General features: G+C 66.2%; 52 protein-coding genes (1 of these 52 running past the window's edge). 19 read left to right on the top strand and 33 right to left on the bottom strand.

Features of this window, described 5'->3' with window-relative positions:
- On the bottom strand, positions 1-145 hold part of the coding region annotated (locus AC0V2Y_RS10875) for a MepB family protein (RefSeq protein ID WP_475418340.1) (this coding region is incomplete at its 3' end). Its footprint begins 267 nt before the window's first position; 145 of 412 annotated nt are visible.
- A complete protein-coding gene (locus tag AC0V2Y_RS10870; protein WP_475416338.1) occupies positions 142-375 on the bottom strand; it encodes a hypothetical protein in 234 nt (77 codons plus the stop codon). The genes AC0V2Y_RS10875 and AC0V2Y_RS10870, both read right to left, overlap by 4 nt.
- Before the next feature lie 98 nt (positions 376-473).
- On the opposite strand from AC0V2Y_RS10870, the gene AC0V2Y_RS10865 reads away from it, so the two are divergent.
- The gene (locus AC0V2Y_RS10865; protein WP_475416339.1) at positions 474-836 is read left to right on the top strand and encodes a TfoX/Sxy family protein; all 363 of its coding nucleotides are present in this window, start codon (positions 474-476) and stop codon (positions 834-836) included.
- Here the strand turns inward: AC0V2Y_RS10865 and AC0V2Y_RS10860 are convergent.
- The 7 genes from AC0V2Y_RS10860 to AC0V2Y_RS10830 form a co-directional block, all read right to left on the bottom strand.
- Positions 825-1829, bottom strand: coding sequence for a 2-hydroxyacid dehydrogenase (locus tag AC0V2Y_RS10860; protein ID WP_475416340.1), 1005 nt, complete (start codon positions 1827-1829; stop codon positions 825-827). The two genes, AC0V2Y_RS10865 and AC0V2Y_RS10860, sit on opposite strands and share 12 nt — an antisense overlap.
- 86 nt (positions 1830-1915) lie before the next feature.
- Positions 1916-3109, bottom strand: a complete 1194-nt coding sequence (locus tag AC0V2Y_RS10855; RefSeq protein WP_475416341.1) for a hypothetical protein — start codon at positions 3107-3109, stop codon at positions 1916-1918.
- Positions 3110-3153: 44 nt separating this feature from the next.
- A complete protein-coding gene (locus tag AC0V2Y_RS10850; RefSeq protein ID WP_475416342.1) occupies positions 3154-4344 on the bottom strand; it encodes a hypothetical protein in 1191 nt (396 codons plus the stop codon).
- Between the two features lie 2 nt (positions 4345-4346).
- Positions 4347-5921 (bottom strand): MBOAT family O-acyltransferase, encoded by a 1575-nt coding sequence (locus tag AC0V2Y_RS10845; RefSeq protein ID WP_475416343.1) that lies wholly within the window; start codon positions 5919-5921, stop codon positions 4347-4349.
- Positions 5911-6984 carry a glycosyltransferase family 4 protein gene (locus AC0V2Y_RS10840; RefSeq protein WP_475416344.1) on the bottom strand — a complete coding sequence of 358 codons (1074 nt, stop codon included), beginning with the start codon at positions 6982-6984 and terminating at the stop codon, positions 5911-5913. Before AC0V2Y_RS10840 ends, AC0V2Y_RS10845 begins: the two co-directional genes overlap by 11 nt.
- Before the next feature lie 37 nt (positions 6985-7021).
- Positions 7022-8491, bottom strand: a complete 1470-nt coding sequence (locus tag AC0V2Y_RS10835) for a lipopolysaccharide biosynthesis protein (protein WP_475416345.1) — start codon at positions 8489-8491, stop codon at positions 7022-7024.
- 15 nt (positions 8492-8506) lie between these two features.
- The gene (locus AC0V2Y_RS10830) at positions 8507-10591 is read right to left on the bottom strand and encodes a glycosyltransferase (protein ID WP_475416346.1); all 2085 of its coding nucleotides are present in this window, start codon (positions 10589-10591) and stop codon (positions 8507-8509) included.
- Between the two features lie 138 nt (positions 10592-10729).
- On the opposite strand from AC0V2Y_RS10830, the gene AC0V2Y_RS10825 reads away from it, so the two are divergent.
- Together AC0V2Y_RS10825 and AC0V2Y_RS10820 are read left to right on the top strand one after the other, a co-directional pair.
- Positions 10730-12028 (top strand): putative O-glycosylation ligase, exosortase A system-associated, encoded by a 1299-nt coding sequence (locus AC0V2Y_RS10825; protein WP_475416347.1) that lies wholly within the window; start codon positions 10730-10732, stop codon positions 12026-12028.
- Positions 12025-12960, top strand: coding sequence for a polysaccharide deacetylase family protein (locus AC0V2Y_RS10820; protein ID WP_475416348.1), 936 nt, complete (start codon positions 12025-12027; stop codon positions 12958-12960). The genes AC0V2Y_RS10825 and AC0V2Y_RS10820 overlap by 4 nt, the downstream gene beginning before the upstream one ends.
- Here AC0V2Y_RS10820 and AC0V2Y_RS10815 read toward each other — a convergent pair.
- From AC0V2Y_RS10815 to AC0V2Y_RS10805, 3 genes are read right to left on the bottom strand one after another with little or no spacing between them, the layout of a single operon-like run.
- Positions 12869-14809, bottom strand: a complete 1941-nt coding sequence (locus AC0V2Y_RS10815; protein WP_475416349.1) for an asparagine synthetase B family protein — start codon at positions 14807-14809, stop codon at positions 12869-12871. The two genes, AC0V2Y_RS10820 and AC0V2Y_RS10815, sit on opposite strands and share 92 nt — an antisense overlap.
- On the bottom strand, positions 14806-16065 hold the full coding sequence (locus AC0V2Y_RS10810) for a pyridoxal-dependent decarboxylase, exosortase A system-associated (protein ID WP_475416350.1): 1260 nt from the start codon (positions 16063-16065) through the stop codon (positions 14806-14808). The genes AC0V2Y_RS10815 and AC0V2Y_RS10810 overlap by 4 nt, the downstream gene beginning before the upstream one ends.
- Complete coding sequence (locus AC0V2Y_RS10805; protein WP_475416351.1) at positions 16062-17672, bottom strand: acyl-CoA ligase (AMP-forming), exosortase A system-associated; 1611 nt, start codon at positions 17670-17672, stop codon at positions 16062-16064. Before AC0V2Y_RS10805 ends, AC0V2Y_RS10810 begins: the two co-directional genes overlap by 4 nt.
- A 208-nt stretch (positions 17673-17880) precedes the next feature.
- Here AC0V2Y_RS10805 and AC0V2Y_RS10800 point away from each other — a divergent pair, with 208 nt between their 5' ends.
- From AC0V2Y_RS10800 to AC0V2Y_RS10775, 6 genes are read left to right on the top strand one after another with little or no spacing between them, the layout of a single operon-like run.
- Positions 17881-18648, top strand: coding sequence for a GNAT family N-acetyltransferase (locus tag AC0V2Y_RS10800; protein WP_475416352.1), 768 nt, complete (start codon positions 17881-17883; stop codon positions 18646-18648).
- Complete coding sequence (locus AC0V2Y_RS10795; protein ID WP_475416353.1) at positions 18627-18872, top strand: acyl carrier protein; 246 nt, start codon at positions 18627-18629, stop codon at positions 18870-18872. Before AC0V2Y_RS10800 ends, AC0V2Y_RS10795 begins: the two co-directional genes overlap by 22 nt.
- Positions 18869-19726, top strand: coding sequence for a hydrolase 2, exosortase A system-associated (locus tag AC0V2Y_RS10790; protein ID WP_475416354.1), 858 nt, complete (start codon positions 18869-18871; stop codon positions 19724-19726). The genes AC0V2Y_RS10795 and AC0V2Y_RS10790 overlap by 4 nt, the downstream gene beginning before the upstream one ends.
- On the top strand, positions 19723-20610 hold the full coding sequence (locus tag AC0V2Y_RS10785) for a hydrolase 1, exosortase A system-associated (protein ID WP_475416355.1): 888 nt from the start codon (positions 19723-19725) through the stop codon (positions 20608-20610). Before AC0V2Y_RS10790 ends, AC0V2Y_RS10785 begins: the two co-directional genes overlap by 4 nt.
- A complete protein-coding gene (locus tag AC0V2Y_RS10780; RefSeq protein ID WP_475416356.1) occupies positions 20604-21905 on the top strand; it encodes a glycosyltransferase in 1302 nt (433 codons plus the stop codon). The genes AC0V2Y_RS10785 and AC0V2Y_RS10780 overlap by 7 nt, the downstream gene beginning before the upstream one ends.
- The gene (locus AC0V2Y_RS10775) at positions 21902-22600 is read left to right on the top strand and encodes an ABC transporter permease (protein WP_475416357.1); all 699 of its coding nucleotides are present in this window, start codon (positions 21902-21904) and stop codon (positions 22598-22600) included. Before AC0V2Y_RS10780 ends, AC0V2Y_RS10775 begins: the two co-directional genes overlap by 4 nt.
- Here AC0V2Y_RS10775 and AC0V2Y_RS10770 read toward each other — a convergent pair.
- From AC0V2Y_RS10770 to AC0V2Y_RS10725, 10 genes are all read right to left on the bottom strand, one after another.
- On the bottom strand, positions 22587-23324 hold the full coding sequence (locus AC0V2Y_RS10770; RefSeq protein ID WP_475416358.1) for a hypothetical protein: 738 nt from the start codon (positions 23322-23324) through the stop codon (positions 22587-22589). The two genes, AC0V2Y_RS10775 and AC0V2Y_RS10770, sit on opposite strands and share 14 nt — an antisense overlap.
- 16 nt (positions 23325-23340) lie before the next feature.
- Positions 23341-23787, bottom strand: a complete 447-nt coding sequence (locus AC0V2Y_RS10765; protein ID WP_475416359.1) for a DUF6678 family protein — start codon at positions 23785-23787, stop codon at positions 23341-23343.
- The gene (gene purT, locus AC0V2Y_RS10760; RefSeq protein ID WP_475416360.1) at positions 23787-25016 is read right to left on the bottom strand and encodes a formate-dependent phosphoribosylglycinamide formyltransferase; all 1230 of its coding nucleotides are present in this window, start codon (positions 25014-25016) and stop codon (positions 23787-23789) included. Before purT ends, AC0V2Y_RS10765 begins: the two co-directional genes overlap by 1 nt.
- A gap of 106 nt (positions 25017-25122) precedes the next feature.
- Positions 25123-25620, bottom strand: coding sequence for a VOC family protein (locus tag AC0V2Y_RS10755; protein ID WP_475416361.1), 498 nt, complete (start codon positions 25618-25620; stop codon positions 25123-25125).
- A gap of 44 nt (positions 25621-25664) precedes the next feature.
- On the bottom strand, positions 25665-27065 hold the full coding sequence (locus AC0V2Y_RS10750; protein WP_475416362.1) for a TolC family protein: 1401 nt from the start codon (positions 27063-27065) through the stop codon (positions 25665-25667).
- Entirely contained in the window at positions 27055-28398 is a 1344-nt protein-coding gene (locus AC0V2Y_RS10745) for an HlyD family type I secretion periplasmic adaptor subunit (protein WP_475416363.1), read from the bottom strand. The genes AC0V2Y_RS10750 and AC0V2Y_RS10745 overlap by 11 nt, the downstream gene beginning before the upstream one ends.
- Entirely contained in the window at positions 28395-30593 is a 2199-nt protein-coding gene (locus AC0V2Y_RS10740; protein WP_475416364.1) for a type I secretion system permease/ATPase, read from the bottom strand. The genes AC0V2Y_RS10745 and AC0V2Y_RS10740 overlap by 4 nt, the downstream gene beginning before the upstream one ends.
- Positions 30594-30695: 102 nt before the next feature.
- Positions 30696-33719, bottom strand: a complete 3024-nt coding sequence (locus tag AC0V2Y_RS10735; protein WP_475416365.1) for a calcium-binding protein — start codon at positions 33717-33719, stop codon at positions 30696-30698.
- Positions 33720-34035: 316 nt separating this feature from the next.
- Positions 34036-34674, bottom strand: a complete 639-nt coding sequence (locus AC0V2Y_RS10730; protein WP_475416366.1) for a DUF6000 family protein — start codon at positions 34672-34674, stop codon at positions 34036-34038.
- Positions 34671-35564: a LysR family transcriptional regulator gene (locus tag AC0V2Y_RS10725; RefSeq protein WP_475416367.1), complete on the bottom strand. Its 894-nt coding sequence runs from the start codon at positions 35562-35564 to the stop codon at positions 34671-34673. The genes AC0V2Y_RS10730 and AC0V2Y_RS10725 overlap by 4 nt, the downstream gene beginning before the upstream one ends.
- Positions 35565-35674: 110 nt before the next feature.
- On the opposite strand from AC0V2Y_RS10725, the gene AC0V2Y_RS10720 reads away from it, so the two are divergent.
- Positions 35675-37297 carry an MFS transporter gene (locus AC0V2Y_RS10720; protein ID WP_475416368.1) on the top strand — a complete coding sequence of 541 codons (1623 nt, stop codon included), beginning with the start codon at positions 35675-35677 and terminating at the stop codon, positions 37295-37297.
- A 493-nt stretch (positions 37298-37790) separates the two neighbouring features.
- Here the strand turns inward: AC0V2Y_RS10720 and AC0V2Y_RS10715 are convergent, their stop codons facing one another.
- Together AC0V2Y_RS10715 and AC0V2Y_RS10710 are read right to left on the bottom strand one after the other, a co-directional pair.
- On the bottom strand, positions 37791-39371 hold the full coding sequence (locus tag AC0V2Y_RS10715) for a methyl-accepting chemotaxis protein (RefSeq protein ID WP_475416369.1): 1581 nt from the start codon (positions 39369-39371) through the stop codon (positions 37791-37793).
- A gap of 267 nt (positions 39372-39638) precedes the next feature.
- Complete coding sequence (locus AC0V2Y_RS10710; protein ID WP_475416370.1) at positions 39639-40073, bottom strand: hotdog fold thioesterase; 435 nt, start codon at positions 40071-40073, stop codon at positions 39639-39641.
- A 142-nt stretch (positions 40074-40215) separates the two neighbouring features.
- Here AC0V2Y_RS10710 and lpxO point away from each other — a divergent pair, with 142 nt between their 5' ends.
- From lpxO to fdx, 5 genes are all read left to right on the top strand, one after another.
- A complete protein-coding gene (gene lpxO, locus AC0V2Y_RS10705; RefSeq protein ID WP_070218708.1) occupies positions 40216-41115 on the top strand; it encodes a lipid A hydroxylase LpxO in 900 nt (299 codons plus the stop codon).
- Positions 41116-41201: 86 nt separating this feature from the next.
- Positions 41202-41597 carry a DUF6331 family protein gene (locus AC0V2Y_RS10700; RefSeq protein ID WP_143449882.1) on the top strand — a complete coding sequence of 132 codons (396 nt, stop codon included), beginning with the start codon at positions 41202-41204 and terminating at the stop codon, positions 41595-41597.
- A gap of 43 nt (positions 41598-41640) precedes the next feature.
- Positions 41641-41775, top strand: a complete 135-nt coding sequence (locus tag AC0V2Y_RS10695; RefSeq protein WP_475416371.1) for a hypothetical protein — start codon at positions 41641-41643, stop codon at positions 41773-41775.
- A gap of 84 nt (positions 41776-41859) precedes the next feature.
- Positions 41860-42258, top strand: coding sequence for a DUF6331 family protein (locus AC0V2Y_RS10690; RefSeq protein ID WP_475416372.1), 399 nt, complete (start codon positions 41860-41862; stop codon positions 42256-42258).
- 61 nt (positions 42259-42319) lie between these two features.
- Entirely contained in the window at positions 42320-42652 is a 333-nt protein-coding gene (gene fdx / locus AC0V2Y_RS10685; protein ID WP_475416373.1) for an ISC system 2Fe-2S type ferredoxin, read from the top strand.
- 45 nt (positions 42653-42697) lie between these two features.
- On the opposite strand, the gene AC0V2Y_RS10680 is transcribed toward fdx, so the two are convergent.
- Complete coding sequence (locus tag AC0V2Y_RS10680; protein ID WP_475416374.1) at positions 42698-44743, bottom strand: M13 family metallopeptidase; 2046 nt, start codon at positions 44741-44743, stop codon at positions 42698-42700.
- Positions 44744-44862: 119 nt separating this feature from the next.
- Entirely contained in the window at positions 44863-45639 is a 777-nt protein-coding gene (locus AC0V2Y_RS10675; RefSeq protein WP_475416375.1) for a hypothetical protein, read from the bottom strand.
- 142 nt (positions 45640-45781) lie between these two features.
- Here AC0V2Y_RS10675 and AC0V2Y_RS10670 point away from each other — a divergent pair, with 142 nt between their 5' ends.
- Complete coding sequence (locus tag AC0V2Y_RS10670; RefSeq protein WP_475416376.1) at positions 45782-46018, top strand: DUF7661 family protein; 237 nt, start codon at positions 45782-45784, stop codon at positions 46016-46018.
- Between the two features lies 1 nt (position 46019).
- Here the strand turns inward: AC0V2Y_RS10670 and AC0V2Y_RS10665 are convergent, their stop codons facing one another.
- The 6 genes from AC0V2Y_RS10665 to AC0V2Y_RS10640 form a co-directional block, all read right to left on the bottom strand.
- Complete coding sequence (locus AC0V2Y_RS10665; RefSeq protein ID WP_475416377.1) at positions 46020-46589, bottom strand: DUF1439 domain-containing protein; 570 nt, start codon at positions 46587-46589, stop codon at positions 46020-46022.
- Between the two features lie 227 nt (positions 46590-46816).
- Positions 46817-47746, bottom strand: coding sequence for a hypothetical protein (locus AC0V2Y_RS10660; protein WP_475416378.1), 930 nt, complete (start codon positions 47744-47746; stop codon positions 46817-46819).
- 35 nt (positions 47747-47781) lie between these two features.
- Positions 47782-48225 carry a hemerythrin domain-containing protein gene (locus AC0V2Y_RS10655; protein WP_475416379.1) on the bottom strand — a complete coding sequence of 148 codons (444 nt, stop codon included), beginning with the start codon at positions 48223-48225 and terminating at the stop codon, positions 47782-47784.
- Between the two features lie 105 nt (positions 48226-48330).
- A complete protein-coding gene (prsR, locus tag AC0V2Y_RS10650; RefSeq protein WP_475416380.1) occupies positions 48331-49686 on the bottom strand; it encodes a PEP-CTERM-box response regulator transcription factor in 1356 nt (451 codons plus the stop codon).
- 12 nt (positions 49687-49698) lie between these two features.
- A complete protein-coding gene (prsK, locus tag AC0V2Y_RS10645) occupies positions 49699-51750 on the bottom strand; it encodes an XrtA/PEP-CTERM system histidine kinase PrsK (protein WP_475416381.1) in 2052 nt (683 codons plus the stop codon).
- Complete coding sequence (locus AC0V2Y_RS10640) at positions 51747-53135, bottom strand: TIGR03013 family XrtA/PEP-CTERM system glycosyltransferase (RefSeq protein WP_475416382.1); 1389 nt, start codon at positions 53133-53135, stop codon at positions 51747-51749. The genes prsK and AC0V2Y_RS10640 overlap by 4 nt, the downstream gene beginning before the upstream one ends.
- Positions 53136-53338: 203 nt before the next feature.
- Here AC0V2Y_RS10640 and nadB point away from each other — a divergent pair, with 203 nt between their 5' ends.
- The 3 genes from nadB to AC0V2Y_RS10625 all read left to right on the top strand — a co-directional run bounded on the left by nadB (position 53339) and on the right by AC0V2Y_RS10625 (position 56116).
- A complete protein-coding gene (gene nadB / locus AC0V2Y_RS10635) occupies positions 53339-54952 on the top strand; it encodes an L-aspartate oxidase (RefSeq protein ID WP_230538106.1) in 1614 nt (537 codons plus the stop codon).
- 146 nt (positions 54953-55098) lie between these two features.
- Positions 55099-55506, top strand: coding sequence for a hypothetical protein (locus tag AC0V2Y_RS10630; RefSeq protein ID WP_475416383.1), 408 nt, complete (start codon positions 55099-55101; stop codon positions 55504-55506).
- A gap of 169 nt (positions 55507-55675) precedes the next feature.
- A complete protein-coding gene (locus AC0V2Y_RS10625; RefSeq protein ID WP_475416384.1) occupies positions 55676-56116 on the top strand; it encodes a hypothetical protein in 441 nt (146 codons plus the stop codon).
- 145 nt (positions 56117-56261) lie between these two features.
- Here the strand turns inward: AC0V2Y_RS10625 and AC0V2Y_RS10620 are convergent.
- Positions 56262-56471, bottom strand: a 210-nt coding sequence (locus AC0V2Y_RS10620; RefSeq protein ID WP_475418339.1) for a hypothetical protein, incomplete at its 5' end; no start/stop codon positions are given.

Here is a 56471-nt window from a genome sequence, read left to right as displayed (position 1 = left end):
CGATCTTCGTCGGCGTCGTTTTCGCCACGCGCAAGACCAGGCGCTTGCCGTGCAGCTCGGCGCGGCAGGCGCCGTATTCCGCGCTTTCCGCTTCCGGCACGGGCGCTTGCGGCAAGCCCAGGAAGGCCCAGGGACTAGCCTTCATTGCGCGCTGAACTCGGCTGCGGCCTTGGCCGCCCACAGCGCCTCGGCATGGCTGGCGAAGGGGCTGTCGTAGCCGTCGATCTTGCCATCCTCGTCGACAAAATACAGCCACCAGCCGTCGCCCCGCTCACGGATGGCCGTCTGGCCCGGTGCGCAGTGCGTTTCGATGGCATCGCTGGGGGCCAGGGTGGCAATGGTGATGCCGCGGTGAATAATACGCTGGGATGTCATGACAGAATAAGGGATGCGAAAAAATCAATGGCCGTAGTGTAGCCGCACCGCCTTGTCCTGGCCAGTGCGCTACACTATTCCTTCATACGGAGGACGACATGGCATCACAGCAAGGCACGGTGGATTTTTTGCTCGACCAGATGGCGGGCGCGGGCAGTATCAGCGCAAAGAAGATGTTTGGCGAGTATGGGCTGTATTGCGACGGCAAGATGTTCGCCATCGTCGCCGACGACATGCTCTTCATCAAGCCGACGGACGCGGGCCGCCCCTGGATCGGCGCGCAGGGTCCGCTGCAGGAAGCGCCGCCCTACCCGCAAGCCAAGCCGTATTTCCTCATCGATGGCGGGCTGTGGGACGAGCGCGACTGGTTGTCCCAGCTGGCGCGGCGCACGGCGGACGCCTTGCCGCAGCCGAAACCCAAGCCGCCGCCCAAGCCCAAAAAGCCGGCTTCAAGCAGCTAATACGCTGTTCTCGCACGCCTTGCCCTGTCGGAAGCATTGCAGGTTGTGGTAGGTGATGGCGGCGATTTCGCGCAGCGCCTCGATGGTGAAGAAGCCCTGGTGGCCCGTCACCAGCACGTTGGGGAAGGTCATCAGGCGCTGGAAGACGTCGTCGTCGATGATGTCGGACGAGCGGTCCTGGAAGAACAGATTACTTTCCTGTTCGTACACGTCGATGGCCAGGGAGCCCAGCTGGCGCGATTTCAGCGCCTCGATGACGGCGCCCGTGTCGATCAGGCCGCCGCGCGAGGTGTTCACCAGCATGGCGCCCTGCTTCATCAGCGGCAGAGTCGCTGCGCTGATCATGTGGCGCGTGCCGTCCATCAGGGGGCAATGCAGGGAGACGATGTCGGACTCGGCCAGCAGGCGCGGCAGTTCCACCATCGTGCCCAGCTCCCCGAACGCGGGCGCCGGATACAGGTCGTGGCCCAGCACCGTGCAGCCGAAACCCTTGAAGATGCGCGCCGTGGCCAGGCCGATCTTGCCCGTGCCGACGATGCCCACGGTCTTGCCGTGCAAGGTGGCGCCCAGCAAGCCGTCGAGCGAGAAATTGCCTTCGCGCACGCGGGCGTAGGCGCGGTGCGTGTGGCGGTTCAGGGTCTGCACCAGGGCCAAGGTGTATTCGGCCACGGCTTCCGGCGAATACGCGGGCACGCGGGCGACGAACAGGCCCAGGCGTTTCGCCGCCTCCAGGTCGAGGTTGTTGTAGCCGGCGCAGCGCAGCAGGATGGCGCGCACGCCGTAGCCGTGCAAGGCTTGCAACACGGGCGCGTCGAGCACGTCGTTGACGAAGACGCAGACGGCCTCGGCGCCTTGCGCCAGCACCACGGTTTCCTGGCTCAGCAAGGCGCTGTGGTAGACCAGTTCGATGCCGGCAGGGTCGGGCTGGGACGGCAAGGCTTCATTGAAGAAACGGCGGTCGTAGGGCTGGCTGGCGAAGAAGGCGATTTTCATGGGGCGTCCTGGAACTTGCTGAATGGCAAAACATCATCATAGCGCAAGCGCCCTGCCCCACGGCGTCCGCCTGGCAGCTTGGTCGCCTATTTGGGTTCGCGGGGCAAGGTCAGCACGTGGCGCAGGTAGGCCGTTTCTTCGGGGTGCTGGACGTGGTAGCGCGCGCGCGCGGCCCGCGTGGCCGCCTGGTGGGCCGCGATGCTTGCCGGCGTCAGCTCGACGCCAAAGTCCGCCGGCGGCGGCAACTCGCCGCCGAACAGGCGCGCCAGGATGAGATGGCCCACATTGTCGCGGTAGTGCGACGCTTCCCAGTAATAGCGCATTTCGCGCATGCCCGTCACCTGCGGGATCGGCTCGCTGGTAACGCTGTTGAAGCCGGAAAAATCGTACAGGCGCACATCGCAGCCCTGCTGGCGGTAGCGCCCCGCCATCTGCGCCAGATCGCGCTGCCACTGTTCCATGGCGGCCCACTTGCCGCGCCAGTACAGGGCGTCGAGCGTGAGCGCATGCGTGGGATTGATGTACAGGCGCAAGCGCGTGCCGCCCTGGCACAGCTTGCCCACGCTGGCATCGAAAGCCTGCAGCGCGGGTACGGTCGGACCCAGGCCGTCGCCGAATTCCTGCAACCGCGGCGTGAACGCGCGCGCCGTGCCCGTCCAAGTACGGTTGCGGCTGGTAAGGCAGGACTCGTCGCGCTGGCCGTGCAACGCCAGGCTGGACAGGCAGACGCCGTCATAGCTGCCGCTGAGGATGCGCCAGGTATCGCGCGTCATGTCCACCGTCAGGCCGCGCTTGATGTTGAGCAAGGCGCGCCGCGCAAAAAACGCGGGGCCACCCTCCGTCAAGCCCGGCTCCACGCCGGCCGAACCCAGTTCCAGGGAAAACGAGGGTGCGTCGATGCCCCACACCATCGTATCGACATGGCTGACCCTGGCCGCATGCTCGGCCAGGTGGATGGCTTCGCCGATCGAGGCGCCCGAGACGGCGCTGTTGAAGACGCTCTTGCCATCGAACAAAGTACGCATGCTGTTCACCGGCAAACCCATTTCCGTGCGCGAATTGCCGATGTAGACGACGGCGGGCCGGTAGCGCGCCACGGCATACGTCTTGCCCCACACGCTGAGTTTTTCCGTCGTCGGCCGCAATCGCTGCAGCAGCGGGCTGTCCCACTGGTGCAGCAAGTACGGATCGACGTGGTAATTCACGGCGGAAACGAGCGCCAGCGCGGCCAGCGCGCAGGCAAAGAAGATGGCGAGGTAGCGGCGGGCGGTGGTATCCATGGTCAGCTTTGAAAGTAGAGAAATGGCGTACGTGGCGTCCTGCATCAACGCCGGATCAGCGGCCCGTCCAGCACCTGCTGCGCATAGGCCGCCTCGCGCGCGTGTTCCACGCGATAGCGGTCGCGCGCGGCGCGCATGGCCGCCTGGTGCGCGTCGACGTTGGCCGGCGTCAGCTCCACGCCGAAATCGGCGGGCGCCGGCGGGCCGCCGCCGAACAGGCGCGCCAGGATCAGGCGGCCCACATTGTCCCGGTAATGCGACACTTCCCAGTAGTAATGCATGTCGGGCTTGCCGCTGACGAGCGGGGTCGCTTCGGTCGTGATGCTGTTAAAGCCGGAAAAATCAACCAGGCGCACGTCGCAACCCTGCTGGCGGTGGCGTTCGGCGATATTCACCAGTCCCCGCTGCCAGGCCTGCATGGCATCCCACTTGCCGCGCCAGTGCAGCGCGTACAAGGTCAGCGCGTGCGTGGGGTTGATGTACAGGCGCAGGCGCAGGCCAGCGCGGCACAGCTTGCCGATGCTGGCGTCGAGCGCCAATGTCGAGGGCGGCGTCGGCCCCAGGCCATCGCCGAATTCCTGCAGCCGCACGGGAATGGCGTCCTTCGTGCCGAGCCAGTGCGCGATGCCCTTGCGGGTGCACGTCTCGTCGCGCTGCCCGTACATGGCCAGGTTGGAGCGGCAGGTATCACCGGCATTGCCGGTGAGGATGCGCACGCTGTCCTGCGTCATGTCCACCGTCAGGCCGCGCTTCAGGTTGACCAGGGCGCGCCGGACGAAAAAGCCGTGTCCGGCGCCCGTCAGGCTGTCTTCCACGCGCGCCGCCCCCATCTCCAGGGAAAAAGTGGGCGCGTCGACACCCCACACCATGGTTTCGACACGGCTGACCCTGGCAGCATGCTCGGCCAGGCGGATGGCGTCGCCGATCGAGGCGCCGGACACCGCGCTGTTGAACACGCGCTTGCCGTGGAACAGTGCGCGCACGCTTGTCGGCAAGCCCATTTCCGTGCGCGAATTGCCGATGTAGATGATGGCCGGCCGGTAGCGCGCCACGGCGTAGGTCTTGGCCCAGGCACCGAGCTTTTCATTGAGCTGGCGCGGGCGCTGCAGCAAGGGGCTGTCCCACTGGTGCAGCAGGTAGGGGTCGACCTGGTAGTTCAGCAACGAGACGGCGCCGAGCACCAGGCCGACGCAGGCGATGAAGCAGACGAGGTAGCGGCGGGCGGCGGTATCCATGCTCAGAACTGGAAGTAGAGAAATTCGGTGACCCGGTTCATGCCGAAGATACAGGCAACGAACAGCGCTGCCAGGCCCACGCTCCAGCGGCGCGTGGGCCGCCAGCTGAAGGCCCAGCGCCCGGCGGGCTGAAATATTCTTTCAATGGTAGGCTCGTAGAGAAAGAATATTTCTTGCGTATTCGGCGCCTTGAAGGCCAGCAGCATGGCTCCCAGCAGCACGGGCAAGCCGTAGCCTTCCAGTTCGATCCAGCGGATGCCGCCAAAGGCCGGATGCAGGCCCCACTGCGCCAGGCTGGCGCCGTGGCTGGCCAGGCCGCGCGGCAGGCTCACGCCATTCGCCCCCAGCAGCGCGCCGGAGATGTCCCAGGCCGTGGCCACGTCGGGCGCGCGGAAGAAGACCCAGGCCAGCATGACGGCGAAAAAGGTCAGCGAAGTGGACCACCAAGCGGGCCACCAGCGCGCCCGGACCGCGCCGAACGCGCGCTGCCACGCCTGCTGCAGCACCAGGTACAGGCCGTGCAAGCCGCCCCAGATGACGAAGGTCCAGCCGGCGCCATGCCACAAGCCGCCCAGCAGCATGGTCAGCATCAGGTTGCGGTAGCGCATGGCTTCGCCTCGCCGGCTGCCGCCCAGCGGTATGTACAGATAGTCGCGCAGGAAACGCGACAAGGTCATGTGCCAGCGGCGCCAGAAGTCGGCGATATTGGCCGCCTTGTACGGCGAATTGAAGTTCAGCGGCAATTTCACGCCGAACAGGCGCGACAGGCCGATGGCCATGTCGGAATAGCCGGAAAAATCGAAATACAGCTGGAAGGTGTAGGCCAGCACGCCGATCCACGCCTCGATCAGGGTCGGTTCGGCGCCGGCCGCGAAGACGGGAATGGCCAGCGGCGACAGGTTGTCGGCGATCAGCACCTTCTTTGCCAGCCCGATGGTGAAGATCGACAGGCCGACGGCGAAATTGGCGGCGCGCGGATGGGCATTGGCCGGGTCGGCGAACTGCGGCATCATGTCGCGGTGGTGCAGCACGGGGCCGGCGATCAGGTGGGGAAAGTAACTGACGAACAGCACGTAATGGATGAAGCGGTATTCGCGCACCTCGCCCCGGTAGCAATCGACGAGGAAGGCGATCTGCGTGAAGGTAAAGAACGAGATGCCGATCGGCAGGATGATGTCGAGGCCGTGCCATGGCAGGCTGGCGGCGTCGGCGCCGGCGGCCACGGCGACGGCATTCACGCTGCCGATGAAGAAATTCGCATATTTATAGTAGGCGAGCAGCCCCAGGTTCAGTGCCAGCGCCGCCACCAGCACGCGCTTGCGGGCCGCGCCCGCGCGCGCGCCGATCAGCCGCCCCGCGCCGTAATTGACGCAGATCGAGGCCAGCAGCAGCGGCAGGTAGCGCACGTCCCACCAGGCATAGAAGAACAGCGAGGCCAGCGCCAGCCAAGTCGCGGGCGCCAGGCGGCGCCAGCTGGTGGACGGGCCGCCGGCGTACGCCCAGCGGTCCAGCAAAAAATAGCCGGCCAGCACGATGGGCAGATAGGCGAACAGGAAGGCGAAGGAATTAAACAGCATGCTGCCTCCTGGCTGGCAAGGACTGCGCCTGGTAATAACAATCGACGATCTGCGCCGCCACCCGTTCCCACGTAAAGCGTTCCACCAGCGCCTGCACGCGCGCGCGTTCGGGCGGCAGCGCCAGCAGTTCGAGGATGGCCTGGCGCTGCGCGGCGCCGTCGTCCCAGCGCACCTTGCGCAGCGCAAACGCGGAATCGGGCAAGTCCAGCGCGCTTTGCGCCGTCATGACGACGGGCGTGCCGGCCGCCAGCGCTTCGAGCACGCTCAAGGGAAACACCTCGCCCTGGCTGGGCAAGGCCGCCACGGCCGCCGCATGGTAGGCGCTGGCCAGCAGCGGGTCGGCGTGGTCGAGCGCGCCCAGCCAGCTGACGTGCGGCAAGTCCAGCAATTGCTGCAGATACGCCTGCTGTTCCCGGGGCGCTGCGCCGATCAGCACCAGGGGCAAGCCGGCGCCTATCAGCGCCTGGGCCAGTCCCAGCTGGTTTTTATACGGCGAAATGCTGCCCACCATCAGCGCGAACGGCCCGGCGATGCCCGTCTCGCGCAGGAACAAATCGCCATTGGCCGTGAAAAAATGCGGGTTGATCCCGTTCGGCAAGACGCGGATGGCGTCGCTCTCCATGCCGAAACCTTGCACGATGGCGTCGCGCTCGGCTTCGCCCAGGGCGATCACCACGTCGGCCAGCTGCAGGGCGCGCCGCGTTTGCGCATAGCTCGTTTGCACCATCCACTCCGTCAATCGCCCCGCCAGGCGGTCTGCCAGCCGCGCGCGCCAGGCGCTGGCGCGGTTCCAGCTGGGCGCCATCAGCGGCGACAGCACCACGGGCACGCCTTGCTCGCTGGCCATTTCCATGATGCGGTAGGTGCCATTGCTCGCTGAAAACACGTGCAGCACGTCGAAATCGGCCAGCCGCTGGTGGTTGGCGTCGACCAGCTGCACTTCCAGCGGGCGCGCCGGCAGCTGGGGCAGCCGGTTCAGCGCGGCGATGGTTTCGCGTACCTGGATCTGCAAGCCGCCGTCGCGCTGGAACAGCATCGGGTAGGACAGGATACCGACACGCATGGTCTTCCTTTCGTGGGCCCGCGCCGCTGACAACGGCTCAGTGCGGTGATTTGACGGCCAGCCAGCGGCCGGCCAGCTTGCGTTGCAACAACAAAAATTCGCCGGCCAGTTCATGCTTCACTAGGAACAGACCGATCAGCCAGCACAGCAAGGTGGCCAGCGCCGTGCCCGTCAACGCCAGCAGCGCCGGCGTGTCGGCAGGCAACCACAGCAGCGAAGCGATGGGCGCGGCGGCGCTGACGCCGCACAACAGCAAACTCTTGCGCAAAGCGCGCGCCAGGATGCGCCAGTCGAGTGCGCTCAAGCGCCGCAGGCAGCCGTAGCTCATCCAGCTGCGCAGCACGTTGCTGAGCACCACGGCCCAGGCCACCGCCACCAGGCCGAACGGCGCCGCGGCCAGCAGCAGCGCCACTTTGCTTGCGCCGGCCCAGGCATCGAGCCGCACCTGCGCATGCAGCTGGCCCGTCGCCACGAACAGGTAGCGGGCCATGCTGAACATGCTATACACGGCCGAGGACAGGCACATGATGCGGATCAAGGGCACACAGGCTAGCCATTGCGTGCCATACAACACCTTGACCAGGGGCAAAGCCATGCAGGCGAGGAAGAGAAAGAACGGCCAGGCCAGCGCCGTCATGTAGCTGATCGTGCGCAGATACACGGGTTCCGCCCCGCCCTGCCCCTCACCTTCGCGCGCGCGCGCCGCGAACAGGGGAAACACGACGGGCGAAATGGCGCTGGTGATGGCCTGGTTGAAGATATTGAGCACGCTTTGCGCCTTGCCGAACAGGGCCAGGCTTTCAATGCCGATCAGCTTGCCGATGATGAGGTCCGGCGCCGCCACGCCCGCCTCGTCGACGAGGCCGCCACCCGTCGCATACGCGCCAAAGCTGGCGATGGCCCCCATGCCCCGCCGTCCCGGCAGCCACGGCAATTCGCGCGGCCGCACCAGCAGGCTCACCAGCAGCGAGGCACAGGAACCGGCCAGCGCCGCCCACACCATGCTCATGTAACTGTAGCCCTGCAGCGCCAGCAGCACGGCCACCAGCAGGTTGACCACGCTATTGGCCGCATTGATGGCGTAGATGGCGCGAAAGCGCAGCTGCCGGCGCAGCATGGGCAAGGTCAAGGCGCTGAACGGGATCAACAGGAAATTGATGGCCAGCAGCCGCAGCACGAGCGTCAGCCGCGGTTCGCCATAGAAATGCGCGAGCGGCGCGCTGGCCAGCAGCACCAGGCCCGCCAGCAGCCAGGCGACGAGCAGGCTGGTGGCCAGCGCGGCCCGCAGTTTCACGGCATCGAGTTGCTTTTCCTGGATCAGGTATTGCCCGACGCCAAAGTCGCGCACCACTTGCGCCAGCGCCACCAGCACGGCGCCCAGCGAATACACGCCCACCTCGGCCGGCGTCAGCAGGCGCGACAGCACCATGGTGGCGACGATGCCCAGCAGCAGCACCGTGTATTTTTCGGCGAACGAAAAGAAGAACGAATGGCGGGTGGCGCTCATGCGGGCCGCCCGCGCCTACACCAGGCCGGCGTAAAATGCGCGCAGCTGGCGTTCCAGGCGCGGCATCGAATAGCGTTGCACGGTTTCCTCGCGCGCCAGCCGTCCCATGCGGGCGCGCCGTGGCGCATCCAGCAGCAGCTGCGCCACGGCAGCGCAGGCCGCGCGCTCGTCGTCGAGCGGCAGCAGCAGCCCGCCTGCGCTATCGTGCAGGATATCGTGCGTGCCCGGCACGTCCGTGCCCACGGCCGGCACGCCGCAGGCCATCGCCTCGATGGTGGCGATGCCGAAGCCTTCATTCTTACTCAGCAGCACATGCAGGTCGAAGGCCGGCATCAGCAGCTCGACGCGCTGCTGGAAGCCGGCAAACACGACTCTGTGCTGCAAGCCCGTCTGCTGCGCCTGCAGCCGCAGCATGGCTTCCAGCGGTCCCGTCCCGACCAGCACTAAATATAAGTGGGGAAACTGCGGCGCCAGCCTGGCGAACAGGGCCAGCAGCGCTTGCGGGCGCTTTTGCGCGGACAGCCGCGCCACCGAGCCGAGCACGAGCGCTTCCTGCGGCAGCCCCAGCTGTTTGCGCGCCAGCACCCGGCGTTCGGGCGAGACGATAAACGTGTCCGTATCGACGCCGTTGGGAATGACGGCCAGCCGCGTTTCGGGCGCCAGCATGTCGCGGTACAGGTCGAGGAAATGCCGCAGGGCCGACGGCGACACGGCATACACGCCCTTGACGCTGCGGAACGCTTCCTGCAGCCGGGGCCGCTGCCAGGCGCTGAAGGTTTCCAAAGGAAACGCGTTGTGCACGCTGATCACGGCCGGCAGCCGGCATTGCCGGGCCAGCCACAGGATGGATGCGCCATATGCCGTCCAGCAAAATGCCACGTGGACCAGGTCGGGCCGCAGCCGCCGCAGCCGCCAGGCGCCCGTGACCCTGGCGCGCAGCCAGTTCCAGCGGCGCCAGGCCCAGTGTTCGAGGAACAAGGGCGGTTCATACACGCGCACCTGCAGATGCTGCGCGCGCAAGCCTTGCACCCAGGCAGTAAAACCGGGAAAGCGCCGCAGGGCCAGCACGCTGTCATAGCCGCTCGCGGCCAGCATGCTCGCCTCTTGCGCCATGCGCAGCTCCATGCCGCCCAGCTCGCCCGAGTAACTGCTGATGACGACGCGCGGCAGGCGTTTACGACGTCCGCGCCACGCTTCATGAAAGAAACCGCGCAGCCAGGCCCGTTCCCACTGGCGCAGGAACAGGTCGGCGTGGTCGCGCCGCAGCCAGGCCCGCACGGCGCCGAGGGTGTCGCGCACGTATCTGCCCAGCATCCAGCGTGGCACGCCCAGCAATTCCACGCTGGGCGCCAGGGTCGCCAGCCGGCACTGGCCCCGGCCGAACAGCATGGCGCGGCGCAATATCCAGGCGCGCCGCACTTGCGGGATGCGGATGATGTGCGCCACCCTCGCCTGCGGACAGAACCAGGAAGGGTTGCCGGCCGCATGCATCTCCAGGTTGAGCCGGGTTTCGCTGCCCATGGCGTAGTTGGCTCCCTGCGGGCCGATGCTTTCGTCATAGCGGGCGCCCGCCTCGAAGATGCGGCGGCGGATCGCCATGTTGGCGCCCCACACCAGGCCCGGATAGATGGGGGCGTCGCGCAGGTCGGGGCTGGTGATGCCCCAAGTTAAACCCACGGGGGTCAGACGCAGCAGCCAGTCCGCCGGCCGTTCCCGCCAGGCGGGCACGATGGCGCCGCCGAACAGGGCATAGCCGGGGTGGGCGCGCGCGCAGTCCTGCAAGCGGCACAACCAGTCGGGCGCGGGCATGGCGTCGTCGTCGCCAAAGACGAACAGCTCGCTGCCATCGCCGCCCTGGCGCAAGGCGTGCTCGACGGCGTCGTTCAGGGCGGGACTGCGGCCGCGCCGCGCCACGTAGATATAGCTCAAGGGCAATCGTCCGCGAAAGGCGGCGATCACCCGGGCAGTGGCGTCCGTGCTGCCATTGTCGGCGATGACGAGACGCCAGCCGCCTGCGGGCGGTCGCAAGCCCATGTAGGCGCGCAATACCTGGGGCAAGGTGCCGGCGCCATTGTAGGTCGCCATGAGAACGGTCAACAAGGACATGCCTCCTTGGTCTTACCATGACAAAACTATGTACTCAAGCAGTGTTGATCCAGTGTACTGAGCCTGCCCGCCAGCCCGTTGACCGGTGTCAAGGGCAGGCAAAGCCGGAGCAAACCAGGAGCGTCCCCCTTCATGCGCGACATCTTGATCACCATCATCATCCTGGGTTCGCTGCCCTTCATCCTGAAGTCGCCGGCCATCGGCGGCCTGATGTGGGTCTGGGTCAGCGTGATGAACCCGCACACGCAGGGCTGGGGCTTTGCCACCCACATGCCGTTCGCCTTCATCATCGCCATCGCCACCCTGGTCAGCCTTGCGATGACGCGCGAGCCGAAAAGCCTGCCGCTCACGCCCGTCAGCGTGCTGCTGCTGCTGTTCGTCGCATGGATGAACGTCACGGCGCCGTTCGCCCTGCTGCCGGCCTCGTCGTGGGTGCAGTGGAACAAGGTCATGAAGATCATGCTGATGAGCTTTGTCATCATGATGGTGATACGCACGCGGCGCGACATCGTGCGCCTGATCTGGGTGCTGGTGGGCTCGATCGGCTATTACGGCGTGAAAGGCGGCATCTTCACCATCCGCAGCGGCGGCACGGAGCGGGTCTGGGGGCCGGAAGAAACATTTATTGGGGATAACAATGCCCTGGCCCTGGCCCTGATCATCACCATCCCCCTCATGTACTACCTGCAGCAAAACACGGAGAAACATCGACGCTGGGTGCGCCATGGCTTGTCCGGGGCCATGCTGCTGTCGGCCCTGGCCGCGCTGGGCTCGTATTCGCGCGGCGGCTTGCTGGCCATTGCCGCCATGGGCTTGTTCATGTGGCTGAAAAGCGACCGCAAGCTGGTGCTGGGCGCGCTGCTCGGCGCGGTCGCGCCACTGCTGCTGGCCTTCATGCCCGAGCGCTGGGCCGACCGCATGGACACCATCAATACCTACCAGGACGATGTGTCCGCCATGGGCCGCCTGAATGCCTGGCGCATGGCCTGGAACCTGGCGCGTGACCGTTTCCTGGGCGGCGGCTTCGACGTGTCCGATGCCGCCATCTTTGCCCGCTATGCGCCCACTCCCTCGGACGTGCATGCGGCGCACAGCATCTATTTCCAGGTGCTGGGCGAACACGGCTTTGTCGGCCTGTTCATCTACCTGGCGCTGGGCATCGCCACCTGGCGCACGGCGGCCGCCATCATCCGCCGCACGCGGGGCCAGCCGGAACTGCGCTGGGCGCATGGCCTGGCCACCATGAGCCAGGCCAGCCTGATCGGCTTTGCCGTGGGCGGCGCCTTCCTCAGCCTGCTGTACTTCGACATGCCGTACTACCTGATGGCCGCCCTGATCGCCACGCGCATCATCGTCGAGCGGCAGGCGCCGGCGCCGACATCGCGCCAGGCCAGGGCCAAGGCCCGGGCCGCCATCGCGGAGCAGCCATGACGGCCAGCCTGTCCATCCTGATCTACCACCGCGTGCTGGCGCGGCCCGACCCGCTGTTTCCCGGCGAGGTGGACGCGCGCTTGTTCGAGCGCCAGCTGCGCCTGCTGAAACGTTTTTATGCGTTGCTGCCCCTGGACGAGGCCGTGCAGCGGCTGCAAGATGGCAACTTGGCGCCGCGCGCCGCCTGCATTACCTTCGACGACGGCTATGCGGACAATGCGCAGGTGGCCCTGCCCCTGCTGCAGCGCCACGGCTTGCACGCCACGTTTTTTATCGCCACGGACTATCTCGATGGCGGGCAGATGTGGAACGACACGGTGATCGAGGCCGTGCGTCAGGCGACCGCTCCCCAGCTGGACTTGCGGGAACTCGGCCTGGACTGCCTGCCCGTCGCCAGCCTGGCGCAGCGGCAGGCCGCCATCGCCATCTTGCTGGGCCAGCTCAAATACCTGCCATTTGCCCAACGCCAGCAGCTGGCCCTGCATATCCGCCGCCAGGCGGGCGCCACAGCCGGGCCGCCAGCCATGCTGAGCACGGCGCAGCTGCGCCAGCTGCATGGGGCCGGCATGTGCCTGGGCGCGCACACGGCCAGCCATCCGATCCTGTCCACCCTGCCGGACCATGCCGCGCGGCGCGACATCGCCGACGGCAAGCGCCAGCTGGAAAGTATGATCCAGGCGCCCGTCACCCTGTTTGCGTATCCGAACGGCAAGGCCGGGCGCGACTATGGCACGCCGCACGTGGCGATGGTGCGCAGCCTGGGTTTCCAGGCGGCCGTGGCCACGGACTGGGGCGTGGCGCGCCCCGGCGCGGATCTCGACCTGCTGCAGCTGCCACGCTTTACGCCGTGGGATAGAGGACGGCTGGCGTTTCTGTGGCGTTTGCGGCAAAACCGCCGGCAAGCGCGCCCAGCGCCGCCGGGTGCTGGCTGAGCCACTGTTCCAGCATCAGCAGCAGCCACACCATGGTGCCGTGATAGGCCGGGTGTTCCGCCAGCAGGCGCCCCTGTAAATCGTCGATGAAGGCGGGCCGCACGATGCCGCGCCCGCGCAGCTGCGTCAGGTTGTCGAACGCAAACTCGCGCAGCGGCGCATGGCTGTGCAGCCACTGGCCGAAAGGCAGGCCGAAACCGTGCTTTTTCTTGCGCACGATGGCCGGCGGCAGGATTTCCGCCAGCGCCCGCTTAAAGAAGGGCCGCAGCTGCCTGCCGTCGAGCTTGTCGCGCGGCGCCAGGCGCGACGCGAACGCCACCATCGCGTCGTGCAGGAAGGGAAACGCCGCTTCCACGCCGGCCAGCTCGCACGCCTTGCGTACCTTGAACAGGTCGTTGTCGGCCAGGGTGAAGCGCATGTCCAGCGCCAGCAGCTCATTGATCTGGCTCAAGCCCTGGCCTTGCCGCTCCCAGTACGCGCCGTTCACGCAGCCGGGCGCCATGCCCGGGTCGATGGTGTCGATGAAGCCCGCTTCCAGCACCGTGCGGTGGCCATGGCGCAGCAGCAGGTTGTAGCCGTCGAGCCTGGCCGGCAGCGGCAGGCTGGCCTGTTCGATGTAGCGGCGCGCCTTGTCGCCCAGCCGCCACGGCTTGCCCGTGCGTTCGCGGAACAGCAGCGGCTCGATGATGGCCTGGCGCAGCATGACGGGCAAGCGCTCGTACTGCGACAGCAAGGCCTGGTGCGCATAGCGCTCGTTGCCGCCAAATAATTCGTCGCCGCCGTCGCCGCCCAGCAGGCGCGTGATGCCATCCTCGCGCGCCATCTGCGCGCAATAGTATGCGGGAATGGCCGAGGCATTGCCGAAGGGCTGGTCGAAGATGGCCGCCATGGCGGGAATCGCGGCCAGCACGTCGCCAGGCGTCACGTAGCGCTCGTGGTGGATGCTGCCCGCGTGGCTGGCGGCCAGGCGCGCATACGCCATTTCATCGTAGCCGGGCGCGTCGAAACCGATGGAATACGTGCGCGCGGGCCGGCCCGTCACCTGCCCCATGATGGCGGCCAGGGTGGAGCTGTCCGTGCCGCCGCTGAGAAACGCGCCCGTGTCCGCCCCATCCGTGCCCAGGCTGCTTTCCACGGCCTGGCGCAGCAGGCGCAGGAATTCCTGCTTGTTGCCGGCGAAGGTGGCCCGCGTGCGCGCTGCCGGCTCGTGGAAGGCCAGCTGCCAATAGCTGCCCTTGCATTGCTTGCCGCCCCGTACATGCAGGTATTCGCCGGGCAGCAGGCGCTGCTGGCCAAGATAGGCCGTGGCCGGGCCGGGCACCATGTGAAAGTACAGGTAGTGATACAGCGCCTGCGGATCGAGCGGGCCCCGCACGGACGGATGGGCCAGCAAGGCGTCATGCGAGGAGGCAAAGAACAGGCCTTGCGCATTGCTCGCATAGCTGAGCGGATGCATGCCGGCGCGGTCCACGGCCAGCAGGGCCGAGCCGGAAAAAGAGTCGAGGATGGCCAAACTGAACGGCCCGGACAGGCTGGCGCAGGCGGCCACGCCCCGGCTCAGCCACAGGGACGCGAGGCGGCACGCCACGTCGTCGGCCGAACCGTCGAGCATGGGCCGGCCCCAGATGGCCACCTGCAAGCCATCCTGCTGGTACACGTGGCGGCTGCCGTCGATGGCGGCCACGGCCACGCCGCCCACTTCGCTCACGCTGGCGGCCAGGGGCGCGTCGTCGAAGCGCGACAGGGGCGCGGCCATGTTGGCCAGCGCGGTGGACCCGGCGCCATCGGCATCGGCGGCGGCCAGGCGAGCAGCGCCGCCCGCCCCCAGCCAGCCACACAGGCCGCTCATACGAGCACCTCGGCCGGCAGCGGATGGCCGAGAAACGCCGTCGGGCTGGCCGTCAAGCCATACGCGCCCGACTGGAACACCACCACCAGGTCGCCTTCCTCGGCGCGCGCCATCTCCATCTGGTCGGCCAGCAAGTCCAGCGGCGTGCACAGCGGTCCCACGACGGACGCCACTTCGCGCGGCCCGCCATGCAGCCGGTTGCCGATGGCGACCGGGTAATTCTTGCGGATCAGCTGGCCAAAATTACCGGAGGCCGCCAGGTGATGGTGCAAGCCGCCGTCCGTCACTAAAAATACCTGTCCATGCGACACCTTGCGTTCGAGCACCTTGCACACGTACACGCCCGCCTCCGCCACCAGATAGCGGCCCAGCTCCAGGTTCAGGCGCACGCCCGGCGCCGCCTGGGCCAGCAGATCGAGCTGCCGCTGCAAGCCCGCAGCCACGGGGGCCAGATCCAGGGTCTGGTCGCCGGGAAAATACGGCACGCCGAAGCCGCCGCCGATATTCAGGGTGCGCAAGGGCGACGGCGCGCTGTCGGCCAGTTGCAGCGCCAGCTGCACGCTGAGGGCCTGTGCTTCGGCCAGGGCTGGCGCCGACAGGCTTTGCGAACCCGCATACAGGTGAAAGCCGTGGAAATCCAGGCCCAGCTGGCCGATGCGGCCCAGCAACGCGGGCACCAGGGCCGCGTCGACGCCAAACGGCTGCGCGCCGCCGCCCATGCGCATGCCCGTGCGGCGCAAGGCGAAGTCGGGATTCACCCGCACGGCCACGCGGGCCGTCATGCCCAGCCGTTCGCTGGCCAGCGCCGTCCTTTCCAGCTGGGCGCCCGATTCCACGTTGATCAGCACGCCCGCTGCCACGGCCCGCGCCAGTTCTCCCTCGCTCTTGCCCGGCCCCGCAAAACTGATGCGTTCGGCCGGCATGGGCGTATCGAGCGCCGTGGCCAGTTCGCCGCCCGAGGCCACGTCGATGCCGTCGACCAGGCCCGCCAGCCACTGCACCACGGCCGGCATGGGGTTGGCCTTCATCGCGTAATGCACATGCACGCCGGCGGGCAAGGCGGCGCGCAACTCCGCCACGCGGCGCGTGATGTGCGCCCGTTCATAGGCATAGAACGGCGTGCTGCCCACCCGCTGGGCCAGCCGGCGCAAGGACATGCCGCCGACCTGCAGCATGTCGTTTTCCACCGCGAACTGCTGGCCCAGGGCCGCGTGCAACGGTAATTCCGTACTGTTCGATCGGATCAAGTCCTTCATGCCGCATCTCCTGTTTGGACCGCATACGCCTGCGCCAGTTCCCTGGCCAGCAAGGGCCGGTCGATCTTGCCGTTCGGATTGCGCGGCAACACGCCGTCGCGGATTTCCACCCACAGCGGCACCATATAGCTGGGCAGGCGCGCGCGGCAGGCGGCCAGCACGCTGTCGCGCAGCAATTCGACACCGGGCGCGGGCGTGACGAGCAAGGCGATGGCCTGGCCCAGCACGGCATGGGGCAAGCCCAGCGCGGCGGCCTCGCCCACCAGCCCGCTCGCATACGCGACTTCCTCGATCTCGGCCGGACTGACCCGGTAGCCCGAGGTCTTGATCATGTCGTCGCTGCGGCCCACGAAATACAGATAGCCGTCCGCATCGCGGCGCACGGTGTCGCCCGACCAGACGGCCAGTTCCGGCAGCACCAGGCCGCTCGCCTGCGGCGGCAGCGGCTTGAAGCGCTCGGCCGTGCGCGCCGCATCGTTCCAGTAGCCGAGCGCCACCAGCGCGCCGCGGTGCACGAGTTCGCCCGGCTCGTCGGCGTCGCAGACGCTGCCGTCGGGACGCAGCACCAGCACTTCCGCGTTCGGGATCGCCTGTCCGATGGAACCGGGGCGCAACTCCAGCTGTTCCGGCGCCAGATAGGTCGAGCGGAACGCTTCCGTCAAGCCATACATCAGGTAGACCTGCGTGCGCGGCAGCGCCTGGCGCAACCGGTCGAGCGTGGAGCGCTGCATCACGCCGCCAGAATTGGTGATGTAGCGCAAGGGCGTGGACAGGGGCCAGCTCAGCTGCGACAGCTGCACCCACAGGGGCGGCACGCCGGCCAGGCCCGTGATGGCTTCCTGCTCGACGGCTTCGACGATATCGCGCAGCAGCAGATAATTCATCAGCACGGCGCAGGCGCCGCTGGCAAACGCCGTCGTCAGCTGGCTCAGGCCGTAGTCAAAGCTGAGCGGCAGGACGCACAGAATCCGGTCCTGCGGCGTGTTGCGCAGGTAGCCCGAGACGCTGAGCGCGCCGGCCAGCATGTTGCGGTGCGACAGCACCACGCCTTTCGGGCGCCCCGTGCTGCCCGAGGTATATAAAATGGCGGCCATGTCCATGTCGATCGCCGCATGCGGCCTGGGCGCGGGCGCACCGGCAACGGGCACATTGGCGGGCACTGCGGTCCACGGCAGCAGGCGGACCTTGCCCAGGCGCGTTTCCGTCTCCTCTTCGCCCGTCAGCAGCACCGTTTGCAAGTCCGGGCAGGCGGCCAGCGCGGGTGCCAGCTGCGCCAGGCGTTCGCGCGACGTGACGAGGATGGTCACGTTGCAGTCGGCCAGGATGTACGCCACCTGGTCCGGCTTGAGCAAGGGATTGACGGGCACGAACACGCCGCCGGCCGCCGCCGCGCCAAACATGGCACTGACGTTTTCCGGGCGTTTTTCCAGGTACACGGCCACGCGCGCGCCGCGCCGCAAGCCCAGGGTCAGCAAGGCGCAGGCCGTCTCGCGCACGGATTGCGCCAGCGCGGCATAGCTTGTTTCCTCGCCCTGCCACGACAGGGCCGGCGCGTGGGGCGCCCGCTGCGCCGTGTCGAAGATCAGATCGTGTATCAGTGTCGCCATCGTTTCATCCCGGGTTGTCATGATTGCCATGCCTTCCCCTATGATTCAGACAAACGGGCGCGGCAGTGTTGATTTTTATCAAGTAAGCACCTCTCCCGCCGGACGGCGGCCCATCAGGCGTAATGCTTGAGGCCGCACAACATCGGCCACTGGCCGCTGCGTTCTAATGGACAGCGTTGGCTGCATAGCCGCCCCCTCCTTGACCGCCATGGCCAGCCTCGCCCATTTCCTCCATTTTTCCCGCTTGCAAGGGCTTGCCGACAGCCTGCGCCAGCTGGGCTGGCGCGACAGCGCCTGGCTGGCCGTGGCGCGGCTGCTGGAACGCGTGCCGGGCGGGCGCTGCGCGCTGCACCGTTACCAGTTCGTCGCGCAGGCCGTGGCGCCCGGCTCGCTGTGCAGGGGGCGCGGCCGGTCGATCACGGTGATGCCCTGTCTGGCGGAGGCGGACTTGCCGCCCGGCCCCGAACGCCGCCCGGGCGTGCTGGCCGAACGCTACCGGCAAGGCGCGCAATGCCTGGTGGCCCGCGCGGGCAATGACGGCATGGCCGGCTGGATCTGGCTGCTGCGCCACGGCTGCCAGGAAGACGAGGTGCGCGCCCGCTATGCGCTGGCCTCAAACCAGTCGTCGTGGGACCTGGACGTGTGGGTGCATCCCGGCCAGCGCGGCGGACTGGTCTTCGCCCGCCTGTGGGAAGAAGCCAACGCCGTGCTGCACGCGCAGGGCGTGCGCTGGTCATGCAGCCGCATCTCGCGCTTCAACCGCGCCTCGCTGGGCGCCCACGCGCGCCTGGGCACGCACGCGCTGGGCACGGCCACCTTTATCCGCTGCGGACGCTGGCAATGGATGGCCGCCAGCCTGCCGCCGTATCTGCACCTGTCGCGCCGCCCGGACGACATCCCCTGCCTGGCCTTCGATACGTCGTCCCTGCCGCACTACCCTTCCCTGGAGCTGACATGCCGCATCTTGAAGCAGTAAAACGCATCCTCGACACCACGCTTGGCTTGAACGGGCGCGCGCTGGAAGCCCGCACGCCGCTGCTGGGCAGCGTGCCGGAACTCGATTCGATGGCCGTGATCGGCGTGATCGCCGCGCTGGAAGAGCATTTCGGCATCATCGTCGCCGACGACGACATCCACGCGCGCCACTTCGCCACCGTCGGCACCCTGCACGACTTCGTGTCTACAAAGCTGCGGCCATGAACAGCGCCGCCATCGACGCCCTGCCGCTGCTGCCCTTCTTCCTGCCGGCCAGCGGCGGCCAGCGCTACTGCCTGCTGCACCTGCCGCCGCCGGGCCGGCCCGCGCGCGGCGGCATCGTCTACGTGCATCCATTTGCCGAGGAACTCAATAAAAGCCGCCACGTGGCCGCGGCGCAGGCGCGCGCCTTTGCCGCCGCCGGCTACAGCGTGCTGCAGATCGACCTGTACGGCTGCGGCGACAGCAGCGGCGACTTCGGCGACGCGCGCTGGGACATCTGGCACAACGACCTGCACCTGGCCTGCGCGTGGCTGGCGCAGCGCGTCGACGGCCCGTTGACCGTCTGGGGCTTGCGCCTGGGCGCCCTGCTGGCCCTCGATTTCGCCAGCCGCGCGCCGCTGCCGCTGGCGCGTCTGCTGCTGTGGCAACCGGAACCCGATGGACGGCGCGTCATCGACCGCTTCCTGCGCCTGCGCCTGGCGGCGGGCATGCTGGCCGGCGGCACGCGGGAGGCGCCGGGCGATGCCCGCGCCGCACTGGCGCAAGGCGAGTCCGTGGAAGTGGCCGGCTACCTGCTGGCGCCGGAACTGGCGCACGCCATCGATGGCATCAGCGCTGCCGCCCTGCTGCCGTCCGTTCCCGTCTACTGGCTCGATTACCGGGGAGCGGAACAGGCAGCCGCACCCTTGCCGCCGCTGGTGCGCGAATGGCGCGAACACGGCGCCGCCGTGCACGTGGCCAGCTTCGGCGACGGCCCGTTCTGGCACAGCGGCGAGCTGCTGGCGTGTCCGCAACTGCTGCACGCCACGCGGGCGCTGTGCCGCGACTGGCTCGACGAGGAAAGGACGCCGCCATGAAACGCGACAGCAGTCAGCAGCACCTCGCGGCGCACGCCGTGCGCGAGCTGGCCCTGCGCTTTCGCAGCGCGGCGGAAGACGGCGAGGCGCAGGCGCGCATGGTCGGCATCCTCAGCCTGCCCGCCGCGCCCGGCCCGCGCGGCGTGTTGATCGTCACGGGCGGGCCGCAGTACCGGGTCGGCAGCCACCGCCAGTTCGTCCTGCTGGCCCGCGCCCTGGCCGCGCAAGGCTGGCCCGTGCTGCGTTTCGACCTGCGCGGCATGGGCGACAGCGAAGGTCGCCCGCGCGACTACCGCGCCGCCGGTCCCGACATCGCCGGCGCGCTGGCGCAATTCTTCGACGCCGTGCCATCCTTGCGCGAAGTGGCGCTGTGGGGCTTGTGCGACGGCGCCACGGCGGCCGCCTGCCATGCGCCGCGCGATGCGCGCGTCCACGCCCTGGTGCTGCTCAACCCCTGGGTGCGCAGCAGCGCCGGCCTGGCGCGCGCCACCTTGCGCCATTATTATTTGCCGCGCCTGCTGCAAGGCGCGTTCTGGCGCAAGCTGGCTGGCGGCGGACTGCAGCTGGGCGCCAGCCTGGCGTCGCTGCGGCAGGTGGCGGCCGCCACGCAGGAGCAGGCAACGCCAGACGACGATGCGCCCGCGCCGGCCATGCTGCGGTCGCTGACGCAATTCCAGGGCAAGGTGCTCTTGATTCTCAGCGGCGACGACCTCGGCGCGCGCGAGTGGCAAGCGCTGCTCGCTGGCGACCCGGCCTGGCGCGGCGTGGCCGCCCGCGCGCAATGGACGCAGGCGCGGGTCGAGGGCGCCAACCATACGTTCGCCAGCGCCGCCTGGCGCGGCGCAGTGGAAGAGCTGTGCGCACGCTGGCTGCAGTCATGCTAGACGCCAGTCCGAACGCGGCCCGACTGAACGCAGCCCGACCAAAACGGGTGCTGATGGTCGCCTACCATTTTCCGCCGCTGGCCGGCGGCAGCGGCATTTTGCGCACCCTGGGCTTCGCCCGTCATTTGCCCGCCTGCGGCTGGCAGCCGCTGGTGCTCAGTCCCAGCCCTGTCGCGTATGCGCAAAAAGGAACGTCGCAGCTGGCGCAGATCGGGGAGCGCGCCACCGTGCGGCGCACCCTGGCGCTGGACGCGGCGCGCCATTTGTCCATCGCCGGACGCTATCCGCGCTGCCTGGCCTTGCCCGACCGCTGGAGTTCCTGGTGGCTGAGCGCCGTGCCGGCCGGCCTGCGCATGATCCGCGAGTACCGCCCGGACGCCATCTGGTCCACGTATCCGATCGCCACGGCGCACCTGATCGCGCTGACCCTGCAAAAACTCAGCGGCCTGCCGTGGATCGCCGACCAGCGCGACCCCATGCTGGACGACAGCGACCCGCTGGCGCCGTATCCGTCCGAGCCGCGCCTGCACCGCATGCATGCGTGGATCGAACAGCGCATCGCGGCGCGCGGTGCGGCCATCGTCTGCACCACGCCGGGCGCCATCGACGCGCACCGGCGGCGCCTGGCGCAGGTGGGACGCGAGCGTTTCCACCTGATCGAAAATGGCTACGATGAAGACGGCTACCCGGACAGCCCTGCGCGCGCGGGACACGGCGGCCGCTTTTTGCTGCTGCACAGCGGCGTGATCTACCCGTCCGAGCGCGACCCGCAAGCGCTGTTCGAGGCCCTGGCCCGGCTGCGCCGCGACGGCGTGCTGCATGCGCGCAATTTCCAGCTGGTGCTGCGCGCCACGGGCCACGATGCGTGGCTGGCGGGCCTGCTGGCGAAGTACGGCATCGGGGACCTGGTCAGCCTGGAACCGTTGCAGCCGCACGGCGCGGCGCTGCGGGAAATGCTGGCCGCCGACGGCCTGCTGCTGCTGCAGGCGGCCAACTGCAACGGGCAGATTCCCGCCAAGCTGTATGAATACCTGCGCTGCCGCCGGCCCATCCTCGCGCTGACGGACGTGGCGGGCGACAGCGCGGCCAAGCTGCGCCACTGCGGCATCGACACCATCGGCCAGCTGGCCTCGAGCGGCGATTGCGCGCGCGCGCTGCTGCGCTTCCTGGAACTGGCGCACCAGGGCCGCGCGCCGCTGGCCAGCCCCACGGCCATCGCCCTGGAATCGCGGCAAGCCCGCAGCAACGCCCTGGCCGAGGTGCTGGACCAGGTCAGCCACAGGAGAACAGCATGAAGCATCCGATACTCGCCTGCACCCTGGCCGCCTGCTGCGGCATGACGGCGGCCGCATGCCCGCCCTACGTCAAGGGCACCACGGGCGGCGACTATACGAGCGCGGAAGACCGCGAGGGCCTGTCCGTCGTCGAGCAATTCCATTTTTCGCGCGCAGTGGAAACGCTCACGCAAGGCATGACGACCAGCGTGGGCGGCGACATCAGCTACACCCTGGAGCACTTCCCGAACCACCACCGGGCGCTGGCCTCGATGGCGAAACTGGGTTTGCGCCTGAAAAGCGCGCAGCCCCCCGGCGCCCGCTACACGATCAGCTGCTTTTTCGAGCGCGCCATCGCCTTCGCGCCCCACGACGTGACGGCGCGCATGGTGTATGGCAGCTACCTGCTGGCCACGGGCCAGGATGGGGCGGCGCTGGAACAGCTGGACGCGGCCAGCCGCCTGGCGCCCGAGCAGGCCACGATCCAGTACAACCTGGGCCTGATGTACGTGAAAAAGAAGGAATACGAGAAGGCCAGCGCGCACGCGCAAAAAGCCTATGCGCTGGGCTTTCCCCTGCCGGGCCTGAAGAACAAGCTGAAGGCGGCAGGCAAGTGGAAGGAACCGCCGCCGGCGCCGGCCGCCGTTGAGGCGAAGGAAGCACCGAAAGCAGAAGAACCGGCCGTGCCGCCGGCCGAAGATCCTAGCGGGGAATGAGGGCTGGCCGGCTGGCCACGCTCAGGTGACCCGTCGGCGAGGCGGCCAGCGCGGCGGCCAGGTCGCGCCGCGCTTGCGCCTTGTCTTCGGCACCGCCGATGTGCGCCAGTTCGGCCGGCTGCAGCACGGTGACGGTGAGCAGCAGCACTTCGCCATACGGCGTGGCGAACGCGGGAGGAAGCGTGGCCGCTCCCTGGGCCAGCAGCACGCCCACCTGTTCGTCCTCGTCTTCGAGGCCTGCCGGCGCATCCCGCACGTCCAGCACCATCGACACGCTGCCGTGGCGCTGCACCAGCAAATCGATGGAACCGTGGTCGGCCACGTTCTGGCTGACCTGGTAGATCACGTCGAACAGCCACGATGCCTGCACGGGATCGCCGTCGAAGGCGGACAGCGGCGCCTCGATACACACTTCCAGCAGGTGGCCGCGCGGCACGAACACGTCGTCGTCATCCTCGAACGGATCGCTCAAGCCGTCGCTGGCGATGAGGATGGAATCGGCACGGCGGATCACCCTCCAGGCCTGGCGCAGCGATGGCCAGCGCGGACCGCCCATGAAGGCGGGGTTGACCAGCGGCGCCAGCACGTCGGCATCTACGCTGCCCAGGGTGGCATAAAAGGCGTCGCGCGCGGCGCAGGCCGTTGCCAGCATCTGCACGCCCGCCTCCTTGCCGACGACGGCGTCGTCCGGTTGCGGTACTTGCGGGATAGCGTTTTCAGGCATGAGAATACTCCTTGAATTAGTCGGCGGGAGGAAAATCGTGATAGGAACGGGGCAGATAGCCCCACAGGCGCGCCACCCGGTCGCGCACCTCGAAATCGAAACCGATGCGTTGGAGCTCCGGCACGATCCACACGCCATGGTCGATGATTTTCTTCGGCAGCAGCATGGCCACGTGTTCTTCCGAGTACAGGCTGATGTCGAACCATTCCACGCCCATGAACGGAAACGGCGGATGGTAATCCCATTCCGTGTCCCAGCGCGACACGTAGCCGCTGACGGAACCGTAGCGGTACGACGGCGCCCAGTCGGTGCGCCCGCGCATGAAGGCCAGCAGCTCGTTCCACTTGCAGTCGTTGGCGGCGCCGGCCAGGTTGCGCCGCGCGATGTGGCCGCGCAGCTTGCGCTTGATGTCGTCGCCGCCGGCGTCGGCCAGCGGCAGGCTGGCGTGCGCCGCCAGGGCCATCAGCGCGCCACCGGCTTGACTTTCGACGCGGCCAGCACGGCCCGTTCGCGCGCCGTGTCGATATCGCCGGCCGTGGCCAGCGCCACGCCCATGCGGCGGCGGGCGAACGATTCCGGCTTGCCGAACAGGCGCAGGTCGGCGCCCGGCACGCTCAAGGCATCGGCCACGCCTTCGAAGGCGATACCTTTCGCTTCCAGCTGGCCGTAGATGACGGCCGAGGCGCCGGGCGAGCGCAGCGCCACGTTGACGGGTAGACCCAGGATGGCTTTCGCGTGCAGCTCGAATTCGCTCTGCACCTGGCTGGCCATGGTGACCATGCCCGTGTCGTGCGGACGGGGGCTCACTTCCGAGAACCACACCATGTCGTCCTTGACGAACAGCTCCACGCCGAACAGGCCCAGGCCGCCCAGGTTGTCCGTCACCTTGCGGGCGATGTCGCGCGAACGCTCGAGAGCCAGCGGCGCCATGCGCGCCGGCTGCCACGATTCCACGTAGTCGCCGTGTACCTGCAAATGGCCGATCGGTTCGCAGAACTGCGTCTCGATCTGTCCCGAGGCGCCCACGGCGCGCACCGTCAGCAGGGTGATTTCGTAGTCGAAGTCGATGAAACCCTCGACGATGACGCGGCCCGTATCGACGCGGCTGCCGCTGGCCGCATACGCCCACGCCGCCTCCACGTCAGCGGCGCCATCCAGTTTGGACTGACCCTTGCCCGACGAGGACATCACGGGTTTCACCACGCATGGGAAGCCGATCTCCTGGCAAGCGGCCTGCAACTCCTGCAGGCTGCTGGCGAAGCGGTAGGGAGAAGTCGCCACGCCCAGGGTTTCGGCGGCCAGGGTGCGGATGCCTTCGCGGTTCATCGTCAGCACGGCCGCGCGCGCGTTCGGGATGCACGTGATCTGCCCCGCCGCTTCCAGCGCCGCCAGGGTCTCGGTGGCGATGGCTTCGATTTCCGGCACGATCAGGTCCGGCTTTTCCAGGGCGATCAGGGCGGCCAGCGCCACGCCGTCGCTCATGTCGATCACGTGCGAACGGTGCGCCACGGGGTGGCCCGGCGCGTTCGGATAGCGGTCGACGGCGATCACTTCCACGCCCAGGCGCTGCAGCGCGATGATCACTTCCTTGCCCAGTTCGCCGGAACCCAGCAGCATGACCTTGATGGCGGTGGAAGACAATGGCGTGCCGAAAGTGCGGGGCGCGATGGTGTTGCTGGTGCTGATAGTCATGGGCAGGGTCAATCTGGCAATGGAAAGATGGCCGGAACTATAGCAAATGCCGGCCATCTTGGACAGGGCGCGCCGCTGGCGTGCGCCCCCTGCCCCGCGTGGCAGGCTAGCCCGCGTACGCGCGCTTGATCTCGTCGATGTCGATCTTCTTCATGCCCATCATGGCCTTCATCACGCGCTGGGCCTTGACGGGGTCGGGATCGCCCAGCAGCTTGACCATGATGGTGGGCACGATTTGCCACGATACCCCGAACTGGTCCTTGAGCCAGCTGCATTGCTGCGCTTCCGGCGGCCCGCCCCGGGACAGCAGATTCCAGTAGTGGTCAACCTCGTCCTGGGTTTCGCAATTGACCTGGAACGAGATCGCTTCGGAAAACTGGAACAGAGGGCCGCCGTTCAAGCCCGTAAACGTCTGGCCATCGAGCTCGAAGGCCACCGTCAGCACGCTGCCCGGCTCCTGGCCGTGGATTTCCTTGCCCTCCTCGCCGTAGCGCAGGATCTGGCCGATCTTGGAATTGGGAAATATTTCCGTATAAAACCGGGCCGCCGCCTCGGCGTTGCCGTTGAACCATAAACATGGGGTAATCTTTTGTACGCTGTGCATGATGTCTCCCTTGGCCGGTGTATGGATTAGCCCCTTTAATATAGTCACAATTGCGCCGCCGGGGCGCGCAATTTGCCGCCGCCTTGCGCGACGTCGTCGCGTCCCAGGATGCCGGCGCTGGCCAGCAGCCGCAGGCGGGCCGAGCGCCATTCCGCCTGGCAACGGATGCGCTCCTGCCGCGCCTCGAGCAGCGCCGACTGCGTGTTCAGCATTTCCAGGATATCGGCCGCGCCCAGGCCGAACTTGCGCCGCACGCTGGCCAGCGCGTCCTGCGCCGCATCCAGCCACGCTTGCGAGGCGGCCAGGTTGGCCAGCGCCGTGCTGGCATCCGCATGCGCTTTCACCAGTTCCATCAGGGTCTGCTGCCGCACTTCCTCAGCCTCGGCTTCCCTTTGCCCGGCCTGCGCCTGCGCGCCGCGCACCTTGTAGTGGCGCGCAAAACCGTCGAACAGGGGGATGTTGAGCGAGATGCCTACCAGGGTTTCGCGCGTGGAGGCCGGCGACAAGCCCTGGTTCGGACGGCCGTTCTGGTAGAGATTGGCCGTCAGGTCGATGCTGGGGCGGCCCTCCGAGCGGGCAATGTCCACCCGATCGCGCGCCGCCGCCAGCTGCGCCTGCGCCGCCAGGATGGCCGGGTGGCGCTCCCTGGCCCTTGCCAGCCAGGCGTGCAGCTCATCCTGCAAGCCCCCGTGCAGGCCCGCCGCCGCGCCGTCCGCGTCGTCGTCCAGGGTCACGCCCGCATCGGCCGGCAAGCCCAGGGTGTAAATGAGCACCGCGCGCGCCTTGTGGAACTCGCCGTCGGCGCGGCTGGCGCCCAGGGCCGCCTTGGCCAGGGCGCTGGCCGCCTGCAGGGTGTCGCTGTGCGAGCCGAGACCCCGCTGGGCGCGGCGCTGCGTGGCCAGCACCGTTTCATTGGCCAGCGCCTGGTATTCCTGCCGCATGCGCACGCTGGCGCGCGCCGTCTGCGCCTCGAAATACGCGCTGACCGTCGCCGCCAGGGTCTTTTGCAGCACGGCGTCGCGGTTGGCCAGGGCCGCGTCCAGCATGGCTTGCGCGGAACGCTGGCCCGCCGCGCGTCCGCCGAAGTCGAACAGGCGCCAGGACAGGCTCAGCGAACCCGTATTGCTGTTCAGGCTGCCGGACGGCGTGTCCGCGCCCGGATAGGCGGTGCGGTCATGCACCCGGCTCAAGCCCCCATTCAGGGTGGGCAGATAGGCGGCCCTGGCCTCGCCCACGCCGGCCGCCTGCAGCCGGATGCCGGCCCAGGCGCCGTGCACCTGCGCGTTGCGGCACAGGGCCAGGTCGACGGCCGCCGGCAGGGTCAATGGGACTGCGGCTTCGTAGGTAGATGGACATGGCGCGGCGTCCAGCATCTGCGCCCGGACTGGCGCGGCGGCCAGGAACAAACCGGCGGCGAAGAAAATGGCGGCGTGCCTAGCGTTCATGCAGCGCCTCCTTCTGGTGCCGCACCAGCGGCGAGAGCACATATTCGACCACCCTGCGCGTGCCCGTGCGGATTTCCGCGCGCACGGCCATGCCGGCCGACAGCGGCACCAATCTGCCGTCGATGACGATGGCCGGCTGGCGCAAGGTGATCCTGACCGCGTAGACAGGCCCCTTTTTTTCATCCTCGATGGCGTCGCGCGAGACGCTGCTGACGACGGCGGGCACGGTGCCATACTTGGTGTAGTCGAAGGCGTCGACCTTGACGGCGACCGCCTGCCCTGCCTGCACAAAGCCCACGTCGCGGTTTTCCAGCATGGCGTCGATTTCCAGCCTGCCCTGGCGCGGCACGATCTGCATCAGCGCCTGCGCGGCCGGCACCACGCCGCCCACCGTATGCAGCTTGAGCTGCTGCACCGTGCCGTCGACGGGCGCCGTCAGGCGCAGCAGGCTGCCGCGGGCGCCCGCGCGGCGCGCATCCTGGCCGCTGGCCGCCGCCACTCTCGCGCCTTCCGCCAGCGCGTCGTAGGCGTCTTTCCGCGTCTGCGCCACCAGGGCCGCCCGCTCGCTGCGGGCCGACGCCAGCTGGCCGGCCAGGTCGATGCGCGCCTGCTCCTTGTCCAGCCACGCGTGTTCGGCCACGTCGCGCGTGGCCAGCAGCGCCCGGTAATCGCCGGCCCGCTGCGCCGCCAGCGGCAGCGCCTGCGCGTAGCGGGCGATTTCGCCGTCGAGATGCGCCAGCCGGGCGCGAAAACTCGCGTACTGGCCATCCACGTGCGCCTGCGCGGCGGCGCGCTCCAGCGCGGATGCCTGCTCCGGCGCCGCCAGCTTCGGCGGCGCGTGCGTATCGACGGCGGCGATCAGCGCGCGCGCGCGGGCCATCTGCAGCGCGGCCGCCACGGCGTCGCCGGCAGCCTTGTCGCGCTCGGCGTCGGGGCCGCGGCTGTCGAGCTCCACCAGCAGCTCGCCCGCTTTGACGGCTTGCCCTTCCCGCACGTGCAGGGCGCGCACGGCGGCCACGTCGACGGAAGCGATGGTCTTGGTGTTGCCGGATGGAATGATCTTGCCCGCCGCATGCACGATGATGTCGACCTTGCCGAAGACGGCCCACAGCACCACGCAGCCGACCAGCAGCATCAGCACCCTGGCCGTGAGGCGCAGCGACGGCGACACGGGCCGCTCCTGCAGCGCCAGCGCGGCCGGCAGGAAGCCCGCCTCGTCTTCGCTGAGCACGGGGCCGCCCAGGGTGGCGCGGCTTTGCCAGCTATGCCGCAACACCTGGGCATAACGTTTCAACAACTCGCCATACGCGGCGAGACGGTGGCCGGCGCTCATGTTGCGTCCCCTGTTGCGCTCCCGGCGCCGCCCTGCTGCAGGCTGTACAAATGGGCATAGATGCCGCCCGGCCGCTTCAGCAGAGCGGCGTGGCTGCCCAGTTCCGCCACTTGCCCCCGCTCCATGACGACGATGCGGTGCGCTTCGCGCACGGCCGACAGGCGGTGAGCGATGATCAGCACCGTGCGCCCCGCGCAAATGCCGCGCATATTATCCTGGATAATCTTTTCCGACTCGTAGTCGAGCGCGCTCGTCGCCTCGTCAAAAATCAGGATGCGCGGGTCGCCGATCAGGGCGCGGGCGATGGCGATGCGCTGGCGCTGGCCGCCCGAGAGGCCCGTGCCGTGCTCGCCCACCATGGTGTCGTAGCCTTCCGGCAGTTCGCAGATAAAATCGTGGGCGCCTGCCAGTTTCGCCACGGCAATGACCGCCTCGATGGGCAGCGCCGGGTCGCTCAGGGCGATGTTGTCGCGCACGGAGCGGTTGAACAGGATGTTTTCCTGCAGCACCACGCCGATCTGGCGCCGCAGCGACGCCGTGTCGATGACGGCGATGTCCTGCCCGTCGATCAGCACCTTGCCCCGCTCGGGGATGTACAGGCGCTGCGCCAGCCGCGTCAGGGTGCTCTTGCCGGAGCCGGAACGCCCGACGATGCCGATCACCTCGCCGGGCGCGATGGCGATCGACACCTCGCGCAGCACCTCGGCCGCGTCCGGCCGGTAGCGGAAACCCACCTGCTGGAAGTCGATGGCGCCGGCGATGCGCGGCAGGCGCGCCTTCTGGCTGCCCGCGTTTTGGCTGCCCGCTTCCGTGCGGGCGTTGAGGATATCGCCCAGCCGGCTCATGGAAATGCCCACTTGCTGGAAATCGTTCCACAGCTGCGCCAGGCGCAGGATGGGCGAGGCCACCTGCCCCGCCAGCATGTTGAAGGCCACCAGCTCACCCACCGTCATCCTGCCGTCGATGACGAGGGTGGCGCCCCACCACATGATGGCCGCCGTCACCAGCTTGCTCACCAGGGTGACGCCGCCGCTGGCCAGCATGCCGATGTTGTTCGCGGACAGGCCGGCCGACACATAGCCGGCCAGCTGCCTTTCCCACTGCTGCTGCCAGCGCGGTTCGACGGCCATGGCCTTGACGGTATCGACGCCGCTGATGGTTTCAACCAGAAAAGACTGGTTTTCCGCGCTGCGGTTGAATTTCTCGTTCAAGCGCCCCCGCAGCACGGGCGTGAGCAGCATCGACAGGGCCGCGTAGACGGGGATCGACGCGAGCACGACGACGCTGAGCGCGGCGCTGTACCACAGCATCGCGGCGATGAAGATGAAGGAAAACAGCAGGTCGAGCACCAGGGTCATGGCGTTGCCGGTAAGAAAAGAGCGGATGTTTTCCAGTTCATGGATGCGCGCCACGGAATCGCCCACGCGGCGCGCCTGGAAATACGCGATCGGCAAGGCCAGCAAGTGGCGGAACAGGCGCGCGCCCAGTTCCACGTCGATCTTGCTGCTGGTGCGCGCGAAAACATAGGTGCGGATGAGGCCCAGCGCCGCCTCGAAGACGATGGCGCAGACCAGGCCGATGGCCACCACGTTCAAGGTCTGCATGGCGTGGTTGACCAGCACCTTGTCCATCACCACCTGGAAAAACAGGGGCGTGGCCAGGCCGATCAATTGCAGCACGAAGGAAATGAGCAGCACTTCGCCCAGAAGCCTGCGGTATTTGACGATGGCGGGGATGAACCAGCTGAAGTCGAAGCGGGCCGTCTCGCCCGCATAGCTGGCCTTGCTGGTAAAAAAGATCAGTTCGCCCGACCAGGCGGCGAGGAAAGCTTCGCGGCCGAGGATCTGCGGCGGCTGGCCCGGATGCTGGATCAGCACCTTGCTCACGGCGCCGTCGCTGCTGTCGACCTTGCCGAGGATAAAGAAACGCCCGTCGTGACCGATGGCGATGGCGGGCAGCGGCGATTGCGCCAGCCGTTCGGGCGGCTGGCGCAGCAGCTTGGCCGTCAGGCCCAGCTCTTTCGCGGCCAGCAGGACGGTTTGGCGCGTAAACACGGCCTGGCCGAAAGCGTGCTTGAGCTGGGCGCCGTCGGCGGCGATGCCGTGCAGGCTGGCCATCAGCAGCAGCGACAGCAAGCCCGTGTCGGGCGCGGGTTCAGTGGGCGAAGTAGCGTGGCGATATGGAAGTGCGGTCATCGGATCATGTCGGAAATCAATGGCGCAGCCGGGCCGGGACGTGCAAGGCCGGCCCGGCTGCGCGGGGGTGGAACTACGTACTCAAGCGATCAACGTAAGCGATCATTGCGCTGCCGCCAGCTGGATCTGCGTCGACGGGTTGCCGTGGCCGGACCAGGGCGCCGATGCGGCGGCCGGCACGGCAAAACCGGCCATGGCCTGCACCAGCTGCGCCGGATCCGCTTGCCAGGCAGCGGATCCGCCCTGGCTGGGCACGCCGAATTGCTGCGCAGCACGCCAGTTCTGCGCCAGCGCAGGCGCCAAGATGGCAGCCGTGCCTGCAGGCAAGGTCAGCTGGCCGGCCGGCGGCGGCGTCAGGCCCGCCATGGCCTGCACGAGGTTTTGCACATTGCCACCCAGCAAGACGCGGCCATCGGCCGTGCGGAATTCCTCGATGCGCCGCAAGGTGCTCTCGTACCAGCCCGTGACGGTAACCTTGTCGCCCGTGCCGATGGTGCTCACTTCCAGGGCCGTGCCCACCTGGCGGAACCACAGCTGCTCGGCGCTGACGCCGGCCAGGAAGGCCACCACATCGCGGCTGCCCGCCTCGTCCGCCTCGTTGATCACGTCGACGCCGTCGCCGCGGGCGAAGACATAGGTGTCGTTGCCCAGCGCGCCGGACAGGATGTCGTCGCCTTTGCCGCCTTGCAAGGTATCGTTGCCGAGACCGCCCACGAAGATATTCTTGAGTTCATTACCCATCAGCACATCATCGAACTTGCTGCCGATGACCGCATTGAAGTTGGCCACCACGTCCACGCCCGGACGCGCCGCCAAGGCAGCGCCGACGGGCGCGAAGGCCACCGTCGCGCCCGTGCCGGCATTGAGATAATTGAGCGTGTTGCCTGCGCCGGCGCCATCGAGCACGTTGCCGCCAGGGCTATCGACGAAAAACACGTTGTTGGTGTAGGCGCTGCCCGTCACTGCCAGGCCGGGGCCGCTGAGGCGCACGTACTCGACGTTGTCGGCCACCGTGTAGCTGACGCTGGTGTACACGGTGTCGGTGCCGCCGTTGCCCCGCTCCACGATGAAGTCGCCGCTGTGATTGACGTAATAGGTATCGTTGCCGCCCAGCCCTTCCATCAGGTCGGCGCCGGCCGTGCCGTTGATGACGTCGGCATTCGCCGTGCCGACAAAGGTTTGTCCCGTCGGCTGCGTGGGACCGTTGAAGTGCCAGGCCTGTGCCAGCACGGGCGCCAGGGCGGCGGCGGTGCCTGCCGGCAAGGTCAGCTGGCCCAGCGGCGGCGGCGCCAGGTTCGCCATCGCCTGCACCAGCAATTGCACGTCCGCACCACGCAGGATGTGGCCGGCAGCCGTGCGGAATTCCTCGATGTTCGGCGTGGCCGCATTCCAGCCGCGGATGGTGATCTTGTCCGTGGTGCCGATGGTGCTCACTTCCAGGTCCGTGCCCACCTGGCGGAACCACAGCTGGTCGATGTTGATGCCGGCCAGAAAGGCGATGGCATCATAATTGGCTTCTGCAGCCGTTTCGACAATGAGGTCGTTGCCGTCGCCACGGGCGAAGACATAGATATCGTCGCCCAGGCCGCCGGTCAGCAGGTCGTCGCCCTTGCCGCCTTGCAAGGTGTCGTTGCCGAGGCCGCCGGACAGGGTATTTGCCCGCTCGTTGCCGGACAGCACGTCGTCATAGGCGCTGCCTTCCACGCTACTGAAATTGACCAGCACGTCGCTGCCAGGCAGCGCCGTGGGCGTGCCATGGATGGAGTAGAGGGTAGCCACCGCGCCCGTCTGGGAACCGGCATAGCTGGCAACATTATCCAGCCCGGCGCCCAGCAGCACGTTGCTGCCGCTGACGTCGACATGGAAGCGCTGGTCGCTGTTGCTGCCGGACACGGTCAGGCCGGCCGCGCTGATGTGCACCTCTTCGATATGCTCGGCCACCGTGTAGTTGGCGCTGACATAGACGGTATCGCGTCCGCCACCAGCCTGTTCAACCACCACGTCGCCGCTGTGGTTGACATAATAAATGTCGTCGCCGGCCAGGCCCGTCATCACGTCGGCGCCCGCCGTGCCCTTGATGATGTCCGGGTTCGCCGTGCCGGTAAAGGTGCCATTGCTGGGCTGGTTCGGTCCTTCCGTGCGCCAGTTCTGCGCCAGCGCCGGCGCCAGAGCGGCGGCGGTCGCCGCTGGCAGGGTCAGCTGGCCGGCCGGCGGCATCGCCAGCCCTGCCATCGCCTGCACCAGCTTGTGCACGTCGCTGCCCAGCAGCACGCGGCCTTCGGCCGTGCGGAACTCCTGAATGCGCGGCGCCGCACTGGAAAACCAGGCGTTGACGGTGATCTTGTCGCCGGTGCCGATGGTGCTGACTTCCAGCGCCGTGCCCACCTGGCGGAACCACAGCTGATCGGCGTTGACGCCGGCCAGGAAGGAGACCACGTTATGGCTGCCCGCCTCTTCCCCTTCAACGATCACGTCGGCGCCGTCGCCGCGCGCAAAGATATACGTGTCGCTGCCCTGCATGCCCGCCAGCGTGTCGTCGCCCTTGCCGCCGCGTAGGATATCGTTGCCAAAACCGCCCACGAGGGCGTTTTTGAGCTCGTTGCCGGTCAAGACATCGTCGAGCTTGCTGCCGACGATGTTGGCGATATTGAGCAGCACGTCGCTGCCGGGAGGCGCGCTCACCGGGCCGTTCGCCCCGGACAGGGTGGCCGTCACGCCCGTGGCGGAAGCGGCGTAGTTGACCGCGTTGCCCGTGCCGCCGCCATCGATCCTGTTGCCACCGGCCACATCGACGAAAAAGACGTTATTCGTGTTGGCGCTGCCCGTCACGCTCAGCCCGGCGGCAGTCAGGTACACGCTCTCCACGTTGTCGGGCAAGGTGTAATTCACGCTGGTGTACACCTTGTCGCTGCCGCCGTTGGCCAGCTCGACGATCACGTCGCCGCTGTGGTTGACGTAATACGTATCGTCGCCCGCCAGTCCCTCGAGCACGTCGGCGCCCGTGGTGCCGCTGAGCACATCGGCGTTCGCCGTGCCCACGAAACGCTGCGGGGCCGCCAGCGCAGAGCTGTTCAGGTAAGCCTCGACGGCGGAGACGTTGGTGTCAGATGCAATTCTTTCAGTCATGTTGCAGTTTCCTGTCGTTAAACTTCAAAACCAAGAGTGAATATGTCGGCGCAAGCTGACATGCAAGGCAAAAGTCCCGGCCGCATCCACTTGCAGTTCAGCGTGCACCATCAACGGTCCGGCACTTTCGGCGCATGGACGGCGCGCGCTTGAGCGCCGCCTCGCATGCACCCCCTACTGACGCGCAAGCGGACGACACACTGTTATTTGTCATGCAAATGTCACACTGGTGGCAGGAAGCGCAACGGCGGGAGAAGGTGGAGCAGGAAGAGAAGGTGGAGATGGCGCGCGCGGGCGCGCCCGATGCGGCTGGCGCTTATTTGCAGGGCGCCGCGGCCTGCAAGGCGCGCAGGGTGTCCATGCGGCCGGTAAACAGCGCGCGTGCATCGTCCAGCGCCAGACCCGGCCGGCTGGCGGCAAAACCGGCCCAGGCTGGCGCGTGGCGCGCCGCCTCATTCCGGCCGTGCTGGCCATCGAGCCAGGCGATGGCAGCCATGGCTTGTTCCTGATCAAAGTACAGCTGCGGCTGGCGCAGGTAATGTTCGAGATAGCGGTGCAGGTAGTCGCGGCTGGCGGGCGTGTCGAAAACGGCCAGCGCCAGGCAATACGCGCTGCCCGCGTAGCAGACCTCGCTGGCCAGCAGCAAGCCGCCCAGCTGGTCCGTGAAGGCGCCCTGCCCGGTCAATGCGGCCAGGTAGGCGCCCGCCGTGCGGCTGCGCCAGTCGAATTGCCCCAGCAGGCGGGCGATGACGGCGGCGTCGGCCTGCGCCAGCCGCGCCGCGCACTCCTGCACCTGGGGCTGGTGCAAGCCCATGTACAGGGGCCGCACCCAGTCGTCGCGCAGGGCCGCCGTCAACGCTTCCTGCGGCGGCAGCGGCGCGATGCCGAACGGGTGGGCGTGGCGCACGATGGCGCCGGCCACGTGGCGCCGCAGGGCGGTGTTGTCATCGCTCAAGGCCAGCCTCCCGAAGTACGCTGATCGAATTGTTCCACCAGGAAATCGATGAATACGCGCAGGCGCGGCGGCAGGTGGCGGCTGGCAGGCCACAGCAGCCAGAACGCCGTGCGCGCCTGCGTGTGCGCTTCCAGCAGCGAGACCAGCTGCCCCGCCGCCAGCTCGCGCTGCACGGCAAAGGCCGGCAGGTAGGCGATGCCTTGCCCCTGCACCGCCAGGAAGACGCGCATTTCCACGCTGTTGCAGACCATGCCCGGTGCCGGCTGGGCAGCCTCGTCCATCAGCGGCCACTGTTCCAGGCGGCCCGTGGCGGGAAAACGGTAGTGCAGGCGCTGGTGCCGCAGCAGTTCGGCGCCGTCGGCGGGCCGGCCATGGCGCGCCAGGTAGGCGGGCGAGGCCACCAGCAGGCGGCGGAACGTGCACAGTTTGCGCCGCATCAAGCCCGAATCGGCCAGTTCGCCCGTGCGCACGGCCACGTCAAAGCCGTCGCTGACGATGTTGACCATGGCGTCGGAAAAATCGAGATCGAGTTCGATGGCGGGATACGCTTGCATGAAGGCGGCGATGGCCGGCTCGAACAGGCCGCTGTAGCGTGGCAGGCTGATGCGCAGGCGGCCGCTCGGCGCGCCGCCCGATTCGCCCAGCTCGCGCTCGGCCGCTGCCACCTCGGCCAGGATGCGCTTGCAGCGCTGCAGGAATTTTTCCCCTTCCGCCGTCAGCGCCAGGTGCCGCGTGCTGCGCTGGAACAGCCGCGCGCCGAGCCGCGCTTCCATGCGCGCCACGCTCTTGCCCACGGCCGACGATGACAGGCCCAGCAGCCGGCTCGTGGCCGAAAAGCTGCCGCTGTCGGCCACCTGCACGAACATGGCGATCCCGCCCAGGCTATCCATACGATTTTCCATTGAAGACATTCTTGTCCGATATGTTCGTCAGTTTAGCCCATTTTTCTTCAATGGCGGGCGCGCCATACTCGCCCCTCTTTCTTTCATCTCCGACACCGATGCCCTTTTCCTCACGCTTTTCTCTCCCGCTGCAAGTGCTGGCCGCCTGCCTGACGGGCTTGCTCATTCCCCTGTGCTTCACGGGCCCGGCCATGGCCTTGCCCGCCCTCGGCGCCGAACTGCACGGCAGCGCCGCCGCCCTGAACTGGGTCGTCAATGCGTATATCCTCAGCTATGGCAGCGCCATGATGGTGGCCGGCAGCCTGACGGACGTGCTGGGACGGCGCCGCGTCTGGCTGGCAGGGCTGGCCCTGTTTTGCGCGGCGACCCTGGCCATCGCCGGTGCGCCCTCGGTGGCGTGGATCGCCGCGCTGCGCTTCGTGCAGGGCCTGGGCGGCGCGGCCGCGTTCGCCGCCGCCATGTCGTCGCTGGCGCCCCTGTTCCACGGCGCGGCGCGCAGCCGCGTAATGAGCGTGCTGGGCACGACCTTCGGCCTGGGCCTGGCCTTCGGTCCGCTGGCGGCCGGCGCCATGCTGGCGCTGGCCCGCTGGCCCGCCATCTTTTACGCCACGGCCGCGCTGGGCGCCATCGGCATGCTGCTGGTGGGGGGCAGCGTGCCGGCCGATGCGGCGCGCGGCAAGGGCCGCGTGGACTGGCCCGGCGCCATCAGCTTCAGCGCCGCGCTGGGCCTGCTGACCCTGGGCATGCTGCTGGCGCCCGAACACGGCTGGCGCAGCGGGGCCGTGCTGCTGTCCGTCGCCGCGTCCGTGATGCTGTTTTTCATTTTTATCAGGATCGAACGCAGGACGGCGCAGCCCATGCTGGACTTGACCCTGTTCCGCCAGCGCCGCTTTGTCGCCGTGCAAGTGCTGGCCGCCTCGCCCGCCTTCCTGTTCATCGTGCTGGTCGTCATGCTGCCGGGGCGTTTCATCGGCATCGACGGCATGTCCGCGCTGGCGGCGGGCCGTTTGATGGTGGCCCTGGCCGCGCCATTGCTGCTCGTGCCCGTGCTGGCGGCGCTGCTGTCGCGCTGGATCAGTGCCGGCATGCTGTGCGCGGCGGGATTGCTGCTGGCCGCGGCTGGCCTGACCTGGCTGGCGCAGGTGCTGGGCCATGGCGGCACCGCGGCGCTGGCCGGCCCCCTGCTGCTGGTCGGCGCGGGCATCGGCTTGCCGTGGGGCTTGATGGATGGCATGGCCTTGAGCGTGGTGGAAACAGAGCGGGCCGGCATGGCGACGGGCATCTTCAATACCGTGCGCATCAGCGCCGACGGCGTGGCGCTGGCTATGGCGGGCGCCACGCTGGCCGGCCTGATCGCGGCGGCGCTGGCGCGGCAGTTGCCCGCAGATCTACCGCTATTGGCGGCCGCCAGCCGCGCCGCGCTTGGCGATATGCAACAGGCAACACAGCTGCTGGGCGGCCACGAAACACTGCTGCGCGCCAGCTACGACGCCGCCTTCCGCCAGTTGCTGCACGGCCTGGCGCTGCTGGCCGTGGCGCTGGCCGCGCTGCTGCCGTACTTGCTCAGGAAGAAAGAAAGGCGTCTAGGCGTCGAGGCCGTAGAACACCGCGACAAGGATGGCGATGTTGTTGCAGGCACGGGCAAAGGTCGTTGTCGCGTAGGCCACGGCCACAGTGGGCGCGCGGTAGCGCAGGTAGACAAAGCTGAACATGGCGCCTGAACCGAGCGCGACGATGGCGTGCAGCAAGCCGCCGCTGATGAAATGCACGATAGCCCACAGGATGGCGCCGATAAAGATGCTCAGCTGGCGGCTGGCGCCCAGGCGCCTGAGGATTTCCAGCGGCAGCAATTGCCCGAGGAATGTTTCCAGGATGGGAGAATAGATGACGACCCAGAACACCAGCAGCGGCAGCGACATTTCCCGCTTGAACTTGGACAGGCCCGTGTGCGCGCCCCAGTATTCGGGCGGCAGCAGCCACTTGGTGAGGAACAGGATGGCAAAGCACAGCATGCAGGTGAGCAAGCCCCAGCCGAGACCGGCAAGGGCCAGCTGCAGCACGGGCGGCGCCGGCTTGTCGTCGTCCGGGCTGGATAGATCATGGCTGCTGCGCACTTGCATGAGTAGTCCTGGCGGTGATCCAGCGCTCATTGTAGCGCGGAATACGACTATTGGCGCATGGCTGCCGGCGCGCCGCGCCGCCGCGCCATCGGCGTCAGGCCGCCAGGCGCAGGCGGCCGTTCGGCGGCGGGGCCAGCTTGAAGATGCCCACTTCCTGTTCCAGCTGCGCCGCCTGCTGCTGCAGTTCGTGCGCGGCGGCGGCGGCCTGCTCGACCAGGGCCGCGTTTTGCTGGGTCACGCGGTCCATGTCGACGATGGCGCGGTTGACCTGCTCGATGCCGGCGCCCTGCTCCTGCGTGGCGTGGCTGATTTCGGCCATGATGCCCGTCACCCTGCCGATGCCGGCCACCACCTCATGCATGGTGGCACCGGCCTGCTCGACGAGCACCGTGCCCGTGCCCACCTTGCTGACGGAGTCGTCGATCAGGGCCTTGATTTCGCGCGCGGCGGCGCTCGAGCGCTGCGCCAGGTTGCGCACTTCCGTCGCCACCACGGCGAAACCGCGCCCCTGCTCGCCCGCGCGCGCCGCTTCCACGGCCGCGTTCAGGGCCAGGATGTTCGTCTGGAAGGCGATGCTGTCGATCACGCCGATGATGTCGACGATCTTGTTCGACGAGGCATTGATGAGGCCCATGGTGTGCACCACTTCGGCCACGGCCTTGCCGCCCTGCTCCGACACCTTCGACGCTTCGCGCGCCAGGCGGTTCGCCTGCTGGGCGTTGTCCGCATTCTGGCGCACGGTGGAAATCAGTTCTTCCATCGATGACGCCACTTCCTCCAGCGAACCGGCCTGCTGCTCCGTGCGCTGCGACAGGTCGCGGTTGCCCGAGGCGATCTCGGTCGAGGCCGTGGCGATGCTTTCCGTGCCGTGCCTTACCTTGCCGACGATGGCGGCCAGGTTGTCGCGCATGGTCTTGATGGCGAACAACAAACTGCTGTCATCGCCGTGGCGCGTATGCACGTCGATGGCCAGCTCGCCCAGCGCGATGCGCCCGGCGATCGTGGCCGCATACGCGGGTTCGCCGCCCAGCTGGCGCAGCAGACCCCGCGTGATGACGGTGGCGACCGCAATGCAAATGAGCACGCTGAGCGCGGCCAGCACGCCGATCCAGCGCAGCGACTGGCCGTAGATGGCGCGCGCGGCCACGCTGGCCTGCTCCGATTCGCGCTGCACGCTTTTCAGCACCGTATCGATGTCGGCGACGATCTGGCGCCGCAGGGGGCTGCATTCCTCGACGAGGAAGGTACCGTACTGCTCCATCTGCCCCGTGGCGCGGAACTGGCGCGGACGCTGCAGTTCCTGCGCCATGGCTTTCAAGCCCGTGCTGACCTTTTCGAACTGCGCATCGCCGGCGAACCGCGGCGCCAGCTTCGCCAGCGCTTCCAGGTACAGCGCTTTCTGGGCGTCGAGGATGGCCAGTTCTTTTTCGGCGGCGGCCTGGTCATGGAAGATATACGCGTTGCGGGCGGCCAGGCCCGTCTGGTCGAGCGCTTCGCGCGCCACGTACAGCGGTTCGAGTTTTTCCAGCTGCACTTTTTCTTGCGCGTCCATGGCGCCGGAGATGGCGCCGATGCGCAGCAGCGCGAAGGCGGCCAGCACCAGCATCAGCAGCACCAGCAGCCCGAAGCCTGCGCTCAGGCGCGCGCCTATCGTCAAACGATTGAATGACATCATTGTTGTTATTGCCCTGTATAAAGTTGATTGTTGCCGGCTCCGCTAGAGCCAGCGATCTGCTCGCCGTCGTGTTGCCTTTCCCGCATGGCGCAGGATGGGTCTCTAACTGGCGTTTTTTGGGCAGTCAGCTTCTAATTTCGGGCAATGTCGCTGCGCGGGGAGAAACCCCGCGCCATACAACAGCACACTGAATTATAAGCGAACAGCGTTATGGATGATTCCACGCGCTCGCTTTTAGTGCCTTGATGCAAGTCAAGGAGCGCCGTGTCAGCCCGCGCCCGGGGCGTCGATGACGGCCATGGTGATGCGCGAAATGCAGCACAGCTTGCCGTCATCATCCGTGATGCGGATTTCCCAGACCTGGCTGGTGCGGCCACGGTGGATGGGCGTGGCGCGCCCCGTCACGTGGCCGCCGCGCACGCCGCGTACGTGGTTGGCGTTGATTTCCTGGCCCACGCTCACGTGGCGGCGGCTGTCCAGGCAGGCATTCGCGGCCATGCTGCCCAGGGTTTCGGCCAGCAGGACGGACGCGCCGCCATGCAGCAGCTTGAAAGGCTGCATGGTGCGGTGGTCGACGGGCATGGTCGCCTCGATCCAGTCGGGGCCGATGGCCGAGAATTCGATGCCCAGGTGGCGCATGGCCGTGCCCTCGCTGGCGGCGTTGAGGGCGGCCAGGTCGAGCGGTGCGTGCCAGATTTCCATTGTTACCCCTTCAGTGATGAAATAAAGCCATTGTAGGACAGAGCGCCAGCGCGCGCCGCTTCATCTTTCCTTCACCGTGGCACGGGGTAGCTGGGGCATTAACTGGTTATAATTGCCCCATTCTTTCAAAACGAGGTTGTGTATGAAGTGGGCCTTGCTGGGCATTTTTGTGTTTTCTGTTTTACATATTCATTTTCGGGGCAAGGTGCGCCTGCCGTTTCGCCGCCAGATCTTCGATCACTCCTCGTTCATGGCGCCGCTGAACCTGTTCATGCACACCTTTTCCAAGGTGCCGGCCACGCCCTATCTGTCCGTCGATCAATTCCCGGAACTGGCACCGCTGCAGCAGAACTGGCAAATCATCCGCGATGAAGCGCTGCGCATGCAGGAAATGAAAAAGATCAAGGCGGCCGAGAAGAACAATGACGTCGGCTTCAATTCCTTCTTCAAGTATGGCTGGAAGCGTTTCTACCTGAAATGGTATGACGCGAACCACCCGTCGGCACAGCAGATGTGCCCGCAAACCTATGCGCTGCTGCAATCGATTCCCTCGATCAAGGCGGCCATGTTCGCGGAACTGCCGCAAGGCGGCAAGCTCAACCCGCACCGCGACCCGTTCGCCGGCTCGCTGCGCTACCACCTGGGCTTGCAGACGCCGAACGACGACCGCTGCTTCATCGACGTCGATGGCGAGCGCCACAGCTGGCGCGACGGCCAGGCCGTGATGTTCGATGAAACGTATATCCACTGGGCCCGCAACGATGCCGACAGCGACCGCATCATCCTGTTCTGCGACATCGAGCGCCCGATGCGCTACCGCTGGGCGCAAGGCTTGAACCGCTGGCTGGGCCGCACCCTGATGACGGCCGCCGCCTCGCCCAACGAACTGGGCGACCAGGTGGGCGGCGTGAGCAAGCTGTTCCAGATTTCCTGGACCATGGGCCAGTACCGCCGCCGCTTCAAGGCGTGGAACAAGACGGCGTACCAGGTCACCCGCGTGGCGCTCGTGATTGGCATCATCGCGCTGATCTACTTTATCTAGCTGCCGGGCTGTCGTTCCCATAAGAAAACCGCCTGCAGGCGGTTTTTTTTATAATGCGATGCCACCGACCAGGAGAATTTTCAAAAATGACCGAACGCGACCGCCAGTACGACATCCAGATCGGCGAGGATGCATGGATAGAACACGTCAGCATCGCAGAACGCTACGGCCAGGCCGTGGACATCGATGCCCACCTGGCAGGGCTAGGGCCGCTGATCGACCGCCTGGAAAGCTATTGCGTGGCCGGCTGCTGCGGCTTCGATGCCTTCGATTTCACGCGCGGCGGGATCGACGCAGCGCTGCCCGGGCTTGATCGGGCGGCATTACTGGCGGCATGCGCGTCGGCCAGGAATGCCGTGGCGGCGGTGACCAGCGGCGTGGTACTGAGTCCCAGAATGAACAACGCGGCCGACAGCCTGGTCTTCCTGCGCCTGCTCGAGCATATCGAAGCCTGCATCGCCGGCAGTCCGGCAGCCGTTTGACGACGCCGCCTCGCCCAACGAACTGGGCGACCAGGTGGGCGGCGTGAGCAAGCTGTTCCAGATTTCCTGGACCATGGGCCAGTACCGCCGCCGCTTCAAGGCGTGGAACAAGACGGCCTACCAGGTCACCCGCGTGGCGCTCGTGATTGGCATCATCGCGCTGATCTATTTTATTTAAGCGTCTTGCTTGCACCGCATTGGAAAACCGCCTTCGGGCGGTTTTTTTATAATGCGATGCCACCGACCCGGAGAATGTTGAAAAATGACCGAACGCGACCGCCAGTACGATATCCAGATCGGCGACGACGCCTGGATCGAATTCATCGATCTTGACGGCCGCTATGACCAGGCGATCGACATCGATCCCTTGCTGGGGGAACTGTGGCAGCTGATCTGCCGGCTGGAAACGCATTGCGTGGCCGGCTGTTGCGGCATGGATGCCTTCGATTTCACGCGTGAAAGCATAGCTGCGGCGCTGCTTGAGCTTGACCGCGCGCAACTACATGCCGCCTGCGCGCAGGCCAGGGCCGCCGTGACGGCGGTGGCCAGCGATGTATTGCTGAGTAGCACGATGAACCACATGGTGGATAAACGCGTGTTCTTGCAATTGCTCGACCATCTCGACGCGTGCATCAGCCCGCAGGATCGCGCGGGAGCTTGACCTTGCCAAGGCGGGAAGGTCCACAGTGACGGCATTGAAGGATAACCGAGGAGAATCCCGCATGCCAAAAATCACCGTCCTGCCCCATCCCGAGCTGGCCCCGAAAGGCGCCGTCTTCGACGCGCCGGAAAACATGAGCATTTGCGACGCCTTGCTACTTCACAAGATAGACATCGAACATGCCTGCGGCCAGGTGGGCGCCTGTTCCACCTGCCACGTGGTCGTGGTGCAGGGTTTCAATTCGCTCAACGAGCTGGGCGACAATGAAGAAGACATGCTCGACCAGGCCTGGGGCTTGCAGCCCCACTCGCGCCTGTCGTGCCAGGCGCGCCTGGCCCAGGAAGACCTGACGGTGGAGCTGCCCCGGTACACGCTCAACCACGCCAAGGAATAGTCCCCGGCGCGGTTGCCCGACTGCCCTACGGCTTTACCACATGATTTACCACATGATCACGCGCTGCTCGGGCGGCAGGTACATCGGGTCGCCCGGCTTGATGCCGAACGCTTCATAGAAGCCGGGCTGGTTCTTGACCGTGCCCTTGGCGCGGAATTCGCCCGGCGAATGGGGGTCGCTCTTGATCTGGGCGATCGCCGCTTCCGGACGCAGTTTCGCGCGCCATTTCTGCGCAAAGCCGATGTACAGGCGCTGTTCGCCAGTCAAGCCGTCGATGACGGGCGAAGGCTTGCCGCCCAGCGAGCGCTGGTAAGCCTTGTAGGTGATCGACAGGCCGGAATTGTCGCCGATGTTCTCGCCCAGGGTCAGTTCGCCATTGATGTGGTAGCCAGGCACGGGGCTGTAGGCGCCGTATTGCTTGACGAGCCCGGCGGCCAGCGCCTTGAAGGCCGCGCGGTCTTGCGCCGTCCACCAGTTGCGCAGGCGGCCCTTGGCATCGTACTGGCTGCCGGAATCGTCGAAGGCATGGCTGATCTCATGGCCGAAGGTGATGCCCAGCAAGCCGTAATTGACGGCATCTTCCGCTTTCACGTTGAAGAATGGCGGCTGCAAAATGGCGGCCGGGATCGTGATGGCGTTCAGCGCCGGGCTGTAGCTGGCGTTGACGGTTTGCGGCGTCATCGACCATTCGTCGCGGTCGACGGGCTTGCCCAGCTTGGCCAGGTTTTGCTGGCGGCTCCATACGCGCGAGGCGCGCACGTTGGCGATCAGGTCGTTCGGCTGCGTCTTCATGCTGCTGTAGTCGCGCCAGGTATCCGGGTAGGCGATCTTCGGTTTCAGGGCGGCCAGCTTGAGCTGGGCTTCCTTCTTGGTTTCCGGGCCCATCCAGTCCAGCTGTTCGATGCCCTCCTTGAAGGAGGCGACGAAATTGTCGAACATGGCCATCACGCGGGGCCGGGTTTCCGGCGGCAGATACATGTCCACGTAGCGCTTGCCGACGGCGTCGCTGATGGCGTTATCCGTGAAGCGCAGCGCCAGCTGCCACTGCGGTTCGCTTTGCGGCACGCCGCGCAGCACCGTGCCGTCGAAGGCGAAACGCTCCTTGACGGTGGCGCTGTCCAGGTAGGAAGCATAGCTTTCGATGATGCGCCAGTTCAGGTAGCTCTTCCACGATGCCAGCGGCACGGCGGCCACGGTCTCGGAGAATCCTGTCATGAAGCTGGGCTGGCGCACCACGGCCGAGCTTTCCTTTTTCGCCAGGCCGGCGGCGGCAAAGTAGGCGTTCCAGTCGAAGGCGGGGGCCAGCGCCGTGAACTTGTCGAAATCGACGCGGTTGTACGACTTGACGGGATCGCGCATCTGCACGCGCGTCCACTGCACGGCCGCCAGGCGCGTTTCGATGTCGAGGATCTGCGCCGCGTGTTCGGCCGCGGCCTTGTCGCCGCTCATTGCCAGCATGGTCTCGATATGCTTGAGGTATTTGGCGCGCACGGCTTGCAGCTTGGCGTCGTCTTGCTTCAGGTAGTAATCGCGGTCGGGCAAGCCCAGGCCGGACTGGCTGATGTTGACCGTGTAGCGCTCGGGATCCTGCGCATCGGGCGCCACATAGGCGGAAAACGGCGTCTGGATGCCATTGCCTTGCAAATAAGCAAACAGCGCCGGCAAGTCCTTCTTGTCCTTGATGGCGGCAACACGGGCCAGCTCGGCCTTCAAGGGCTTGAAGCCGGCCGCATCGCGCGCCTTGTCGTTCATGAAACTCGTGTACAGGTCGGCGATCTTGTGCGCCTCGCTGCCGGGCTTGCCGGGGTTCTTGACGATGGCGTCGATCAGGCCGCGCAGCTGGCCTTGCGCGATTTCACGCAATTCGATATACGTGCCCCAGACGGATTTGTCGGCCGGGATTTCCGTATTGCGGGTCCACACGCCGTTGACGTAGCCGTAGAAATCATCCTTGGGGCTGACCGCGGGGTCCAGGGTTTTCAGGTCGATGCCGGAGACGGGCGCGGCAGCATTGGTGGCTTGAGCGTACAGCGTTGGCGAAGATAGGGCGAGCAAGGCGCAGCAGGCGGCGCTGATGAGTGAACGTTTCACGAAGATTCCTTTAATTGTTTTAACTTCATGTTGGGGAACATGCTGTGTCCAGGCATGGGAGGCAAGATTATAGTCCGCCTGCTTGCGGAGAAACAATGTCCGTTGAGCAATTCCAGTGATCAGCGGCTCAGGAGGTCAAACAGGTCTGCGCCTTGCCTGGCGCCCTGATGCTTCAGCATGTCCGCAAGCGAACCGGGCGTTGCGGGCGCATCTCCGGCCGCGTGATTGAAATAGTTAAAATCGAGCTTGATTTTATCTTGCAGGTCGCTGGCATAATTGCCTGGGTATTGCGCCTGTTCCAGCTGCGGCAGCTCATTGAAATGCGCCAGCGCCGACTTGAAGAAGTTGGTCATCTTGCCGGTAGTATTGTATTCCTGCATGGCTTGCGCCACGACCTGGCTGCGCCAGGCTTGCTCTTCATCATAGGCCTGCGTAAAGGCGGCGCGCCGCTCGTTGACGGTAAATGTCCCGCTGTCGTCGTGCGTGATGGTGGCCAATTGCTCACGCGATAGCCCGGCAAACGGATTGGGGCCCCTGTCATCGATAAACGCGGTCGCCGCGGAGGCCGACCTGGCCGATACCGCGTCATTCGGTTGCGGCAACTGCCGCGCGGCTGCCGCCTTGTGTCCGGCGTCCAGCGGATAGAGAATACTGCTGATATTGTCATTCACCCATGCACCCAGCGCCGGATGATCGCGTCCCTCGATGGCGGCGCCGGTGGCCGTCGCGGCCGTCGACAGGCGTCCGGCCAGGGTCGAGATCACGACCTCGTCCGCCACGGCGCCGACACCGGCTGGTGCTTGCGGGGCTGGTGCATTGTCCGGCGACAAGGTCTTCCTGCCTTCGGCGGCAGACAGTGGCCCAGGCTGGATGCCTGCCGTGCTTATAGTGACCATCGCCCGCTCCAAGATAAGTAAATGTTACTATAGCACAACAAATATCCAAGCCAGATCGAGGGAATCAGCGCGCTTCCTCTCTCCGGCAGCGATGCCGGCACTGTGCCACATTATTCAGCCAGCTATTTCATGGAGCCGCCCGATGCAGGAATTCCGATTCAATATCTTCGGCACCTTGATTGCCATCCGGGGCAACCCGGGCGCCTGGCGCGCCTTCTATCTGGGGACGGAAGGCAAGCGCCGGCCCGCCAATTTCATTGTCCCCGACGATATCAGCGCCGATGCGCTGTGCGACTACCTGGCGGACCTGTTCCATGAAGAAGCGACGCCGCGCAATAACACGGCCACGCCTGTCACTGTGCCCGCGTTCCGGGCCTAGCCTACTTCACCGGCTCGAACGTCACCGTCAAGCCATTGCCCGTGGTCCTGAGCTGCGTCGGCACGAATTGCACGCCCGCGTAACGCAGTTCATCGGGCTTGAACGTGTAGATCGGCGTTTCATGCATGAGCTGGTCGGCCACCAGGCTGGCCACCTTGGCGAACTGGCGCTGCTGCGACTCGTCCATGCCGTCGATGCTCACCTTGTCCACGCTCGCTTCGCTCAAATACACCGCGTTGCGCTGGGCGTCGAGCACGAGGCGGCCCGACATGGCCAGGCTGCCGCGCCAGGTCTGGCGGATGAACGGCGGCATCACGCTGGCATCCACGCTCAAGGCCACCCGTTCGCGCTCGGGCTGCAAGGATAGTTGCGGATGCGTCAGCTTGACGTCCAGCACGGACAGCACGCGCTTGTCGATGGGGAAGCGGCGCTCCAGGCCTTGCTGCATCTTGCTGAGCGACACATTCACGTCGCGCGGGCCGATCAGGGTGGAACACGCGGCCAGCATCGTGCAGGCAAAGGCGGCAATGGCGGCGGTTTTCAGCAAGGGACGGATGGTGCTCACGTTCATGGATAGTCTCGGTGGAAAGATGGCGCCATCTTACACATGCGGCCGCTTTCACGCAAAAACCGGCGCCCACCTTGCAGCGGGCGCCGGTTTTTCTCATGTTGGCCTGGTCTGGGCCTTGTCAGCGGACGAACAGGGCGATCAGTATGACGATGGGCAGTGGAATGCCCAACAGCAGCAAGAGGATGGAACGCATGGCAGACTCCTTGATTTATATGATAGGTAGGGATTCAGATGGTGACGTGGCGCAGCACGCGCTCATGGTCGCGCTGGCGGCCGCCGAACGTTGCCGCCAGGCTGGCCACGAAAGCGCCGAGCAGCAAGGCGACGAACATCCACAATGCCGTGTGGGCGCCGGCCTTGCGGGCCGTTTCCGCCGCTTGCCGGGCAGCCGCCTTGGCATCGGCGGCAGCCTTGGCGGCGCGGCCGTAGACGGCGTCGACGCGCGCTTCCGCTTCCGCCTGCGTCAAGCCCGTGCGGCTGGCCACGACCTGGCCCAGGTAGGCGCGGTCATCGGCGGCCAGGCTGCCCGTGGACAGGCTGGTGGCGAAGATCTTGCCGATTTCCACGCGCTGGTCGGCCAGCGTCACGCCGGGGTTCGCCATCGCCGGCGTGCCGGTGGCGGCAGCGGGCGCGGCGCGCAGCAGCATGTCCGAGAAATAATCGAGCGGATTGGCGCTGCCGCCGCCCTCGCCCGCCTTGGCACCAACAGCCCCGGCGCCAGCCGCCGCGACCGGGCTTACTGCAGCGGCCACGCCGCTGCCCGCATCGATGGCGCCGCTCAGGACGGCGCGCGTGCCGCCGGCCAGCACGGCCACGGTGATCAGGGTAGCCACGGCCCAGGCCAGCAAGCCGTGCGCCGTATCGCGGAAATGCACCTCATCCGTGTGAATGGAACTCCATTTCACGCGCAGACGGCCCGCCATGTAGCCGCCGATGCCGGCGGCGGCCAGTTGCATGAAGGCCAGCCAGGCGATGGTCGACACGCCGATGGCCGTCGCGTTGAACGACCACGGCGACACGGACGACAGGCCCAGGCCCACGCCGAGGATCAGCAGGATGAAGGACAAGGCGGCCGCCGCGGCAGCGCCCGCCAGCACGGCGCCCCAGGAGACGCCCGGGTTGTTCAGGTCCGATACGGACAATTGTGTAGCTTGCATGAAATACTCCCTTGGTTGTTGATTTTTTATGCAGTTCAGGCGGCAACGCCCGTCAGCTGTTCCTTACGCGCGGCCATTTCCCGGCCCAGCGCATCGAGGTCGACGGCCGTATGGCGCACCTTGGGAAACATGTCGCCCTCTTCTTCCTTGACGTGGTGTTCGATCTGCTCGGACAGAACCTTGACCTTGGCGTCGTACAGGTCGTCGGCCGGGTCCATCGCGGCAATTTGCGCGATCAGTTCCTTGGCGCTCGCGTGCTCGACGAGGGCTTCATCCATCAGGTCGCTGTCGTGGATGGGACGGCGCACGGCCGGATAGAAGATTTCTTCTTCCAGCTGCGTGTGCACGGTCAGTTCCTGGCAGATCTGGTCGGCCAACTTTTTCTTGGTGGCAAACGAGCGGTCGCTCAAGCCTTCATATTGGGCAAACAGGGCTTTGACGGCCTTATGGTCCTGCATTAATAAACTGATCGCATTCATGGCGCCTCCTCGTTGTTGATGAGGCTAGGATGCGCCACGGCGGCGCCAGCGTATGTGCGTCGCCTTACACAATCTTGATATTTGATACACATCAGTATCCGCACACTACTTGATGCCGTGGTGGTTCATCAGGTCGTACAGGGTGGGCCGGCTCACGCCCAGCAGTTCGGCCGCCCTGGCGATATTGCCGTCGGCCCGCGCCAGCGCACGCACCATCACCTTGTATTCGGCCCCTTCGCGGGCCTGGCGCAGGTTCAGCGGTTCATCCTGGGGCGCCGCCTGGGCGCTGGCGGGCAAGCCCAGGTCGTCGGCGGCGATCTGCGGGCCGTCGCTCATGATGACGGCCCGCTTGATGCAGTTTTCCACTTCGCGCACATTGCCGGGCCAGCCATAGCTTTCGATCAGCTGCAGCGCGCCCGCGCTGAAGTGCAGGCTGCCGCGCCCTTCGCTGGCGCAGAACTTGTTCTTGAAATGATGGGCCAGCAAGGCGGCATCGCCGGCCCGCTCGCGCAGGGGCGGAATGCGCAGGACGATTTCGCTGAGCCGGTAAAACAAGTCTTCGCGGAAACGTCCCTGCTCCGCCAGCACCTTTAAATCCTGGTGCGTGGCGCAGACGATGCGCACGTCGACGGCGATCTCGGCCCGTCCGCCCACACGTTCGATGATTCGCTCCTGCAGGAAGCGCAGCAGTTTCGCCTGCAGCGCCATCGGCATGTCGCCGATCTCGTCGAGAAAGAAGGTGCCGCCGTGGGCCAGCTCGATCTTGCCCAGGGTTTGCCGCGCCGCGCCCGTAAACGCGCCCCGCTCGTAGCCGAACAACTCGCTTTCCAGCAGGTTTTCGGGGATGGCCGCGCAATTGATGGCGACGAAGCGTTGCGCATGGCGGCTCGACAGCGCATGCAGGCCCCGCGCAATCAGTTCCTTGCCGCTGCCCGAGTCGCCCAGCAGCATCACGCTGGCCGACGAGGGCGCCACCTTTTCCACGCTGCGGCACAGTTTCAGCATGCCGGGGTCGCGGCTGACGATGCCCGCCAGCGGCGAATCGGCCTGCGTCTGCAGCATGCGGCGGTTTTCCTGCTGCATCGCGTGCAAATAAAACGCGCGGGCGATGACCAGGCCCAGCATGTCGGCATCGAACGGCTTCTGGTGGAAATCGTAGGCGCCCAGCGCGATGGCCTTCAAGGCATGCGCGCGCTCCTGGTTGCCCGAGAGGATGATGACTTTCGTCTCCGGCGCCAGCGCGAGGATTTGCTGCAGGGTGGCCAGGCCTTCCGTGGCGCCGTCCGGATCGGGCGGCAAGCCCAGGTCCATCGTCACGACGGCCGGCTGGTGGCGCCGCACCAGCGCCAGCGCCGCCTCGCGCTCGCCCGCCAGCAAGACCTCGTAACCATCGAAACTCCAGTGCAGCTGCTTTTGCAAGCCGGGATCGTCTTCGATGACCAGCAGTTTTTGTTTGCCCATGGCACTCCTTTGCTATGCCGCATGCAGCGGCAGGATCACGCGGAACGTCGTGCCCACCTGCGGTTCGCTGCGCACTTCCAGGCTGCCGCCCACCTCGCGCAGGTATTCGCGGCTTTCGAACACGCCGATGCCCATGCCCGCCGTCTTGGTCGTGTCGAACGGTTTGAACAGGCGCTCGCGGATGAACTGTTCGCTCATGCCCTGTCCCGTATCGTCGAGCTCGACCACGGCCATCTGCTGTACCCGCCGCAGCCGCACGGCCACCTTGCCATCGCTGGCCGTCGCCTCGATGGCGTTCTGGATCAGGTGGCCCAGCACCCTTTCCAGCCGCGCGCGGTTGGCCAGCACCGTCAGCTCGCCATCGACGATTTCCAGCCGGGGCGCGGGCGCCAGGCTGGCCTTGGCGGCCACGGCCTGGCGCAGCAAGCCATCGAGCAGCAGCGGCGCCGGCGCTTCCGGCGCCTCGCCGCGCGCCAGCTTCTGCAGCAGGGTTTTCATTTTCTGCACGGAATGGTCAAGGGTGCCCAGCATGTCTTCCTGGAAGGCGGGATTGGCGCGGTGCTTTTCCGCATTGCTGAGTAAAAGGGATAATTGAAACACCAGGTTTTTCAGGTCGTGCACGATGAACGTGGACATGCGGTTGAACGAGTCGAACTGGCGCGCCACCGTCAGGGTATCGAGCGATTCGCGGTGCGCAAGGTAGCTGGCAGCCTGGCTGCCGGCAATTTTCAGCACGTCGAGGATTTCCCAGTTCAAGCCGATACGCGTGCGGGGCCGCGCCAGCGCGACAAAGGCGAACAGCTGGCCATGCAGCATCAGCGGCACCAGCAGCCACACGTCAGGCAGCGCCAGCAGCGCGGGCGGCAAGCGCAAGCCGCCGTACTGGCGCGGGTTGTGCTGGCAATCGGGCACGTCGATCACCCATTGCCGTGCTTCCAGGAACTGGCACAGGGGACCGGACGCCGGCTCGCTCCACGTGCCGGGCGGCCAGTTCCAGCTGGCGGCCGGGGCAAACTGCCCCTGCTCGCGCCGTATCCACAGCGCGCCGGCGCGGCTTTCCACCAGTTGCGCCATGGCCTGGATCGTGCGCTCGCCCAGGGCCGGGCCATTTTCGGACAGCGCCCGCGTAAACCGCAGCCATTCCTCGCGGTAATCAAAGATGGCGTTATAAAAATGTTTATTGATCGTGACCTTGAGCTTGGCGCGCAGGCTGCCGGAAAACAGCACGCCGGCCAGCAGCAGGGCCGCGCCGCCCAGGTAGGCCATCTGCATCAGGGAACCCCAGGTGCCGCCGAAATAGCGCAAATAGTAGGCGCTGGCCGCCATCGCCAGCAGATAGATGGACGACCCCAGCAAGGCGGCCGAGCGGTACAGCATCTGGCGCGAGACGGACAGGCCCAGCGCCCAGCCCGGATTGCGCGCGGCCGAGACGGCCAGCAGCGGCGCGCACAGGGCGTCGACGATGCCGCGCGCGGCCCAGATGTCGTCGTTGACCGTGCGAAACAGCAAGGCGTCGCTATACAGATAAAAATCGTAGGCAAACAGGCCACCCACGCCCAGGCACGCAAACTTGATGCCCCAGCGTTTCAAGGACGGCGTGTTGCGGTACCATTGTTCCACCAGCAACATGCCCAGCACGGCCAGCAGCAAACGGCTGACGCTGGCGATGATGCGCGCCGGCAAGGGCAGCGCCAGCCACGACGAGGCCAGCGCGGACAACCCGGGCGCCAGCGCCGTGAGAACGATGCCGGCCAGCACCAGGCGCAAGCGGGGCCGCGACGGTTCGATCAGCAGCAGCAAGAACACCAGCCAGGCCAGGGTGCGCAGCAACTCGAGCGCCTCGCCGGCCGGCGAGGCGCGCTGCCCCAGCAGCACCAGCACCACCGTGCCCGTGGCCCAGCCGCCCGTCGCCAGGCAAGCGGCCAGCAAGGCGCGCACGTTCTGCCGCGCGCGCCAGTTGCTGATCAGTAGCAGCGCCAGCGCGAAGAAGGCCAGCGACGCCAGCCCATGGCTGAGGGCCGCCGCGTCGGTGGCCGCCAGCCAGTCCGACTGCTCCCGCATCATCGGCTGCCCTTGCCAAACAGCACCACCTGCACCGTGTCGAGCAAGATCAGCAAGTCAAGGAACAGGCTGTTATTCTTTACATAATACAGATCGTATTGCAGCTTCTTGACGGCGTCGTCGACGGAGGCACCATATTGATAGCGCACCTGCGCCAGGCCCGTGATGCCGGGCTTGATATTGTGACGAATGTTGTAGTACGGCACCTGCTCCTTCAGCTGCTCGACAAAATACGCGCGCTCGGGACGGGGGCCCACGAAACTCATCTCGCCGCGAAACACATTGAGCATCTGCGGCAATTCGTCGATGCGCAGCTTGCGGATCAGCTTGCCCACGCGCGTGATGCGCGCATCGTTGTCCAGCGCCCAGATGGGCTTGCCGTCGCGCTCGGCGTCGCAGCGCATGCTGCGAAATTTCAGCACCTTGAAAGGCAGACCGTCGCGCCCCACCCGCTCTTGCTGGTAAAACACGGGGCCGCCGTCTTCCAGGCGGATGCACAGGGCCGTCGCCAGCATCACGGGCAGCGCGGCCAGGCAGATGACCGCGCTGGCGGCCAGGTCGAACAGCCGCTTCGAGGCGGCGCGGAAGAAACTCTGGTCGAAGCCGCCGCCATAGATCAGGTAGCTGGGTTGCAATGAATCGATGCGGATCTGGCACGCTTCGCGCTCGAAAAACGTGGCCGCGTCGATCACCTTCACGCCGCCCAATGCGCATTCCAGTAGCTGCTTGGCAGGAAACGCGCCATTGCGCCGGTCGCTGACGGACACGACGATCTCGTGCGCGGCATGGCGCTGGGCCATGGCCAGCAGCGAGGGGCCTGCCGGCAGCAAGGCCGAGGCCGGCACGCAGCATTGCTCCCCCGCCACATCAATGCAGCCGACGACGGTAAACTGGTGGAAACCGATCTTGCTGGCCGCCAAGTCCATGCATTCGCGCGCCAGCGCCCCGCCGCCCACCAGGATCAGCCGGCCTTCCATCAGCGCCGATTGCGAGGATTTGAACACCACCAGGCGCGCCAGCAGCACGCCGATGGCGCCCAGGCCGAAGATCATCGCGCTGCCGCGCCCGAATTGCAGCACGGGAATAAAGCGTATCAGGACGCTGAGCACGGCAAAACCCAGCGCGAACGACGGCAGGATGCGCAACAAGGTGTTGCGGATGTCCTCGCGCGAGCGGTGCTGGTACATGCCCAGCGCGCTCATGCTCAGGACGATGACCAGCGCAAAGATCGCGGAGGACAGGTAGATCTCGCCCACGCGCAGCACGCGGCTGCCGTCCGCCAGCCACAGCAAGGACGTCAGGGTGGCCGACAGCAGCAGGATCAGGATTTCCAGCAACAGCAAGATAAACGCTGTTTTCGAGACATAATGGCTGAAGATGCGGATCACGGTTCCTCCTGCGGCAAAAAGCATCACGCCGCGCACAGGGCGGCCTGCTGCTGTCTTGCCATGATGGCGAACTGTTCCAAGAAGACATTGATGCGCCACAAGCTACGGCCCCAGCTATCTTTCGCTGGCAGAATTTATCTCAACACATTACCGAATGGGGGGAAATGGCATATAGTATGCTTCCCCTAAAAGAGATAAATGTCATGAAATTTGATGTAGCGATTGTCGGCAGTGGCCTGGCGGGTTTATCGGTTGCACTGCATTTAGCTGAGACGCGCACCGTCGCGATCATTTCCAAACGCGCGCTGCTCGATGGCGCCAGCAACTGGGCGCAAGGCGGGATCGCGGCCGTGCTGGACTCCGGCGACAGCCACCAGCAGCACATCGAAGACACCCTGATCGCCGGCGGCGGCCTGTGCGACGAAAGCGCCACGCGCTATATTGTCGAGCACGGCCGCGAAGCCATCGAATGGCTGATCGAGCAAGGCGTGCCGTTTACGCGCGACGCCTCGGCCGAACTGGGTTTTCATTTGACCCGCGAAGGCGGTCACAGCCAGCGCCGCATCATCCACGCGGCCGACGCCACGGGGCACGCCGTGCAAGTGACCCTGGAAGAAAAGGTGCGCGCCCACCCGAACATCAGTCTGTTCGAACACCATTGCGCCATCGACCTGATCACCTCCGACAAGCTGGGCATGAAGCCGGCCCAGCGCAACGCCCAGCCCCATTGCCACGGCCTGTACGTGCAGGATGAGCAAACAGGCAAGGTACACACCTTTGCCGCCGAGCATACCGTGCTGGCCACGGGCGGCGCCGGCAAGGTGTATCTATATACCACCAACCCGGACACGGCCAGCGGCGACGGCATCGCCATGGCGTGGCGCGCGGGCTGCCGCGTGTCGAACATGGAATTCATCCAGTTCCACCCCACGTGTTTGTACCACCCGTACGCCAAGTCCTTCCTGATCACCGAGGCCATCCGTGGCGAAGGCGGCTTGCTGAAACTGCCGCCCGAAGCGGGCGCGGCAGCAGGCACGCGCTTCATGCTGGCCCACGACGAGCGGGCCGAACTGGCGCCGCGCGACGTGGTGGCCCGCGCCATCGACTTCGAGATCAAGAAACGCGGCCTCGACTACGTGCACCTGGATATCAGCCACAAGCCGGCCGAATTCCTCATCGAACACTTCCCCACCATCTACGCGCGCTGCCTGGAACTGGGCATCGACATCACCAAGCAGCCGATTCCCATCGTGCCGGCCGCCCACTACACGTGCGGCGGCGTCGTGACGGACTTGTCCGGCCGCGCCGACCTGCCCGGCCTGTATGCCGTGGGTGAGACGGCCTGCACGGGCTTGCATGGCGCGAACCGCCTGGCCAGCAATTCCTTGCTGGAATGCATAGTCATCGGCCGCGCCTGCGCGCAGGATATCGAAAGCAAGGAAAAGCTGGGCACGCCCTACCTGCCCGACTGGGATGAAAGCCGCGTCACGGATGCGGACGAGGAAGTGGTGATTTCCCACAATTGGGACGAGCTGCGCCGCTTCATGTGGAATTACGTGGGCATCGTGCGCACGACCAAGCGTTTGGAGCGGGCCCAGCACCGCATCGCCCTGCTGAAGGAAGAAATCGACGAGTACTACCGCAACTTCCGCATCACGCACGACCTATTGGAATTGCGCAACCTCGTCGACGTGGCCTCGATGATCGTCAACAGCGCCCTGTCGCGCCGCGAAAGCCGCGGCCTGCACTTCAGCCGCGATTATCCGGAAACGTTGCCGAAGGCCATCGCCAGCGTGCTGACGCCGCCGCACAGGTAAGCCACCAGGCCCTTCCATCATGGAACCCATGCAAGGTCCGGGGTCGTACCCTGAGGGTACGACCCCGGTCTGTGTCTTGGGGGAACGCCATTTGCCACAGGCGCCCCCCGCTGCAGGCATCGCGCAATCACCGAAACGTAAGGCAAATGTTGAACAAGAGACTATTTGATGCCATTACATCCGCCGTGGACCTGGATGACCCTGCAGAACAATCTTCAGCTCAGCGATTCATGATCGAGGCTATTGGCAGAGTGACTGCACAATTGCCTGAGGTTGCCAGGTCAGCAGCCGCTGCGGCGAATCGATACGTCACCGGTACTGCGACGGCTGAGGAAGTCATCGCCGAGCGTGTACGCCTCTGGCGAGCAATCGACGGGCGTGACCAATCGGACGAGCCGGACGTTTTGAAAATAAGAACGGCCATATGCGTCTTGCATCCCATGGATAGTGGCGCCTCTGCCGAAACCTTGGAGTATTTTTTTGAATTTTGGCGGCAAGCAGGCTTGCCGCAGGCTGAGCTTGAGGCCGCTGCTCGGAACAGGTATGGAATTTGAGGTGGCTTCAAGCGGCCAGGAGCGGACGTTGAATAGGATTTACGGGCAAGAACACAATCGTCTTCAACGATTCTGAACGCAAGTCGATTTTGCGTCAGAGCAGCCGCTCGATAGAATAAAGGTTGTTTAATTCAGGGCATGCAGTCGCCCATTGCTACATATGGAATCAATGACAGTGATGGCAACAAAGTGGAATAACCAGGAGGTGCGAAGCCACAATGGCCTCATGTGCAGCAATGGTGATATCTACGAAGTGCGCGAAACCAGAATGGTCAGAGTACGTGAAAAACAGGAACTTGGCGGTTGGCTCAATGTCGCGATTCTGGCGCAAGAAGCGCTGTATGGCGGACAGTACATAGTTAAGTGCGGAGAGGCTGCGGAACATGGCTCAATCGGCGTAGTCGTTTTGGAATCGCTGCAAAATCATGAACCTGTGTGGACGTTTGTTTCGGATCAATCCAATCCATTTGATCAAATAACAATCAAGGGCGGCCTGGTTTTGGTGCTGTCAACGTCAGGCGCCGTGTTACGGTTTGGTGCGCCAATGAGGGAGCCAAGGCTTCTGCTTCCGAGTACTTCGATCCATGCTTCTAACGACGGGTGCTTGTAAGGTGAGACGCCGCGCGTCCGCTATGCTTAGGTTCGAAGCCTTTGCCCGTTGCCGCATAGAACCTCAAATTTTTCCTTATGAACTTATGGACCTATATCAAAAGGGAACGAATTTCAGCGGATGCTTGAACATTCGCCCTACGCTATCATTCGAAGCGACCGTTGCCGTGTTGGGCGAGGCACTCGGAATCAGGTTTTGCCCTGATCAAGGCGGAAAATACGAGGAATATCCGGCGTACCTTGCCTTTGCACTCGGACTCGAACTTGCTTTGTTGGCGCCGCCCCCTCCAGAATTCGATACGAGGGATGTCCCCGACGATTGTTTTCAACTGATAATCGGTTCGCTTGTACATGTT

This window comes from Janthinobacterium sp. BHSEK (genome assembly GCF_056174685.1).
This window is presented reverse-complemented; position numbering and strand designations above follow the sequence as displayed.

Coding starts and splice junctions, on each gene's coding strand:
- AC0V2Y_RS10870 (WP_475416338.1), bottom strand. CDS start 375: ATGACATCCCAGCGTATTATTCACCGCGGCATCACCATTGCCACCCTG.
- AC0V2Y_RS10865 (WP_475416339.1), top strand. CDS start 474: ATGGCATCACAGCAAGGCACGGTGGATTTTTTGCTCGACCAGATGGCG.
- AC0V2Y_RS10860 (WP_475416340.1), bottom strand. CDS start 1,829: ATGAAAATCGCCTTCTTCGCCAGCCAGCCCTACGACCGCCGTTTCTTC.
- AC0V2Y_RS10855 (WP_475416341.1), bottom strand. CDS start 3,109: ATGGATACCACCGCCCGCCGCTACCTCGCCATCTTCTTTGCCTGCGCG.
- AC0V2Y_RS10850 (WP_475416342.1), bottom strand. CDS start 4,344: ATGGATACCGCCGCCCGCCGCTACCTCGTCTGCTTCATCGCCTGCGTC.
- AC0V2Y_RS10845 (WP_475416343.1), bottom strand. CDS start 5,921: ATGCTGTTTAATTCCTTCGCCTTCCTGTTCGCCTATCTGCCCATCGTG.
- AC0V2Y_RS10840 (WP_475416344.1), bottom strand. CDS start 6,984: ATGCGTGTCGGTATCCTGTCCTACCCGATGCTGTTCCAGCGCGACGGC.
- AC0V2Y_RS10835 (WP_475416345.1), bottom strand. CDS start 8,491: ATGAGCGCCACCCGCCATTCGTTCTTCTTTTCGTTCGCCGAAAAATAC.
- AC0V2Y_RS10825 (WP_475416347.1), top strand. CDS start 10,730: ATGCGCGACATCTTGATCACCATCATCATCCTGGGTTCGCTGCCCTTC.
- AC0V2Y_RS10820 (WP_475416348.1), top strand. CDS start 12,025: ATGACGGCCAGCCTGTCCATCCTGATCTACCACCGCGTGCTGGCGCGG.
- AC0V2Y_RS10815 (WP_475416349.1), bottom strand. CDS start 14,809: ATGAGCGGCCTGTGTGGCTGGCTGGGGGCGGGCGGCGCTGCTCGCCTG.
- AC0V2Y_RS10810 (WP_475416350.1), bottom strand. CDS start 16,065: ATGAAGGACTTGATCCGATCGAACAGTACGGAATTACCGTTGCACGCG.
- AC0V2Y_RS10805 (WP_475416351.1), bottom strand. CDS start 17,672: ATGGCGACACTGATACACGATCTGATCTTCGACACGGCGCAGCGGGCG.
- AC0V2Y_RS10800 (WP_475416352.1), top strand. CDS start 17,881: ATGGCCAGCCTCGCCCATTTCCTCCATTTTTCCCGCTTGCAAGGGCTT.
- AC0V2Y_RS10795 (WP_475416353.1), top strand. CDS start 18,627: ATGCCGCATCTTGAAGCAGTAAAACGCATCCTCGACACCACGCTTGGC.
- AC0V2Y_RS10790 (WP_475416354.1), top strand. CDS start 18,869: ATGAACAGCGCCGCCATCGACGCCCTGCCGCTGCTGCCCTTCTTCCTG.
- AC0V2Y_RS10785 (WP_475416355.1), top strand. CDS start 19,723: ATGAAACGCGACAGCAGTCAGCAGCACCTCGCGGCGCACGCCGTGCGC.
- AC0V2Y_RS10780 (WP_475416356.1), top strand. CDS start 20,604: ATGCTAGACGCCAGTCCGAACGCGGCCCGACTGAACGCAGCCCGACCA.
- AC0V2Y_RS10775 (WP_475416357.1), top strand. CDS start 21,902: ATGAAGCATCCGATACTCGCCTGCACCCTGGCCGCCTGCTGCGGCATG.
- AC0V2Y_RS10770 (WP_475416358.1), bottom strand. CDS start 23,324: ATGCCTGAAAACGCTATCCCGCAAGTACCGCAACCGGACGACGCCGTC.
- AC0V2Y_RS10765 (WP_475416359.1), bottom strand. CDS start 23,787: ATGGCCCTGGCGGCGCACGCCAGCCTGCCGCTGGCCGACGCCGGCGGC.
- purT (WP_475416360.1), bottom strand. CDS start 25,016: ATGACTATCAGCACCAGCAACACCATCGCGCCCCGCACTTTCGGCACG.
- AC0V2Y_RS10755 (WP_475416361.1), bottom strand. CDS start 25,620: ATGCACAGCGTACAAAAGATTACCCCATGTTTATGGTTCAACGGCAAC.
- AC0V2Y_RS10750 (WP_475416362.1), bottom strand. CDS start 27,065: ATGAACGCTAGGCACGCCGCCATTTTCTTCGCCGCCGGTTTGTTCCTG.
- AC0V2Y_RS10745 (WP_475416363.1), bottom strand. CDS start 28,398: ATGAGCGCCGGCCACCGTCTCGCCGCGTATGGCGAGTTGTTGAAACGT.
- AC0V2Y_RS10740 (WP_475416364.1), bottom strand. CDS start 30,593: ATGACCGCACTTCCATATCGCCACGCTACTTCGCCCACTGAACCCGCG.
- AC0V2Y_RS10735 (WP_475416365.1), bottom strand. CDS start 33,719: ATGACTGAAAGAATTGCATCTGACACCAACGTCTCCGCCGTCGAGGCT.
- AC0V2Y_RS10725 (WP_475416367.1), bottom strand. CDS start 35,564: ATGGATAGCCTGGGCGGGATCGCCATGTTCGTGCAGGTGGCCGACAGC.
- AC0V2Y_RS10720 (WP_475416368.1), top strand. CDS start 35,675: ATGCCCTTTTCCTCACGCTTTTCTCTCCCGCTGCAAGTGCTGGCCGCC.
- AC0V2Y_RS10715 (WP_475416369.1), bottom strand. CDS start 39,371: ATGATGTCATTCAATCGTTTGACGATAGGCGCGCGCCTGAGCGCAGGC.
- AC0V2Y_RS10710 (WP_475416370.1), bottom strand. CDS start 40,073: ATGGAAATCTGGCACGCACCGCTCGACCTGGCCGCCCTCAACGCCGCC.
- lpxO (WP_070218708.1), top strand. CDS start 40,216: ATGAAGTGGGCCTTGCTGGGCATTTTTGTGTTTTCTGTTTTACATATT.
- AC0V2Y_RS10700 (WP_143449882.1), top strand. CDS start 41,202: ATGACCGAACGCGACCGCCAGTACGACATCCAGATCGGCGAGGATGCA.
- AC0V2Y_RS10690 (WP_475416372.1), top strand. CDS start 41,860: ATGACCGAACGCGACCGCCAGTACGATATCCAGATCGGCGACGACGCC.
- fdx (WP_475416373.1), top strand. CDS start 42,320: ATGCCAAAAATCACCGTCCTGCCCCATCCCGAGCTGGCCCCGAAAGGC.
- AC0V2Y_RS10675 (WP_475416375.1), bottom strand. CDS start 45,639: ATGGTCACTATAAGCACGGCAGGCATCCAGCCTGGGCCACTGTCTGCC.
- AC0V2Y_RS10670 (WP_475416376.1), top strand. CDS start 45,782: ATGCAGGAATTCCGATTCAATATCTTCGGCACCTTGATTGCCATCCGG.
- AC0V2Y_RS10665 (WP_475416377.1), bottom strand. CDS start 46,589: ATGAACGTGAGCACCATCCGTCCCTTGCTGAAAACCGCCGCCATTGCC.
- AC0V2Y_RS10660 (WP_475416378.1), bottom strand. CDS start 47,746: ATGCAAGCTACACAATTGTCCGTATCGGACCTGAACAACCCGGGCGTC.
- AC0V2Y_RS10655 (WP_475416379.1), bottom strand. CDS start 48,225: ATGAATGCGATCAGTTTATTAATGCAGGACCATAAGGCCGTCAAAGCC.
- prsR (WP_475416380.1), bottom strand. CDS start 49,686: ATGGGCAAACAAAAACTGCTGGTCATCGAAGACGATCCCGGCTTGCAA.
- prsK (WP_475416381.1), bottom strand. CDS start 51,750: ATGATGCGGGAGCAGTCGGACTGGCTGGCGGCCACCGACGCGGCGGCC.
- nadB (WP_230538106.1), top strand. CDS start 53,339: ATGAAATTTGATGTAGCGATTGTCGGCAGTGGCCTGGCGGGTTTATCG.
- AC0V2Y_RS10630 (WP_475416383.1), top strand. CDS start 55,099: ATGTTGAACAAGAGACTATTTGATGCCATTACATCCGCCGTGGACCTG.
- AC0V2Y_RS10625 (WP_475416384.1), top strand. CDS start 55,676: ATGACAGTGATGGCAACAAAGTGGAATAACCAGGAGGTGCGAAGCCAC.